Raw genomic sequence first — 56,739 nt, forward strand, 5'->3', positions numbered from 1 at the left:
GGCCCATTTGGCCGCGTTGATGGCGGCGTCCGAGCCGTCGATACCCACCACGATCCGCCGCGACGACTGCGGATTGCTCATCGAGTCCTCCTGTATGACTGGCCATCGGGCGCCTGGGCCCGTCACTGGCCACGTTATGAAAAGACGGGCTCGGTCCAGCAGGGCCGTTCGACCCCGGTTCCGGGGCATTGGTCACCTGGGGTCAGGCGACCTGGACGGTGTGCCCGGGCAACAGGTGTTGCATACGGCCGCGGCATTCCACCGCGATCGACGCGCTGTTGCCCGCCTCGGAGGTCAGGTCGGCCGCCCGGCCGCTGACCCGGAGGTGCAGCCGCTGGCCCCGGTATACGAACGGGAACTCGATGGGATCCAGCGCTTTCGGCCACTGCGGGCTCAGGATCAGCCGGTCGTTGCGGGTTTCCAGTCCGGTGAAGCAACGTTGCAGCAGGTCGATGCTGCCGGTCATCGCGGCCAGGTGTATCCCCTCCGATGTGGTGCCGCCCTGGATGTCGACGATGTCGGAGGCCAGTACCTGCACGAAGTACTTCATGGCGTGATGCCGGTTGGCGCGGGTGAGAACCCACGAATGGACGAGCGCGCTGAGCGTCGATCCTTCCGAGGTGCGGGCGAGGTAATAGTCCACGGTTTCCGGAATGCGCTCGGGCGCAAAGCGGTAGCCGAGCCGGCCGAACATGGCGAGCAACTCATCCGACGAGAGCAGGTAGAACAGCATCAGCACGTCGGCCTGCTTCGACGCCTTGTAGTTGTTCACGCTGTCGTTCTCGGCCTCCAGGATGCGGTCGAGCCGCTGGATGTTCCCGTAGCGCTGCCGGTATTGCTCCCAATCCAGCTCGGCCAGTTGGGAATAGCCTTCGAACTGGCTGATCACGTTGTCGTGGAAGGGGACGAACATGCGCCGCGTCACGTGATCCCACCGGCGCAGCTGGTCGCTGGTGAGATCGATCTTCCGGACGAGGTCGAGACGATCCCGCAGCGGAAGCAAGTCCAGGGCGTCCATCGCCCGCAGGATCACCCAGACCGCCATGACATTGGTGTACGCGTTGTTGTCTATCCCGTCGTACTCCTTGCCGGGGTAGCCGGAATGGAATTCGTCGGGGCCGATGATTCCGTTGATCGTGTAGCGGCCGCGACTCTCGTCGAAGCCGGCAAGCCCGACCCAGAAACGCGCGATCTCGACCAGCATCTCGGCGCCGTAGTCGACAAGAAACTGGCGGTCCCCGGTCACCTGGTAGTGCTGCCAGGTGTTGTAGGCGATGGCGAGACCGACATGGTGTGCGCGGGCGCTGGCATCCGGATTCCACCGCCCGGACTGCGGATTGAGGTGCAGTTCCTGGCTCACCTCGCGCCCGTCGCTCCCCGATTGCCAGGGATACATCGCGCCCAGGTAGCCGGCTCGGCGCGCCGCCCGGCGGGCCTCGGGGAGCCGCCGATAACGGTAGAGCAGAAGCGACCGGGCCACGTTGGGCATGCGCACGCTGAGCACAGGGGAGACGAAAAGCGAGTCCCAAAAGACGTGTCCGCGGTATGCCTCGCCGTGCAGCCCGCGCGCGGGGACTCCGGCGTCGAGCTCGGCGGTGTGCGGTGAGATCGTCTGCAGCAGGTGCACCAAGTGCAGCCGGAGGACGCGCAGCGCGTCGGCGCCGCCGGTCAGGCCGATGCTGCATTGCTCCCACAACAAATCCCAGGCCCGGGCGTGCTGACGATGCAGTTCGGCGTACCGGTCGGCGGCGTCGAGGTGCAGCTGGGCGGTGCTCGCCGGCTCCGAGATCGCGCCGTCCCTGCCCGTGAAGATCGTCGCGATCTTCTCGCAGGTGACCGATTGCCCGGCGGCCAGCTCCACCGCGATGTCGTGACCGCCACGGTCGGCTTCCCGCACGAATTTGTACCGCGCATCGGCGGGTGTGTCGCCGCTCCATACGGTGTTGCGCGCGGCCACCGCGATGGCGATGCGCGACTGCGACGTTTCGGTGCGCAATATCACCGAGTCGGTCGCGGTTTCGTCGATCACCGGCGACACGAGGTGCGTGCTCGACAACGAGCGGTAGCGCTCGACCATGGTATTGCGCACGCTGCCGTCCAGCAGCGACCGGAACTCGACGGTGCCCGACCAGTTCTCCGCGGTGATCGTCGTCCGCATGGCGAGCACGTGTGGCTGGTCCATGGATGCGAACCGCTCTTGGGTCATCGTGGTGATCTGGCCCGCACCGTCGCGGAATCGCATCGTGCGGATCAACGTCGCGTGCCGCAGGTCGAAAGTCTGTCGGTAGAACAACAACTCGGTGTCGTCGACGTGAAACCACGGCCCGTCGTTGATCCGGAATGTCAGCGACAACCAGTTGGGTAGGTTGACCAGGCTCTCGTTCTCGACGGTTCGGCCCGCGATGCGATCGGCCAGCGTGTTGTAGACGCCGGCCGCGTATGTCCCCGGGTAGTGTGCGTCGGCCGCCGTTGCCTCCGGGGCGCAGCCCCGGGTGGCGACGTAGCCGTTACCGACGGTGCACAGGGTTTCGCGCAGCCGCTCGTAACTCGGGTCGTAACCCTCATAGACCAGTTCCCATGGATCGTCGGGAGCGGCCGTCGCCTCGTGCAGATCGCCGGCCAGCCGTCGGACGAATTCGCACACCGCCGGGGGATCGGCCAGGCTGAACAGCGCGGCGGACGGGCGATCCCCGTCCTCGTTGTGCCGCACCGCGATTCCCACGCCGTCGAATTGGACGGCGTCGAAAGCGTCCTCGTCGGTGATATCGTCGCCGACGTAGATCGGCAGCATGGCGCCGGAACTCGCTCCCTCGATGCGTTCGAGGATCCAGTGCAGCGTTTTTCCCTTGTCCCAATCGAGGCTGGGGCGCAGCTCGATGACTCTGCGGCCCATCGTGACCCGCAGGCCCTGGGATCGCGCGAGTTTGCGTGTCGTCGCGATGATGCGGTCGACCTCTGCCGGGTCCACGTTGCGATAGTGAACCGCGACCGCAAACCGCTTGCGCTCCACCCAGATCCCGGCGATGTCGTTGAGCAGCTCCGCCGCCCGGTCGGCCGCACGCGTCAGAGCGCCCATGGCATCGAGCGCGGCGGCGTTCTCCTCTTGGGTCCCGTCCGGTGCGACGAGTTCGAAGCCGTGACTGCCCGCGTACCACAACCCGTCGACCTGAACGCGTTCGCGAAGATCGCCGAGATCGCGGCCGCTTATCACCGCGACGGGGCACTCTGCGGCCAGCGCGCGCAGCGCTTCGAGGCCGCCCTCGACCAGCGTGGCGGATTCCGGCCGACCGACGATCTCGGACAGCGTGCCGTCGAAGTCGAGGAACACGGCCGGTCGCCGGCTCGCCACCAGCTCTTTCAACTGGCTGTAGACACCCATCGCGTCGGCGATGGTCGAGATGGGGACGCCGCCGTGCCGCACCGAGATCTCCGCGAGGTCGGCGACGACGGTGTCCGCCCCGCGGGACAACAATTCGTCGGCCCCCCCGTTGCGCTCGAGGCCGAGGACGAGGCCCACGCCACCGTCTCGGCCGGCGGCCACCCCCGCTTCGCCACAGTCGATCAGGACACAACGCACCGGGCGTACCCCAAGGCGCGTCACCGTCATCATCAGGGCCGCATCGACCTGCTCGGCGGTATCGGCTGCGCCGACCGCCACGCCGACGAGTTCCCCGATCCCCGCGGCGCGCAACAGGGCCGCGCAGTCACGGGTGGACGAATAAACGGCGGTGGCGACTCCGGCGTCGCGCAGCCGCTGCAGGAATGCCGCGGTTGAATCGCGGGCCTCGACCGTACCCGGTGCCGTCTGTGCGACCACACAGTCGATCCCGAGAATCACCGCATCGTGGTAACGCCTATCGACAATGACTGCCCATTCGGTCACCTTTGCGACGATGCCACAGCGCCGGCGTCCGTCAAGGGTCGTCGGCGCTGTGGAGGCCTCATGGCCATGCGGTTGGTGACTAAAGCCTCATGATCGACGGTCGCAGCCGCCATAGCGTTTTGGGCGAGGAGAGGGAGAACATCATGTCCGCACTCGCAAACCGCCACGGCATCGTCGTCGGAATCGACGGATCGCCGGCATCGAACGCCGCCGTGTGTTGGGCGGCCCGTGACGCGGCCTTGCGGCACGTCCCGCTGACCGTGGTCCACATGGTGAACGCCACCGTGCCGATGTATCCGGCCCTGCCGCTGTCGACCGGTGTCGCGGTGTGGCAGGAAGAGCAAGGGCGGCAGGTCCTCGAAGACGCGGTCAAGATCGCCGAGGACGCCGTGACCACGGACCGCAAGGTCGACGTCCGAAGCGAGCTCAGGTGCGCGCCCCCGGTGCCCACCCTGGTCGAGATGTCCAAAGAGGCCGAGATGGTCGTCGTCGGCAGCAATGGGCGCGGTGCGCTGGAAAGGCTGCTCCTGGGCTCGGTGAGCAGCAGCGTGGTACACAGCGCGCGCTGCCCGGTCGCGGTCATCCGCGACGAAGATCCGCTCATGGAGCATCCCCAGCAGGCCCCGGTGCTGGTTGGCATCGACGGCTCGCCCGCCTCAGAGGCCGCGGTGGCCGTTGCCTTCGACGAAGCGTCGCGCCGCGGTGTCGAGCTGACCGCGCTGCACGCGTGGAGTGACGTCGACGTTTTCGAGCTCCCCGGGGTGGATTGGTCGGCGGTGAAGTCGGAAGCCGAGCGCAGCCTTTCCGAGCAACTGGCGGGCTGGCAGGAACGCTATCCCGACGTCACCGTGCGCCGGATCGTCGTCGCGGACCGGCCGGCCCGTCAGCTCATCGAACAATCGGAATCCGCGCAACTGGTCGTCGTGGGCAGCCATGGCCGCGGCGGCCTGTCCGGCATGTTGCTGGGTTCGGTCAGCAACGCCGTGGTCCACGCCACCCGGATGCCGGTGATCGTCGCGCGGCCGTCCTAGGCGCGCGCCGCCGCCGTGCCGTACCTCGATCTGCACGAAACCCACACGGGCGTCGTCATTCTCGCCGGCGACCGCGCATACAAAGCCAAGAAGCCGGTGCTGACCGACTTTCTCGACTTCCGCGCGCCGCAGCAGCGCGAGCACGCCTGCCGCCGGGAGGTCGAGCTCAACAGCCGGCTCTCGCCCGAGAGCTACCTCGGCGTCGCCCACCTCACCGATCCGCTCGGCGGGCCGGCCGAGCCCGTCGTGGTCATGCGGCGCTACCGCGACGACGACCGCTTGGCGCACCTGGTGGCCCACGACACCGACGAGTCCGTACGTCACGTGCTGGACGCGGTGGCGGCGGTGTTGGCCCGCTTCCACGAACGCGCCGAACGTGGCGAGCGGATCGACGCCCAGGGTGAGGCCGCCGCGATCGAGGGACGCTGGCGGGAGAACCTGTCCGAATTGGAACGGTATGCGGCCCAATCGATTCCGGGCATAGCCGAGAGCGAGGTAGCTCAGATGCGGCGCCTGGTGGCCCAGTTCGTCGCCGGGCGCGCGCCGCTGTTCGCGCGGCGCATCCGCGAGGGGCGCATCGTCGACGGGCACGGCGACCTGCTCGCCGACGACATCTTCTGGGTCGGCGGCGCCCCGGCGCTGCTGGACTGCCTGGAGTTCGACGACCGGCTGCGCCACGTCGACTGCATCGACGACGCCGCGTTCCTCGCGATGGACCTGGAGTTCCTGGGCCGCAAGGACTTCGGCGACTATTTCCTGCAGCGCTACGCCGCACACTCGGGCGACGCGGCCCCGTCTTCGTTGCGTGACTTCTACATCGCCTACCGGGCCGCGGTGCGGGCGAAGGTGGACTGCGTCCGGGTCTCGCAGGGCAGCCCGGGCGCGTCCGACGACGCCGCCCGCCACCTGGCCATCGCCACCCGGCACCTGCGGGGCGGCACCGTCCGGCTGGCGCTCGTCGGCGGCAACCCGGGCACCGGGAAGTCCACCGTGGCCCGCGGGCTGGCAGAATCGTTTGGGGCGCAGCTTATTTCCACCGACGGCGTGCGCCGGGAGCTTAGGGACTCGGGTGCCATCGCCGGTGCGCCCGGCGTGCTGAACGCCGGGCTCTACAGCCCCGACCAGGTCGCGGTGGTCTACGAGACCACCCTGCGCCGCGCGCGGCAGTTGCTGGGCGAGGGGCACTCGGTGATCCTCGACGGGACCTGGCGCGATCCGCAGACGCGCGACCAGGCTCACCGGCTGGCCACCGAGACGCACTCGGCGCTCGTCGAATTCGTGTGCGCGGCGACGGCCGACGTGGCGGCCGACCGGATCAAGACCAGGCCCGCGGGCAATTCGGAGGTGACCCCGGAGATCGCCGCCGCCCTGGCCGCCGGGCACGCCGACTGGGACGGCGCGCACCGGATCGACACCTCGCGCAGCCCGGACCTCGTCGCTCGCGAGGCGCACGTCCTCTGGCAGCGCGCGACCTGACGGCCGTCAGGAGGTTCCAACGTCCCGGCCGTCGGGGACCAACGGCCCTGCCCGCACCCGCCGCACGGGGCATACAGTTTGGCTCACCTGAATCGACGAAATGGTGGAGATGGACGCCGAAGTGCCGACCGAGGAGGTCATCCGGGAGGCGGTGACGCTCGCGTGTCGCGCGCCTTCGCTGCACAACAGCCAGCCCTGGCGCTGGGTGTCCGACGGCACGAGGCTGCACCTGTGGGCCGATCCGCGCCACGCGATGCACGCGACCGACCACACCGGCCGGGAGTTGATCCTGAGCTGCGGCGCCGTCCTCGACCACCTGCGGGTCGCCATGGCCGCCGCGGGCTGGGAAAGCGTCACCGAACGCTTTCCCACCGAGGGCAGACCGGATCACCTGGCGAGTGTGGGCTTCTTGCCCGTGGAGAACGTGACGGCACAGTGCCGGCTGCGGGCCGACGCGATCCGTAGCCGCCGCACCGACCGGTTGCCTCTGGGCGCGCCGACCGCGTGGCCGACGCTGCATTCGGCCCTGTGCCGCGCGGTGACCCCGTACGACGTCTCGCTGGACGTGGTCGACGACGACGAGCGGCCGAGGCTGGCCGAGGCGTCGCGGCTCACCGAGCAGTTGCGCCGAAGCGATACCTCCTACCTGACCGAATTACGTTGGTGGACATCGCCATTCGAGGCGAACGGCGACCACGTGCCCGAAAGCGCCCTGCTGTCCAGTTCCGAGGCCGCGCGCGTCGACATCGCCCGCGCGTTCCCGCCGGCGGGCGGGGGCCGCCGCCGCGCCGCGATCGAGGCGGACCACTCCAAGATCGTGGTCCTGTCCACCCATCACGACGACGCGCCGGCCGAAGTGCTGCGCTGCGGCGAGGCGCTGTCGGCGGTTCTGCTCGAGTGCACTGTGGCCGGCATGGCCACCTGCACGCTGACCCACATGACGGAGATGTCGCTGAGCCGCGACATCATCAGGCAGGTCACCGGCGGCTCCGGCCAGCCGCAGCTGCTGATCCGGGTCGGCCGGTCACCGGCCAAGGACCCACACGCGACACCCACCGCCCGGCGTCCGGTGACCGAGGTCCTCGAGATGGGTGGGTGACCGACATGCCAAGGACTACACCAAAGACGATGCCGAGGAGGTGCCATCGATGACCCGGCACTGGCTGGTGATGGAAACAACCGGGGACGGCGGTGAGGCCCCCTTCGTCGCGCGGGTGGCGGCCGCGGGCCGGCATCTGCCCGGCACCCACCTGACGACCGACGAGCTCATGGCGTCCACCCGCCACCGCACCCACATCGACCTCGAACGGCTGACCGGGATCCGCGAACGCCGGGTGTCGGTGGGCGATGAGGATTCCTACACCCTGGCCAGCTCGGCGGCGCTGAACTGCCTGGCCACCGCGCAGCAGGATCCGGCGGCGCTGGACGTGGTGATCAGCTGCAGCATCACGAAGTTCCGCGACGGGCTGACCCAGTGGCTCGAGCCGACCATGAGCAGCGCCGTGGCGCGCGGGATCGGGGCGGTGAACGCGATGACGTTCGACGTGTCCAACGCGTGCGCCGGAATGCTCACGGGCGTAACGATTTTGAACAACTGGATCCGCCAGGGCGTCGTCGAGCGCGGGCTCGTCGTCAGCGGCGAGTACATCTCGCAGCTTTCCAACAACGCCGCCAGGCACATCCGCAACATCATGAGCAAGGAGCTGGCCTGCCTGACCCTCGGCGATGCCGGCGCGGCGCTCCTGCTCGAGCGGGCCCCGGCCGGTTCGGCGGGCATCGCCCTGGCGGGCTTCACCACGGTCGCCGACTACAGCCGGCTCTGCCTGGCGTATCCGCAGGGGGACGACCCGGGCGCGAGGATGTTCACCAACTCCCGCGCCATCCAGAAGGCCGCGATCGCCGACACCCCGCTGCTGTTGAGCGAAGTGCTTGACACCGTTGGTCTTTCGATCCACGACATCGACCACGTCATTACCCACCAGACGTCCGCGCGCGCCATCCGCAAGGGCATGGCCCGGATGTCGGAGGTGTTCGGCGACAGCCCCCGCCACGACGCGGTGATCACCGTCGACCGCTACGGAAACACGGCCTCCACGACCCACACGGTCGCGCTCGTCGAGGAACTCGAGGCCGGGCGGATCAAGCCCGGAGAGCGGATCGCGTTGCTGGCGTTGGCCTCCGGGCTGGAGATCGGTGTGGTCTTGTTGACCCTGGACGAGGATGTGGTGAGCCGCTATGGGCACGGTGATTGATCGGATCGACCTCTCGCATCCGCGGCTACGGGGGCGCCACAGCGCGCTGCACCTGGCCGTCGTCGCCGCCAAGGACTGCCTGAAGCGCGCCGGATGCGATGCCTCGGACCTCGACCTCGTCGTCAACGCCGGCATTTACCGCGACCGCAACCTCGGTGAGCCGGCGCTCGCCGCGCTGATCCAGGACGACATCGGCGCCAACCCGGAGGACCCGCACGCGGGCGCCCACGGCACCTTCTCCTTCGACATCGCCAACGGCACCTGCGGGCTGCTGACCGCACTGCAGATCGTCGACGGGTTCATGCGCAGCCGCGCCATCCGGCGCGCGCTGGTGGTCGCCAGCGACGCCGACCCCGGCCACGGGATGAGCGAGCACTTCCCGTTCTCGGCCGTCGGCGCGGCGATGCTGTGCGGCTGGTCCGACGAAGACTACGGCCTCAGCCGGGTCTCCTGGGTGAACGACCCGAGTGAAGCCGGCGACGAAACCTTCAGCGCTACGGTGGGTTTCGCTGATTCCCGCAACATCCTGCGCTTCTCCGAGTCGGCGGCGATGGACGAGCGGTTCGCCGCGGCGGCCGGGCGGGCGGTGTCGGCGTGCCTGGAAGAGCAGTCGGTGCGGCTGTCCGACATCGACGCGATCATCGCCGCCCCCGCCCGGCCCGGATACCGCACCGCGCTCGGCGCCCGGCTGGGCGTGCCGGTCGAGGCGATCAGCGTCGCCGACGACGAACGCATGCACACCGCCGCCCTGGCCGCCGCGTTCGGGCAGCGGGCCGAGCGGTTGCCGGCGGGCGCGCGGGTCCTGTTCGTCGCGGCCGGGGCCGACGTCGTCGCCGGCGCCGCCCTCTATCGCCAGCCACCCGGGGCCACGGGGCCGTAACGAGGAAAACCCGTTACTGGTGAAGCGCTTCACCAGCCGTGAAGCGCTTCACTTCAGCAAGATTGCCCCGCGCTCAACCACGCGAGGTTGCGCTCAGCCCCTCGATCACCGCAGTTGCGCCGCTTGTTCGAGGTCCAGGATCTGCCGGGTGGTCTTGACCACCACGTCGGGGTTCAGGCTGATCGAGTCGATGCCGCAGCGGACCAGGAACTCGGCCATGTCGGGGTAGTCCGACGGCGCCTGACCGCACAACCCGGAGTGAATCCCGTTGCGGCGGCAGCCCTCCACGGCCAGGCGGATCATCTCCTTGACGCCGTCGTCGCGTTCGTCGTAGTCGAAGGCCACGATCTCGCTGTCCCGGTCGACGCCCAGGGTCAGCTGGGTCAGGTCGTTGGACCCGATGGAGAAGCCGTCGAAGCGCTTGGCGAACTCGTCGATGAGGATGACGTTGTTGGGGATCTCGCACATCGCGTACACCTTGAGCCCGTTCTCCCCGCGGCGCAGACCGTGTTTGGCCATCTCCGCCAGGACCAGGTCCGCCTCGGCCACCCGGCGCACGAACGGCAGCATCAGCACGACGTTGGTCAGCCCCATCTGTTCGCGCACCCGCTTCATCGCCCGGCACTCCAGCGCGAATCCCTCGGCGTAGGCCGGGTGCGCGTAGCGCGAGGCGCCGCGGAAGCCGATCATCGGGTTGCTCTCCGTCGCCTCGAAGCCGCTGCCGCCGACCAGGCTGGCGTACTCGTTGGTCTTGAAGTCCGACATCCGCACGACGACGGGCTTGGGCCAGAAGGCGGCGGCGATGGTGCCGATCCCTTCCGACAGGCGCTCCACGAAGAATTCGGCGCCGTCGGAATAGGCGTACGTCAGCGTTTCGATGGTCCGCCGGGCCTCGGGGTCCTCCACCCGGTCGGGGTGGAGCAGGGCCAGCGGGTGCACCCGGATGTACTCGTTGATGATGAACTCCATCCTGGCCAGCCCCACGCCGTCGTTCGGCAGGAACGACGTCTTGAACGCCAGATCCGGGTTGCCGAGGTTGACCATGATCTCGGTGTGCGGGCGCTCCTGGTCGGACACCTCGGTGCGATCGACGCGAAAGCCCAACTCGCCGCGGTACACCCGCCCCGTGTCGCCCTCCACGCACGACACCGTGACGACCTCGCCGTCGGGCACGCTCGTGGTGGCGTCACCCGCGCCGACGACTGCGGGGATACCGAGCTCGCGGGCGATGATCGCCGCGTGGCAGGTGCGCCCGCCGCGGTTGGTGACGATGGCCGCCGCGATCTTCATGACGGGTTCCCAGTCGGGCGTGGTGATGTCGGCGACCAGTACGTCGCCGGGCCGGAACTCCGACAGCTTCCCGAGGTTGTCCATCCGCCTGGCGATGCCCGTGGCGACCTTCTCGCCGACCGAGCGGCCCTCGGCGAGCACCTCCTTGCCTTCGGCGCCCTTGCCCTCGAGCACGTAGCTTTCGACGACCGTCAGGCTGCGCTGGGAGGCCGCGGTCTCGGGGCGCGCCTGGACGATGTAGAGCCGTCCGTCGAGACCGTCCTTGGCCCATTCGATGTCCATCGGCCGCCCGTAGTGGCCCTCGATGGCGCAGGCGTAGCCGGCCAGCTCGAGGACGTCGTCGTCGGTGACGCAGAACCGGGCCCGGTCGGCCTTCGGGGTGGGGATGTTGCGGACGGTGTTCTTCGTCTCGCCCTCGACGAAGATCATCTTGACCGCCTTGTCGCCGATCAGCCGGCGCAGCACCGCCCGGTGGCCGGCCTGATAGGTCGGCTTGTGGACGTAGAACTCGTCGGGGTCGACGGCTCCCTGGACCACGTTCTCGCCGAGCCCGTAGGCGCCGGTGATGAATACGACGTCGTGGAAGCCGGATTCGGTGTCCAGGGTGAACATCACCCCTGACGAGGCGAGGTCGGAGCGCACCATCTTCATGATGCCGATCGACAGCGACACCTTGAAGTGGTCGAAGCCCTGGTCGACCCGGTAGTGGATGGCGCGGTCGGTGAACAGGCTGGCGAAACACCGGCGGCAGGCGTCCAGCAGGCTCTCCGTGCCCTTGATGTTGAGGAAGGTCTCCTGCTGGCCGGCGAAGCTGGCCGTCGGCAGGTCCTCGGCGGTCGCCGAGCTGCGCACGGCCAGGCTGACGTCTTCCCCGTATTCCTCCTGCAGCTGGCGGTAGGCAGCCGTGATCTCGGCGGCGAGCTCCGGGGGAAGCCCTGCGCCGTAGACGATTTCGCGGGCCTGCTTGCCCCTGCGCGCCAGCGCGGTGACGTCGTCGGGGTCGAGGTCGTCGAGCGCGGCGTGCAGCGCGTCCCAGGCGCCCGCGCTGTCCAGCACGTGCCGGTAGGCCTCGGCGGTGATCGCGAACCCGTGCGGGACGCGCACGCCCTGCCCGGTCAGCTTCTGGAACATCTCGCCCAGCGAGGCGTTCTTCCCGCCGACCAGCGGGACGTCGGAGATGCCGATCTCCTCGAAGAAGCGGATGTAGGTGAAATCGCTCATGATGTTCTTCCTCCGGTGGGTTGGATCAATACGCTTCGTAGATACCGCTGTTCGCTTTTCGCATGGCCCAGACGTAGTCCGCGCGTTCCCGGGCGGCCAACGATCCAGGCTCCTCGCCGCCGGGCGCCGCCAGGAGCCCCCGCACCTCGTCGAGGCGCTGGAAACCCTTGCGGTCCATCCAGTCGGCCAGGTCCCGCAGCAGCACGGCCGCGTACTCGGGACCGTGGCGCAGCAGCGCCGACGCCGACTGGACGACGTCGGCCCCGGCCAGCAGGTACTTGGCCACGTCGCGGGCCGTCTCGACTCCGGTGCTGGCGGCCAGGCAGGCCTGTATCTGCCTGTGGAGCAACGTTATCCACGTCAGCGGTAGGCGGGTGTCCGCCGGGCCGGACAGCGAGACGGTGCGCACGGCGCCGAGCGTCTCGGGATCGATGTCGGGCTGCAGGAATCGGTTGAACAGGACCAGGCCGTCGGCGCCCGCCGTGTCCAGCCGGTGCGCCATGTCGGCGGTCGCGCTGAAGTAGGGGCTGAGTTTGACGGCGACCGGGATGTAGGCCGCGCCCTTGACCTCGGCCAGCACGTCGAGGTGGCGCTGCTCCACCGCGCGGCCGTCCACGCCGGCGTCGCCGGGCAGGTAGTAGATGTTCAGCTCGATCGCCGCCGCGCCGGCGTCCTGCATGCTGCGGGCGTAGTGCGCCCAGTTGCCGGGCGTGGCCGCGTTGAGGCTGCCGATCACGGGGACGTCGACCGCGGCGACCGCGCGCTCGAGCAGGCGCAGGTAGCGCTGGGCGCCGCTGCCGTTATCCGATGCCTGGACGGTGGCGGGAAAGTAGCTGAGCGACTCGGCGTAGCTTTCGCTGCCCTGCAACGCCATTGCCTCGTTGTGCGCCGCCTCCCGGCGCAGTTGCTCCTCGAACAGGGAGTACAGCACCACCGCCCCGACGCCCGCGTCGGCGAGCCGGCGCACCCCGTCGACCGTGCTGCTCAGCGGGGATGCCGATGCCAGCAGGGGGTTGCGCAGCCTCAGGCCCAGGTAGTGGGTGGTCAGGTCCATCAGCCCTCCCTCCGGGGGTCGGACGGGAAGTGGTGCGGGGCGCGGGAGGCCATCTCCTCGTAGACGTTCCAGCGCTGGTCGATCGACTCCTGCGCCAGCGCCGCGAGGCGTTCGGCCTCATCGGGGTCGGTGTTGAACAGGCTCCGGTAGCGCAGCTCGCGGTTGCGGTAGTCGGCCAGGGCCAGGCGGGGCCGGTGCGAGTCCAGCAGGAACGGCGGGTTTCCGGTGGCGCGCAGCACCGGGTCGTAGCGGATCAGCGGCCAGTGCCCGCTGGCGACGGCGCGGTGTTGCTGATCCAGGCCGTTGCGCATGTCGAAGCCGTGCGCGATGCAGTGGCTGTAGGCGATGATCAGCGACGGCCCGTCGTAGGCTTCCGCCTCGCGGAACGCCAGCAAGGTCTGCTGCGGGTCGGCGCCGAAGGCGACCCGCGCCACATAGACGTTGCCGTACGACATCGCCTGCAACGCAAGGTCTTTGCGTGGCACCGTCTTGCCGCCGGCGGCGAACTTGGCCACTGCGCCCAGCGGCGTGCTCTTCGACATCTGCCCGCCGGTGTTGGAGTACACCTCGGTGTCGAGCACCAGCACGTTGACGTTGTGGCCGCTGGCCAGCACGTGGTCCAGGCCGCCGGAGTCTATGTCGTAGGCCCAGCCGTCGCCGCCTACGATCCACACGCTGCGGCGCACCAAATGCTCGATGATGCTTCGCATTTCGTCGCCGACCGCCGGGTTCAGCCGGTCGAGCCGGCCGCGCAGCTCGGCGACGCGGCGGCGCTGCTCGTCCAGCTCGGATTCGCGGCGCTGCGGGGCGGCCAGGGCGGCGTCGACAAGGTCCGAGCCCAGCGCGTCGCGCAGTTCGGTCAGCCGCTGGCGGGCCTGGCGGAGATGGGTATCGGCGGCCAGTCGCAGCCCGAGCCCGAATTCGGCGTTGTCTTCGAACAACGAGTTCGACCAGGCGGGCCCGCGGCCCTCGGCGTTGGCCGTCCAGGGCGTGGTCGGCAGGTTGCCGCCGTAGATCGACGAGCAGCCGGTGGCGTTGGCGATCACCAACCGGTCGCCGAAGAGCTGCGAGAGCAGTTTGAGGTAAGGCGTTTCCCCGCAACCGGCGCACGCGCCGGGGAATTCGAACAAGGGCTGCAGGAACTGCGTGCCGCGGACGGTCCCGAAGTCGACCCTCGAGCGGTCGGCCACCGGCAGTGTCTCGAAGAACGCGATGTTCTCGCGTTCGTGGGCGACCAGCGGTTCGCGCGGCGCCAGGTTGATCGCCTTGGTCACCGGCGTGCCGGGCACCACGGCCGGGCAGGCCTGGACGCACAGGTCGCATCCGGTGCAGTCCTCGACGTAGACCTGCAGGGTGTAGCGGGTGTCGGGTAGGCCGACCGCGTCGAGCGGCGCCGAGGGGAACGTCGCGGGGGCGTCGCCGAGGTGTTCCTGGTCGTAGAACTTGGTGCGAATGACGCTGTGCGGGCACACGAACGAGCAGTTGCCGCACTGGATGCAGGTGTCGGGGTCCCAGACGGCGACGAGGTCGGAGATGTTGCGCTTCTCGTAGGCGGCGGTGCCGCTGGGGTAGGTGCCGTCGATCGGCAGGGCGCTGACGGGCAGCGCATCGCCGCGGCCGGCGATCATCTCGCCGGTCACCGCCCGCACGAATTCGGGGGCGTCGGGTCCGACCGGCGGTTCGAGCGCGACGGCGGACGTCGCGGTGTCCGGGACGTCGACCTGGTGCAGCCGTTGCAGGGCGCGGTCGACGGCCTCGGCCTCGCGGGCCACCACGTCGGCGCCCTGCCCGGCGTACGTCTTGGCCGCGCGCTCCTTGATCCGGGCGAGCGCCTGTTCGAGGGGCAGCACACCGGAGATGGCGAAGAAACAGGTTTGCAGGACGATGTTGATCCGCCCGGCGAGCCCCACCTCGCGGGCGATGCCGCTGGCGTCGACGACGTAGAGCCGGATGCGCCTGTCGAGGATCTGGCGCTGCACGCTGCCCGGCAGGGTGTCCCACACCTTCTCGGGCGGGCGCCTGGTGTTGAGCAACAGCGCGGCGCCCTCGGCGGCGCGGCCCAGCACGTCGAGCGTGTGCAGGAACCGTTCGTGGTGGCAGCCGACGAAGGAGGCCCGCTGCACCAGGTAGGGCGCGCGGATCGGTTCGGGCCCGAACCGCAGGTGCGAAACGGTCTGCGAGCCGGATTTTTTCGAGTCGTAGACGAAGTAGCCCTGGGCGTAGAGGTCCTCCTCGCCGCCGAGGATCTTGATCGTGTTCTTGTTGGCGCCGACGGTGCCGTCCGAGCCGATGCCGAAGAACACCGCGCGCACCGTGTCGGTCGGCTCGATGTCGAAGGCCGGGTCGTAGTCGATGCTCGTCTGACTGACGTCGTCGTCGATGCCCACGGTGAAGCGGGCCCGGGGCCGGTCGCGGGCCAGTTCGTCGAACACGCCGGCGACCATGGCCGGGGTGAATTCCTTCGACGACAGCCCGTAGCGCCCGCCGCACACCGTCGGCAGCGCCGACCGTTCGCCGCTCGAGTACGCCTCGGCGAGGGCGGCGACGACGTCGAGATACAGCGGCTCGCCGTGCGACCCGGGTTCCTTGGTGCGGTCGAGCACGCCGACCGCGCGCACGGTCGGGGGCAGGGCGGCCAGCAGCGCCCGCACCGGGAACGGCCGGTACAGCCGCAGCCGCAGCACCCCGACCCGCTCGCCGCGCGCGACCAGGGCCGCCACCGTCGCGGCGGCGGTCTCGGCGCCCGATCCCATCAGCACGACCACCCGGTCGGCCTGCGGGTGACCGGTGTACTCGACGATGTGCATCGGCCGCCCGGTGCGGCGGCCCAGCTCGGCCATCAGGTCCTCGACCACCTCGGGCACCCGCGCGTAGAACGGGTTGACGGTCTCGCGGGCCTGGAAATACGTGTCGGGGTTCTGGGCGGTCCCGCGGATGAACGGCCGCTCCGGGGACAGGGCGCGCCCGCGGTGGGCCAGCACCAGCTCCTCGGGAACCAGGGCCCGCAGGTCGTCGTCGTCGAGCAGCTCGATGGTGTTCAGCTCGTGCGAGGTGCGGAAGCCATCGAAGAAGTGCAAGAACGGGATTCGGGTGCGCAGCGCGGCCGCCTGCGCGACCAGGGCCAGGTCGTGGGCCTCCTGCACCGAGGCCGACGAGAGCAGCGCGAACCCCGTCTGGCGCACGGCCATCACGTCCTGGTGGTCACCGAAAATCGAAAGTCCCTGTGCGGCAATCGATCTAGCCGCGACGTGGATCACCGCCGAGGTCAGCTCGCCGGCGATCTTGTACATGTTCGGGATCATCAGCAACAGGCCCTGCGACGAGGTGAACGTCGTGGCCAGCGCGCCGCCCTGCAGGGCGCCGTGCAGCGCTCCGGCGGCCCCGCCCTCGCTCTGCATCTCCACCACCGTGGGCACCGTGCCCCAGACGTTGGGCCGGCGCCGGCTTGACCAGTCGTCGGCCAGCTCCGCCATTGGCGAGGACGGGGTGATCGGGTAGATGCAGCACACCTCGTTGAGGCGGTAGGCCACCGACGCCGCCGCCTCGTTGCCGTCGATCGTGGCGCGCGTCATCGCGGCTCCGGGACCATTTCGATGGCGTGCACCGGGCACTGCTCGTAGCAGGTGGCGCAACCGGTGCAGCGGTCGTAGTCGAAGCGGTAGCGGTGACCGGGCCCCAGCTTGATCACCGCGTCCTCCGGGCAGGCGCCCAGGCAGCCGTCGCACTCGAAGCAGTTGCCGCACGACAGGCACCGGCCGGCCTCGAACGTCGCGGCCTGCGCCGACAGGCCGCCGACGACCTCGTCGAATCCGCTGATGCGTTGCGCGGCAGGAAGTTCGGGCTCGGCGCGCCGGGAGGCGTCGCCGAAGTACCACAGGTGCAGCCGGTCGAACTCCGCGGTCGGATGCTTGGGCGCGCGTTCCCCGTCGGCGCCGCGCAGCCACGCGTCGATGTGGCGGGCCGCCTTCTTGCCGTGCCCGACGGCGACCGTCACGGTGCGCTCGCAGGGCACCATGTCGCCGCCGGCGAACACCCCCGGGCATCCGGTCATCAGCGACGACGACACCCGCACCGAGCCGTCGTCGTCGAACTCCACGCCGGGCAGGCTGCGCATGAACGCCGACTCGGTTTCCTGCCCCAGCGCCATGATCACGGTGTCGGCCGCGAGCGTCTCGAACTGCCCGGTAGGCACCGGGCGCCCGGAATCGTCGAGCCGCATGAGCTCCACCTGAAGCTCGGGGCCGTCGAAGGCGGTGATCGTGCGCAGCCAGTGGATCCGCACGCCCTCGCGCTCGGCCTCGGCCACCTCGTGGGAGTGCGCGGGCATCTGGGCCGCCGTGCGGCGGTAGATGATGACGGCGTCCTCGGCGCCCAGCCGGCGCGCCACGCGCGCGGCGTCCACCGCGGTGTCGCCGCCGCCGTAGACGGCGACGCGGCGGCCGAGTTCGGGTGTTTCGCCGGCGGCGACGGCGCGCAGGAACGAGACCGCGTCCAGCATCGCCCCGGCGTCGGCGGCCGGGATGTCCACGCGTTTGGCGAGGTGGGCGCCGACGGCGACGAACACCGCGTCGAAGCCCCCGGATTCGCGTTCGGCGGCCAGGTCCTCGACCCGGTGCCCGCACGTGAACTCCACGCCCAGCGCGGCGATGCGGTCGATCTCGGCGTCCAGCACGTCGCGGGGCAGCCGGTATTTCGGGATGCCGTAGCGCATCATTCCGCCCGGCTGCGCGGCGGTGTCACGGACCTCCACCCGGTGGCCGAGCCGCGTGAGGTGATAGGCGGCCGACAGCCCGCTGGGGCCGGCGCCGACCACCAGCACCCGCTTGCCGGTCGGCTGCGGGGGCGGGTCGAACAGCCATCCTTGCGCCCGGGCGGTGTCGCCGAGGAACCGCTCCACCGCGTGGATCGACACCGAGGAGTCCAGGTGCGCCCGGTTGCAGACGGATTCGCAGGGGTGGTAGCAGACGCGGCCGTGGATCGCGGCGAAGGGGTTGTCGGCGGTCAACTGCCGCCAGGCCGCTTCGATGCGGCCGGCCCGGGCGTGAGCGAGCCACGCCTGGATGTTCTCGCCGGCGGGGCATCCGGCGTTGCACGGCGGCAGCAGGTCGACGTAAATCGGCCGGCGTTCGCGGGCCGGTCCGGTGCGCGACCGCCCGTGCAGGAGGTCGGGCAGTGCGGTCAGGTCGGTGCGGGGCCCGGCGGCGAAAGCATCTGCCTCGCCGGTGAATTGCTCTCCCGTCACCCCCCTCACGATATGGCCGGGGGCGCGCCGCCACAGCCGCCGTTTGGCCTCAGTACCTGAGGACTTACGGCCCTGCCAACAGGGCATAGCGGCGCGGAAAGTAGCACCATGGAGCAATTGACCGCGCTCGATGCCGGCTTCCTGGAGGTGGAGGACTCCGACCCGCACGTGAGCCTCGCGGTCGGCGGTGTGTCGATCCTCGAGGGGCCGGCCCCGACATACGAGGAGTTCGCCGCTTCGTTCGCCGAACGGGTTGAGACGATCCCGCGCTGCAAGCAGGTCCTGCGGACACATCCGCTCGACCTGCGGCCGCCGGAATGGGTGGACGACCCGCACTTCGACGTCGGACGCCACCTGCACCGCGTGGCGCTGCCGCACCCCGGCGGCGACGCGGAGCTGTTCGAGATGATCGCCGCGCTGATGGAGCACCGGCTGGACCGGGAGCGCCCGCTGTGGGAATGCTGGATCATCGAGGGCCTCAGCAAAGACCGGTGGGCGGTGCTGACCAAGATCCACCACTGCATCGCCGACGGCATCGCGACGACCCAGCTCTTGGCGAAGTTCAGCGACGACGGTGACGGCGACACCTTCGCCGCCGACGTCGGCGCCGCCAAGAAACCCGCGGGCGCGGGTCTGCCCAAGATCAACCTCAACCCGTTGAGCTGGGTGAGCGGAATCGGTCGAAGCGCGCTCGGCGCCGTGGCCGCCGCCGAACGCGCGGCGATCGGCGCGGCCGAGCTGGCCGCCGGCCTGCTGCACCCCGCCCCCGAATCGTCGCTGAACGGGCCGGTCACCACGATGCGGCGGTACAGCGCGGCCCGGGCCCGGTTGGCCGACATGCACAAAGTCGCCCGGACGTTCGGTGTCACGCTGAACGACGTTGCGCTGGCTGCGATTACCCACAGCTATCGCGAGGTCTTGCTGGCGCGCGGGGAACAGCCCGGCCCGGATTCACTGCGCACGCTGGTACCCGTCTCGGTCCGCGCGGTCGACCACTTCAACGTCGCCGGCAACCGGGTCTCGGCGATGCTGCCGTTGCTGCCGGTCGAGGAGGCGGACCCCGTGGAGCAGCTGAAGCGCGTGCACGACCGGCTCGCCCACGCCAAGGCGAGCAGCCAGAGCGAGGGCGGCAGCGCCATGGTCGTGGCGGCCCAGCGCACCCCGTTCGCGCTGTCCGCGTGGGCGATTCGCTTGCTCTCCCGGTTGCCCCAGCGCGCGGTGGTGGCCTTGGCGACCAACGTCCCCGGCCCACGCAGCCGGCAGCGGCTGATGGGCCGCCGGGTGCTGGAGCTGCTGCCGATCCCGCCGATCGCCCTTCAGGTGCGCACCGGCGTCGCGATGCTCAGCTACGCCGACACCTTCGTCTTCGGCATCACCGCCGACTACGACACCGCGCCCGACATCGACACGCTCGCCTCCGGTATCGGGGACGGCATCGCGCAGCTCGTGGCGGCCGCCCGCGCCCGGCGCCGCAAGTCGTCATGACATGTCGGCTTGGGCGACGCGCTGATGGGCGGTCAGCAGTAAATGATCGAACTCCGGTCGTGCGCCCAGATGCAAACGGGCACCGCGGAAATCCTCGGCGATCTGCTCGGCGAGCGGTCGTAGTTTGATATTCGCTTCCTGGGAAAGCCATTTGAGTAACTCGAAGGCCGCGCCGGCGCTGATGCCGTAGACCAGCATCAGCATGCCCTTGGCCTGTTCGATGCCCGCCCGGTTCTCGCTGATCTCGGCCAGCTTGGCGCTGACGATCTCCTCGTTCGCCTGCCCCGGGGCTCGGGTGACGTCGATATAGAACCCATGCGTTCCGACCACGTCGCCGTCGTCGTCGAAGAGCCGGTCGCTCACCACGACGACGTGGCGCACGTTCCCGGCGGTGTCGACGATCCGATGGCGAGTGCTGAACGCCTGTCGGGTGTTCACGATCTGATCGATGGTGGCGGCGACCAGCCCGCGGTCGTCGGGATGCTTGTGCGAGAGCACCAGCTCGGTGGTCGGCGTGACGCTGCCGGGCTCATACCCGTGCATCCGTTGCACCTGCTCCGACCACTCCCAGCGCTGGTCGGTGAAGTAGAAGCGAAACCAGCCGGCCGGCTGCGCGGCGCCGCCGGCCAACGCCCGTTCGACGTCAGCCGTCTGCCCGTCGAGTTCCCACTTCATCTCGCACCCCGTCGAACCTGCTGCCCGGGAGCCGGGCGGCGGCACCGTGTGGTTGGCACGGGCCCGCGCCGCCGCCCTGCCCGGCCGGCGATCAGGCGTTGATGACCTCGCGCTGCGAGGCGTTCTGGTCGATGACGGTCTGCGCGTCACCGCGCTCGATGGTGATCTTGCGCGGCTTGGCCTTTTCGGCCACCGGAATACGCAGTCGCAGAACGCCTTCGCGGTAGGACGCCTCGATCTTGTCGGTGTCGAGGTTGTCGCCGAGCACCAATTGCCGGCTGAACACCCCGCGTGGCCGTTCGGTGGCCAGCATCTCGCGGTTGGGGTCGAGCCCGGGCCGCTCGGCGCGCACGGTCACCACGTTTCGCTCGATGTCGATGTCGAGCGAGTTGACGTCGATGCCCGGCAGATCGAACTCGACGAAGAAAACTTCGCCCTCGCGCCAGGCGTCCATCGGCATCACCGCCGGGCGGGCGGCCGTGCCGAACACCTGGTGGGCAAAGCGGTCGAGGTCACGGAAGGGGTCGCTCCGCATCAGCATGGTGGTCACCTCTCACTCCAATCTAGGCTGTGGTCTGGTAATTACCTATGTCTAATGACATAGATTTTGTATAGCACTGTCGACACAATGGCGCAACTGTGATAAATAGATTTTCTGAGCCGTCAGCTTCGAGGAGACGCGTGATGACCGACCAAACCGGCGATTCGGGTGCCCCGGCGCCCGATCACGGCGTGTACGGCATCTCGGTGGCCGCCGAGCTTTCGGGCATCGCCGTGCAATCGTTGCGCCTTTACGAACGCCATGGCCTGGTCACGCCGGCGCGCAGCGATGGCGGCACGAGGCGATACAGCGCCCACGACCTGGCCCGGCTCAGGCGCATCAGCGAGCTCGTCGACGCCGGCGTCAACCTCGCCGGCGTCGCCCGCATCCTCGACCTCGAGGATCACAACGCGTCGCTCTCGGCGGCCAACACCGACCTACGGTCCACCAACCATTCTCTGCGGAAGGCCGCGAGATCCGCGAAGTTCACCGCCGCCACCCGGCCCGGCGACCAAGAGGCCTGACCGCCACCTGCGCTCGCCGATTGCGCTCACCGACATCGGGTACCCAGCGTGCTGTGCCCTTGATTGGAGGAGATGCGATGGCAGAGGTGGCGGAAGCCAAGGCCCAGGTGCTCGACGGCGCACGGCGCGAGGCGGACGCCTACCGCGGTGAGGCGCCCCGGCCGCTGGGCGGCTACGTGGCGGTGCTGGTCATCTACTCCGTCGTGGTGGTTGTCGCGACCGTGGTCGCGCTGCTCAGCGGGCGCACACTCCCGGAGCGGTGGCGAATCCAGGACCTGATCACGGTCACCCTGGGCACCCACAAGCTGTCGCGGACGCTGGCCAAGGACGCGGTGACGAGCCCGCTGCGCGCGCCGTTCACGCGCTATGCGGGCACCGGCGGCCCGGCGGAGGTCAAAGAGGAAGTCCGCAACGACAGCCAACTGCGGCACAGCCTGGGGGAGCTGTTGACCTGTCCGTTCTGCCTGGACATGTGGGTGGCGACCGGCTTCGCCATCGGTCTGGTGTTCGCGCCGCGATTCACCCGCCTGATCGCCGGTGTGTTCACCGTGCTGGCCGGTGCCGACTTCCTGCAGCTCGGCTACGCGATGGCCCAGCGGTCGGCCGAAGGCTGACGAGCGCTCATCCGGTCTTCGGCATCGGGATGCCCTCCAGGCTCATCGACGTCGCGAAATCACTGATCGACAGCGAGCATCCGCTCAAGTGCCGACACGGTTGACGGCGCCGGCCAGGCGGGAGTTTCGGCGGGCGCCAGGCGGGTATGTGCTGTGCACATGAAGGCTGTCACCTGGCACGGCAAGCGCGACGTCCGAGTGGAGTCGGTGCCCGACCCGAAGATCGAGAAGGCCACCGACGCCATCGTCGAAGTCACGTCGACCAACATCTGCGGATCCGATCTGCATCTCTACGAGATTCTCGGGGCGTTCATGAAGCCCGGGGACATCCTGGGGCACGAGCCGATGGGGATCGTGCGTGAAGTCGGCGGCGAAACGGGCGACCTGCGGGTCGGGGACCGGGTCGTCATCCCCTTCCAAATCTCTTGTGGCAGTTGCTATATGTGCGACCAGCGGCTCTACACCCAGTGCGAGACCACCCAGGTGCGCCAGCAGGGCATGGGAGCCGCGCTCTTCGGCTACTCGGAGCTCTACGGCGAAATCCCCGGCGGCCAAGCCGAACTGTTGCGCGTGCCTCAGGCGCAGTTCACCCACATCAAAGTCCCTGTGGGACCGCCTGATTCGCGGTTCGTCTATCTTTCCGATGTGTTGCCGACGGCCTGGCAGGCGGTCGCGTACGCCGACATACCCGACGGCGGCACGGTGGCGGTGCTCGGCCTGGGTCCCATCGGGGACATGGCCGCACGCATCGCCGATCACCTCGGCTACCGGGTGATCGCCGTCGACCTGGTGCCGGAGCGCCTGGCGCGCGTCGCGCAACGCGGCATCCACACCGTCGACCTGGCGCACCTCGACTCCCCGCTCGGGGATGCGATCCGCGACCTCACCGACGGGCGCGGCGCCGACTCGGTGATCGACGCGGTCGGCATGGAGGCCCACGGTTCCCCGGCCGCCCAGCTGATGCAGCAGGCCACCGGATTGCTGCCGGACTTCGTTGCCAAGCGGCTCATGCAGACGGCCGGCGTGGACCGGCTCAGCGCCTTGTACTCCGCCATCGACATCGTGCGGCGCGGCGGAACGATCTCCCTGATCGGCGTGTACGGCGGGATGGCGGACCCGCTGCCGATGCTCACCCTGTTCGACAAGCAGGTGACGCTGCGGATGGGCCAGGCGAACGTGAAGAGGTGGGTGGACGACATCATGCCGCTGCTCACCGACGACGACCCCCTGGGCGTCGACACCTTCGCCTCACACGAGCTCCGCCTCGACCGGGCGCCGCACGCCTACGAGATCTTTCAGAAAAAGCAGGACGGAGCGGTGAAGGTAATCCTCAAGCCGTAACCCGCTGTGACGCAAGGCCTTCCGTGCGGCCGTTTGGGGGTGGTCCCGGCAGGGTATTGATTGCGCCATGACCTCCGCAGAGACGCCCGCCCCCACACCCACCGGAGAAGTGTGGCCCGGCCGCGCCTACCCCCTGGGCGCGACCTACGACGGCGCGGGCACCAACTTCGCCGTGTTCAGCGAGGTGGCCGAGCGGGTGGAGCTGTGCCTGTTCGACGCCGACGGCACCGAGAGCCGGGTCACCCTGCCGGAGGTCGACGGGTTCGTCTGGCATGCCTACATCCCGAACATCGAACCCGGCCAACGCTACGGCTACCGGGTCCACGGCCCGTACGACCCGCAGAACGGTCTGCGGTGCAACCCGAACAAGCTGCTGGTCGACCCCTATTCGAAGGCCATCGACGGCTCCTTCGAGTGGGACCAGGCCCTGTTCAGCTACAACTTCGGCGACCCCGACAGCCGCAACGACGACGATTCCGCCGCCTTCATGCCCAAGTCGGTGGTGATCAACCCGTACTTCGACTGGGGCAATGATCGGCCGCCGGACCATCAGTACGCCGACACGGTCATCTACGAGACGCACGTCAAGGGGCTGACGCAGACCCACCCGGACATCCCCGAACAGCTGCGCGGCACGTATGCCGCCGTGGCGCACCCGGTGATCATCGACCACCTCAAGAGCCTGGGCGTCACCGCCGTCGAGCTGATGCCGGTGCACCACTTCGCCAATGACTCCACCCTGGTGGACAAGGGCCTCTCGAATTACTGGGGTTACAACACGATCGGCTTCTTCGCGCCCGACTTCAAGTACTCCAGCGCCACGTCCCCGGGCGGGCAGGTGCAGGAGTTCAAGGCGATGGTGCGGGCACTGCATGAAGCCGGCATCGAGGTCATCCTCGACGTCGTCTACAACCACACGGCCGAGGGCAATCACATGGGCCCGACGCTGTCGATGCGGGGTATCGACAACGCCGCCTACTACCGGCTGGTCGACGACGACAAGCGCTACTACATGGACTACACCGGCACGGGCAACAGCCTCAACGTCGGGCATCCGCACGCGTTGCAGCTGATCATGGACTCGCTGCGCTACTGGGTGACCGAGATGCACGTCGACGGCTTCCGGTTCGACCTGGCCGCGACGCTGGCCCGCGAGTTCTACGACGTGGACCGCCTGGCGGCGTTTTTCGAACTCGTGCAACAGGATCCGACGGTGAGCCAGGTCAAGCTGATCGCCGAACCGTGGGACGTCGGGCCGGGTGGCTACCAGGTCGGCAACTTCCCGCCGCAATGGACGGAATGGAACGGCAAGTACCGCGATGCCGTCCGCGACTTCTGGCGCGGCGAGCCGTCGACACTCGACGAGTTCGCCTACCGGTTGACCGGGTCCGCCGACCTCTACGAGCACACCGCGCGCCGGCCGGTGGCCTCGATCAACTTCGTCATCGCCCACGACGGGTTCACGCTGCGTGACCTGGTGTCCTACAACGAGAAACACAACGAGGCCAACGGCGAGGACAACAACGACGGCGAGAGCCACAACCGGTCGTGGAACTGCGGTGCGGAGGGGCCGACCGATGACCCGGACGTCAACTCGTTGCGTGCCCGCCAGCAGCGCAATTTCCTGACCACGTTGCTGCTGTCGCAGGGTGTGCCGATGATCTGCCACGGCGACGAGCTGGGCCGCACGCAGAACGGCAACAACAACGGCTATTGCCAGGACAACGAGCTCACCTGGATCGACTGGGCGGGTGCGGATCACGGCCTGCTGGAGTTCACCCGGATGGTGTCGGCGCTGCGCGCCAACCATCCGGTCTTCCGCAGGCGCCGATTCTTTTCCGGCAAGCCACTGGGCCGCCGCGGCCAGGACGGGCTGCCCGACATCGCCTGGTTCACCCCGGAGGGCACCGAGATGACCGAGGAGGACTGGGGCGCGGGGTTCGCGAAGTCCGTCGCGGTGTTCCTCAACGGGCACGGCATTCCCGACCGCGACGCCCGCGGGCAGCGGGTGCTCGACGACTCGTTCCTGCTGTGCTTCAACGCTCACTACGAGCCGATCGAATTCACCTTGCCACCAAAGGAATTCGGTGCCGCTTGGCAACTCGTGGTGTTCACCGGACCCGAAGAGGAGACGCCCGCGGAGGAGGTGCCCGGGGGAGGCATTCTGACCGTGGACGCCCACACCGCCGTGGTGTTGCAAGCCCCCGACGGCGGCTGACCCTCACCCTCGCTGCGGCGCGGCGATCGTGCGCCACCGGTGACCTTTCGCCCACAGATTGGTTACCTTGTGCCCTCAGGCATCGGTCGCCCGTCCGCGCACACTGTCGGTTGCGCCGCCGGGGGGAGGAAGGGGCAGCCGATGGACAGGGCCGGCCCCGACGCATGCCTGAAAGACGTGGCCTGGTGCAGGCGGATCGCCCTGCTGGTGGTGTTCGCCATTGCCGCCATGGTCTGGGTGGGCTGGGCGACCCGGACCGACACGCTGACCCGGGTCTATCCGACCTGGCCGCAGATGATGCCGTGGACCGTTTTGTGGTTGGTGGCGCTCGGTGCGGCGGTCGTGGCGCAGTCGGGTCACCCCCCGCGGTGGCGCGTGTGGGCCGGGCGCGGCCTGGCCGTGGTGGTGGGTGCCCTCGCCGCTATCGCCCTCCTGGAGTACGCGACCCGCGGTCTGCCCGGCCTGGACCTGATGTGGTTCGGCGACGCGGTGCGCACGTCACAACAGGCGTGGCCGGGACGTCCGAGCCCGCAGACGGCGGTGTCGGTCGTGTTCGTGGCGGCAGCCGTCGGCCTGATACGGGTGGATCGGTGGACCCGCGTGGTCTGGCCCACGTGCATGGCGGCCGGCGGGGCCATCCCGTTCGTCACGGTCGGGGCCTACCTGTTCAACGCCCTGGCGCTGGTGGGCTACTCGCCCGGGACCGGTCAGGCGCTCATGACGGCGCTGGCCCTGTTGCTGCTGGCCGCCGCGACGACGCTGGCACGCCCCGACCGGTTTCCGGTCGCCTGGCTGCTCGCCCGGCCCGACAAGGCGTCGCTGCTGCGGTTGGCGGCCCTGCTCGCCGCGCTTCCGGTCGTCGTCGCGGTGTCACGGCCGATGTTCAAGCGGCTCGGGCTGGGCGAACACGCCGACTGGACCTTCTCGATCCTGCTGGGCACCCTGCTCGTCGGGATGATCACGTTTGCGTTCATCCAGAACGAGCAGCGACTGCTGATCGAGAAGGAGCTGGTCAGCAAGCAACGCGCGGACGCCGAGGCGCGGTACCGCATCCTCGCCGACAACGCGGTGGACGTCATCGTCCACCTCCGCGGGGCGGACGTCGCGTGGATCTCACCGTCGGTGCAGGCCGCGTTCGGCGGACCACCCGAACGCTGGACCGGCGCACAATTCACTCGCCAGATCCACCACGACGACCGCGACGCGGTCATGGCGGCCCTGCAGCGGATCGCCGGCGGTGAATCGGTCCTGCAACGGTTCCGGATCCGCTCCGCCGACGGCAGCTTCCGCTGGGTCGACGGCCACGGGAAGCCCTATGTCGGCGCCGACGGCGGGACCGATGGCCTCATCGCCGCGCTGCGCATCGTCGACGATCAGGTGGAGGCCGAGCAACGACTCGAACGGCTGGCCCGGTTCGACACCTTGACCGGCTTGGTGAACCGGGCCGAGGCGATCGGCCGGCTCGCCTCCGCGCTGGAGCAGCCACTAGCCGCCGGAACGTATGTCGGCGTCTTGTTCTGCGACGTCGACCATTTCAAGGAAATCAACGACACGTGGGGTCACGGCATCGGCGACTTCGTGCTTGCCACACTGGCCGCGCGGATCCGGGGAAGCGTGCGCCGCGGGGACACCGTAGGCCGGACGGGGGGCGACGAAATGCTGGTCTTGCTGCCCGGCGTGCGCAGCATCGACGAGCTCACCCAGATCGCCGAGAAGATTCGCTGCCGGGCCGCCGAACCCATCCATGTCTCCGGCAAGACGTTCTCCGCGACGCTGAGCATCGGCGCCACCCTCGCCCTTCCCGGTGACTCCGTCGACACGGTCACGGCCAGGGCGGACGCGGCCATGTACCAGGCCAAGTTCGGGGACCGGAACACCGTCGTCCGGAACTGAGCGGCCCACCTTTCGTCCCGCGATGCACGAGATCCGGTAGGTTCTTGCCGACGGCAGCTCGTTACAAGAGAGGGCAAATATGTCAAGGACAGTGGTGGTGGGCGCCTCGAGCGGACTCGGTCGCTGCATCGGGGTCGGTCTCGCCCAGCGGGGCGACCAGGTCGCGCTGCTGGCCCGGCGCCGCGAACGCATCGAGGCGGCGGCCAAGGAAGCCGGCCCGGGCGCGATCGCCATCGAATGCGACGTCACCGATGAGGCGTCGTGCCGGTCGGCGATCGCCGCCGCCGCCGACGCCCTGGGCGGTATCGACAACATCGTCTACACCCCCGCCGTCGGGCCACTGGTCCGCATGGTCGACACCGATGCCGCCACCTGGCGGCGCATCTTCGACACCAACGTCGTCGGCGCGGCGCTGGTGACCGCCGCCGCGGTGCCGCACCTGACGGTGTCCGCGGGCAAGGCGGTCTACCTGTCCTCCGACGCGGGCACGTTCGGGCCGCCGTGGCCGGGCCTGGGCGCGTACGGCGTCAGCAAGGCGGCCCTGGAGCGGATGGTCGACGCGTGGCGGGCCGAACACCCCGACATCGGGTTCACCACCCTCATCGTCGGCGAATGCCCGGGTGGCGAGGGGGACGCGGCGACGGGAATGAACATCGGCTGGGACATGGACCTCGCCATGAAGGCCGTCCCGCTGTGGGCGTCCCGCGGGTGCATGCCCGGCAAGCTGATGCCGGTCGAGGACCTCATCGACGTGGTGCACACCATCCTGCGAACCAACGCCGCGACCTCGATGCCGGTCGTGGTGGCCAGGGGAGCGCCCGCCAGCCCCGCCGCGTTCGCGGATTCCGCCCAGTCCTAGCGGCGATCGCAAGCGCGGCGTAGCCGGGCGCGGCGGGTCGCCGCCATCAGGCTCAGCGGCCCAGCTTCTCGCGGACCAGGTCGGTCAGGAAACGCCCGGCCGAGACCGGCCGGAAGGCGCGGGCCGCCCCGGTGAGCGCCTCGCGGGCGTCCGGGGGCAGTTCGAGGTCGGCGGCGGCGACGTTGAACTCGAGCTGCTCCACGCTGGACGCCCCCGGGATGGCGACGACACCCGGATAACTGATCAGCCAGGCCAGCGCCACCTGAGCCGGCTTGGCGCCGACCGTCGTCGCCACGTCGCGCAGCGTCTGCAACAGCGGCTCGACCCGGCGCAGGTTCTCGGTGCCGAACAGCGAGTTCAGCGCCCGCACCCCGCCGGGGCGGTTGTCCAGGCCGTATTTGCCGCCGAGTAGCCCCTGCTCGAGCGGGCTGTAGGCGATCACGACGCGGTTCTCCCGCTCGGCGAAAGGCACCAGGTCCTCCAGCGGCCCGGCGTGGGCCAGCGAGAAGTGGACCTGATTGCTGACGACCGGCCGGCCTAGCGCGGCGTCGGCCTTCTGCCACCGCGCGAGCGAGTAGTTGGAGACGCCGACCGCGCCGATCTTGCCGCTGTCGAGCAGGTCGCGCATGCCCGGCATGATCACCGTGTCGGGCACCAGCGGGTTGGACTGGTGAATCTGGTAGAGCGGGATGCGATCGAGGCCCAGCCGCCGCGCGCTGGCGCGCTCGCGCTGCTTGACCACTGCGGGGAACGGCGCGACCGGCATGATCTTGCTGGCCACCGCGACGTCGGCGCGCTCGTCGCCGAGCGCCTCGCCGAGGATCCGCTCGCTCTTGCCCAGCCCGTACACCTCGGCGGTGTCGAACAGCGTCACCCCCAGGGCGAGGGCGCGGCGCACGATGTCGCGCGCGGCGCCCGACGCGTAGCCCTCCCCGTAGCCCCATTCCCGTGAGCCGAACTGCCAGGTCCCCAAGCCGATCCGGCTGACCCGTCCCACTCCGTCCACGGCGAGATACTTCATGCGCCCCACCCTAGCCAGGGATCTTGCCCAGCACGTAGGTGGCGATGCCCACCCCGGCCAGCCGCGGCTGGCCGCTGTCCGTCGTGCCGCTGCAGGAGACCATCAGGTCGACGATGACGTTGGCCTTGGTCGCGATGGCCCGGGCCGAGCGGATCTGGAGCCCCTTGGGCGTCAGGTCCAGCGTGGTGATGCCGTTGCCCGCATCGGCGGGCGCGCCCACCGCAAACTGCAGCCCCTCCCCGTGGGGCGGTGTCAGGGTTACGGTCGACCCGCCGCATTGGCGCCACCCCGCCAGCAGCGCCGCCAGCTGTGACTGGGCCGCCGCCGGGTCGCGGAAGGCCACCACCGCCTGGATGACCTGCGTCGACTTGAGGAAGCTGCGCGAGTCGCGGAACTCCGCCGCGTGGTATCCGGCCAGCCCGTCGCCGGTGTAGGCGTCCGGCGTCCCGGGGGCGACGCTGCCCCAGCATTCGGGGCGGTCGATGGCCCCTTCCGCGCTGGAGCGGCCCGGGTTGTCCCACGTCTGGCCGGCCTCGAGATTTTGGTCGGTGGTGATGTTCTTCAGGGCGTCGGCGCCGGGCAGCAACGCCGCCAGGGCGCCCGGCGCGACGGGGCCCGGGGCCGCCGGGGACGGCGCGCTCGCGGAGGTCGTCGTGGGCTCGGCGGTCTGGGTGGTGGACGGGGCGGCGCCCAGGGTCGCCCACGCGACCAGGGCGACGACGGCGACCGCGATGAACGCATACGACAACGCCAAGCCCGCGCGGGCACGGTCCCGGCCGAGCTCGCCGGTGCGACGGATCTGCGCCAGCCCGGCGTGCCCCAGGATCGCCCCGACCGGCGCGAACACGAACGCGAACACCAGCGACAGCGTCGCCAACACGTTGACGGGCGGTCGGTGGGGCGGTGCGGGTGGCGGCGCGAACACCGGCGGTTCCGGCGGCGGGGCGGGTGGGAGCCGGCCCAGCGGGTCGTACGTGTACGGGTTCTGCCAATACGAGTCCTGCGGGTCGGTCACGCCAGCGCCTCCTTACCGGCCGCACCTGCCCGCAATGTAGCCGACGATCCGGCGATGCGTCACAGGCGCGGTTTGGCGATGCTGACCACATAGGGGGTGTCCGCCAGGGTCAGGTACACCCGATGTGGCCCAATCGCCATGCCGGACAAGGCCGCCGATCGGGCCGCCGGCGGCAATCCCGCCCGGTAGCCGCTGACGCGGATCACGGGGATCGTCCGCGTCGGGAAGCCGGTGAAGCTCGCCGTCTCGAGCACCACCACCTCGTGGTCCGTGGCGGCATAGATCCTGGTGTCGTCAGTGCCCAGTTCGCGGATCGGCGACGGCAGCCGGGTGCTGGCCAGCACCGTCAGGCCGTCATCGCCGCGGCGCGAGTCCACGGCGTACAGCGTGCCGTCGTCGTGGCCGGCCACGTAGCTGCGCGTCACCGCGGCGCCGTCGCCCGCAGCGACCGCCACGTTCATGTTCAGCGAGCCGCGCTCTGCCGCGGGGGACGAAGACCCTTGGTAGTGGCGGATTCCGGACGGCGCGTAGACGTGGTATTCGATCTCGCGGCCCCGGTTCGCGCCGTCGATGGTGTCGGCGGGATCACCGGCGATCGGCGCGGTGGGCAGTCTGCGGAAGCCGTACTGGTCCACCGGCGTCACGGACGTTCCATCCGACGACAACGCCAGCAGCGTCCGCAATCCGGCGTCCTCGGCCAGATACGCGGGGGCGGGTCCGGCGTCGAAATCGCCGACCTGGCGCAGACTTTCGAGGTCGACCTCGGCGACGCGGCCACGGTCGGGCTGGGGCACGAACACCACGCGATCGTCCGTCTGGCTGATCTGCAGATTGCGTCCGACCGCCATGGGCGCCGACAACCGCGTCGTGGCCTCGCCCGGGCGGTCGCCGCCGGCCACCTCGGCCAGGCGGTGATCCCCGGTCAGCGCGACGAGGGTGTGGGAGTGATACGACCACACCGGCGCGCGCAAGGGTGCGGCGACCGACCACAGCAAGACGTCTGGTGAGCTTTCCAGCGACGCGCCCGGCGCGGCGCAACCGGCCGTCACGGCGAGCGCGCCGAGGATCGCCGCCTTGGTGCGGACACCGGTGGCCATGCGCGTCCTCCTTCTCGCGACCTGGTGCAGAACTACCCACTGGTGGGCGGGCGTACCCGTTTGGTGGCGGAATTCGCCGGGTAGCCGAAAGAAAGCGCGCAACAGCCCGCGCGCCAACCAGAAATCGGAAGGACACCATGGCTCAGAGCGCCATCAAGTCGCCCACCGATGTGGTCGACTTTCTCGTCAGTCAACACCAGCAGATCAACTCGTTGTTCGCCGAAACCCTGGCGGCGTCGGGGAAAGAGCGCGAGAAGGCGTTCGTCGAACTCCGGCGACTGCTGGCCGTCCACGAAACGGCCGAAGAGGAGATCGTGCACCCACGGGCCAAGCGGAAGCTCTCCGGCGGGGCCGCGGTGGTCGACGAGCGCCTGCACGAAGAGCACGAGGCCAAGACGGTCCTGCAGAAGCTGGAGAAGCTCGACGTCGACAGCGAGGAGTTCACCCGCCTGCTGACGGAACTGCGTGACGCGGTCGTCGAGCATGCCGAGCACGAGGAGCACGACGAATTCTCCAAGCTCGGGCAGGAATTGAGCGACGAGGAGCTCCAACGGATGGGCCGCGCGGCCAAGCTCGCCGAGGCGATCGCGCCGACCCGCCCGCACGCCGGCGTCGAGTCGCAGGCGGCCAACCTGGCCGCCGGACCGTTCGCGGCGATGCTGGACCGGGCCCGCGACGCGATCGTCGGCAAAGGCTAGGACCCCCCACGGGGTGCCCCACTCAAGGGAGCGGGGCACCCCGCCCCGGCTCAGGGGATCACCATGACCGCGACCGAAGCCCCGGGCGCCGCCCGCTACCTGCCCGAGGAGCGGGCGCTGGATTCACTGCGGGCGGCGGCCGAATGTTGCTGCGGCTGCTCACTTTTCGCCGATGCCACCCAGACGGTGTTCGGTCGCGGCGACCCGGGTGCCCCCATCATGCTGGTGGGCGAGCAGCCCGGCGACCAGGAGGACCGCGCGGGCGAGCCGTTCGTCGGGCCGGCCGGGCGGCTGCTCGCCCGGGCCCTCGAAGACGCCGGCATCGATCCGGCGTCGACATATGAGACGAACGCGGTCAAGCACTTCAAGTTCACCCGCAAGGGCGGCAAGCGCCGGATCCACCAGAAGCCGGGGCGCACCGAGGTGGTCGCCTGCCGGCCCTGGCTCATCGCCGAGATCGAGGCGGTGCGGCCACAGGTCATCGTGTGCCTCGGTGCGACCGCGGCACAATCCTTGCTGGGAGCCGACTTTCGGGTCTCCGTCCAGCGCGGCCGGCAAGTGCGGCCGCCCTCGTCGGTCCTCGACGTGGAGCCGGAGCCGATCGTGGTGGCGACGGTTCATCCGTCGGCGGTGTTGCGTGACCGCAGCGATCGACACGACGAGGCCTACCGGCTTTTCGTCGACGACCTGCGCAGCGCCGGCGCCGGGCTGTGAGCCTCATCCCTTCTTGTGCGGCATGAATTCCTGCGCCTTGGTTTTCAGGCCGACCTTGACGAAACCCGTGCGGTCCTCGTCGCCGGAGAGGACCGCTGTGGCGGCCGACTTGAACTGGTCCCAGGTGGCGTGCGGTGGGATCGGCGGCATGTCGGGGTCGGTGAAGACGTCGAGCACCGTGGGACGGTCGGCCGCCAAGGCGTTACGCCACGCGCCCTCGAGTTCGTCGGGGTCCTTGATCGCCATCGCGTTCAGGCCCAGGCTGGCCGCGAACGCGGCGAAGTCGACGTCGGGAAGTGCTTGCGATTCATGGAATTTCGGTGCGCCCGCCATGGCGCGCATCTCCCAGGTGACCTGATTGAGGTCGTTGTTGTGCAGGATCGCGATGATCAATCGCGGGTCTTTCCACTCCTGCCAGTACCGCTTGATCGTGATGAGTTCGGCCATGCCGTTCATCTGCATGGCGCCGTCGCCGACGAACGCGATGACGGGCCCGTCGGGCTGACCGAATTTGGCGCCGATCGCGTAGGGCACACCGGGTCCCATCGTGGCCAGCGTGCCCGACAGCGAGCCCCGCATGTTGCCGCGGAATCGCAGATTGCGCGCGTACCAGTTGGCTGCGGACCCGGAGTCGGCCGTCACGATGGCGTCGTCGGGCAGTTGAGGGGAAAGCTCGGAGTACAGCCGCATCGGGTTGATCGGGTCGGCGCTGACGTTGGCTTCCATGTCCATCGTCTCCCACCAGCGGGCCACGTTCTTCTCGATGGTCTCCCGCCACGACCGGTCCTCTTTGCGGCGCAGGTGCGGAATCAGGGCCCGCAGCGCGGACTTCGCGTCGGCGACCAGATTCACCTCGTACGGGTAGCGCATGCCGATGAGCCGGCCGTCGATGTCGATCTGCACCGCGCGGGCCTGCCCGAATTCGGGCAGGAACTGCGTGTAGGGGAAGCTGGATCCGACCGTGAGCAGCGTGTCGCAATCGCGCATCAGCTCGTAACTCGGTCGCGTCCCCAGCAGCCCGATGGAGCCGGTGACCCAGGGCAATTCGTCCGAGAGGACGTCCTTGCCCAGCAGTGCCTTGGCCGCGCCGGCGCCCAGCAGGTCGGCGACCTCGGCCAGTTCTGCGTGGGCCCCGCGGGCGCCGGTGCCCGCCAAGATGGCGACCTTCTTGCCCGCGTTGAGGACCTCGGCCGCACGGGTGATGGCCGCGTCGTCGGGGGCAATCTCCGGGTACTCGATGCCCAGGCTGGAGGGCACCATCTTGAACGCGTGCCCGGGCGGCGAGTACGGCAGCTCCTGTACGTCGCTGGGGATGATCAGCGCCGTCGGCGCCCGCTGGGTCATCGCGATACGGATCGCACGGTCTAACACGTTGGGCAATTGTTCTGGGACGGTGACCATTTGAACGTAGTCGCTGGCGACATCCTTGAACAGGTTCAGCAGGTCGACCTCCTGCTGGTAGTTGCCGCCCATGGCGGTGCGGTTGGTCTGCCCGACGATGGCCACCACCGGAACGTGGTCGAGTTTCGCGTCGTAGAGGCCGTTGAGCAGATGGATCGCCCCCGGCCCCGATGTGGCCGCGCAGACCCCGACCCGGCCGGTGAATTTCGCGTAGCCGACGGCCTCGAAGGCGCTCATCTCCTCATGGCGCGATTGGATGAATTTCGGCTTGTTGCCCGCGCGGCCCCACGCGGCCAGCAGCCCGTTGATGCCGTCGCCGGGATAGGCGAACACGTGCTCGACGCCCCATGCCCGCAATCGCTCCAACAGGTAGTCCGAGACCTCTTGCTTGGCCATTGATGTTCCTCCTCGACAGACGGTTCGGTGATGTCGCTACGTTCGCCGGCCGGCGCCGCCCGCCACGGTGATGCGTGGTTTGCTGCGATGGCCCGCGGCCGTCTGTTTCGACCGCAGCCTGGCGTGAATGGGTGCCCGGGGCACTGCCCACAGGTCGGGGCATACCCAGATTCGCCGGCGTTATTCCGTCCGCCGCGGTGGCCCGGCGATTCTCAGCGGATTGTCAGACAACCCGCTCGCGTCACGGAATCGAGAGTCGGGGCCCAATGGTGGGGGTCGCCGGGTGGGCCGATGATTCGATTCATGCGCTCTTGGGCAGGGCAGATGATCCGGATGCGCTGTGGCCCTTGGCCACTCGCCTGATCAGCATGCGAGTTGCCCTATCCAGGATCTCCTGGGCCGAGTCGGGGTCCCGGGCGCGTTCGGCGCGCCGCGTCGCCGCGGCGATGGTCAGCCCCTGCTCGTACCCGGTGACGACGCGTGGATCGACGTAGGAGCCGCGGGCCACCGCCGGGGTGTTGCCCAGCTCCTCGGCGACCTCCTTCATCACGGCGGACTCGACGCGTTTGGCGACCCGCCGGGAGACGGCCGGGTCCGCGTCGGCGAAAGCGGTGGCCGCCAATACCGTCCCGTGCCAGGTCCGCAGGTCCTTGACGGTGTATTCGTCGCCGACGAGCTCCTTGAACCGGGCGTTGAGGTCATCGGATCGCACATCCATCCAGCCGGATGCGTTGCGGCACACCAGTAGTCGCTCGGTGCGCTCTGGGCGGCGCATGAGCGCGCGCACCGCCCGGACCACTTCCGGGTCCTCGATCTCCACGGTACGCCGCACGCCGCTCTTGGCGGGAAAGTCGAATTCGACCGCGTCGCGCCGGACCACCACGTGCTCGCACAGCAGGGTCGCCAGTCCGTACGACTCGTTCTCCTCCGCGTACTGCTCTCCGCCGGCGCGGAAGTAACCGCGATCCAGCAGGCGTAACGCCAGCGCCAGCACCCGCTTGCGGGTTAACCCGCTGCGCGTCAGGTCTTTCGCGATGGCGGCGCGCCACTGCGGCAACCGGGTGGACAGTTCCAGGACGCGGTCGAACTTCTCCTCGGCGCGTTCCTGTTGCCATGCGGTGTGATAGAGGTACTGGCGGCGGCCGGCGGCATCCACGCCGACGGCCTGAATGTGGCCATTGGGATGCGGCGAGATCCACACGTTCTTCCAGGCCGGTGGGATGACCAGATCCTTGATCCGCTGCAGGATTTCGGGGTCGGACAGTCGCTCGCCGTCGGGCCCGTAATATGCGAAGCTCTTCCCGCGGCGCTTGCGCGCGATGCCCGGCTTGCTGAGAACGCTGCGACGCAGCCGCATCATTTCCCTCCAGTCACGTTCGCTGACCGGACAATTACCCGCCGGGGGCGCGGTTCACACGTTGCAAAGAAACGACCCGCCACGGCGCCGTGGCGGGTCGTTTCTCTCTCGCGGCGAAATCAGCCGGCCATGAACTCCTGATAGGCGGATTCCAGGGTCGGCGGCAGGGCCTGGACGTTGCACTGCTTTTCGGTGTCGCCGATCGGCGCCAGGATGCCCCGCAAGTCGTAGTACTCCTGCGGATGCGCCGTGAAGTAGGTCCGCAGGTTCGACGCGGCCTCCGGACGCGGCTGGCCATAGGCGGCCGTGACCACCTGGCCGGCGCCCGGATGCGCCGCCAGGTACTGCTCGGCCGAGCCCCGCACGGACGAAACGGTGGCGTTCACTCCGCCCGGGCTGCAGTCGGGCGCCGCCGCCGCCGACGGCGCGCCGACGAGACCCACGGTGATTCCCCCGAGCAGGCAGCCTGCGCTGATGCCGGCCAGTCGCCGGCGCGCGACAATACTGCTGATTTTCATGATCAATGTGTCCTTCGAATTGCGAATTTGTTCTTCGACAGAGGCTCCCGATCCTCGAAATCCAAAGTAGCGGAAGTGAAAAGTGGCCGTCTGCGCGCGAGACGAAGGGAATGACCTAAACCCATAGATACGGCCACGGAACAAAGGCGTTCACTGAGCGGAGGATCAAACGACGTGGTCAATCTTGAGAATTCTCAACAAGAACAGGGGATTCTTAGGGAACCGTGATCGAGATCGTGACGGAATCGTGACCCGAAATCGGTGCCATCGCGGCCTTTATCGGGTCGCCGGATCAGGGCGCCTCGGCAACGGGATCGAACCGGGGCACGCCGCGACGCGCCGCTCAGGTCCGGGAGAAATCGGGCCGGTGCAGCGACGCGCTCACGTTTCCGCTGCCGTCCTTCGCGTGGCCGTTGGTGCTCGCCGGTGGCAGCGACCGTAGCCAGGTGTCGACGTCGGGACCGACGACCACCGCTCCTTCGGGGGCCAGCAGCGCTCCCGCGGCGAGCGCGGGAACGGCGGGCTTCACCGCACGCACCCGGCGGCTATCACCTTGACGCGCAAATATTTTGGAGGTCAACTCCGGTAGCCGGATGGCCTCCGGGCCCGTGATGGTGCGCGGTGCATGCGTCTGTCCCAGGGCCGCCTCGACGAGCACGTCGGCGACGGTGTCGGCGGCGATGGGCTGGATCAACCAGTCCTCGACGGTCACCTCGTCCCCGTCACAATTCACCGGCCCCGCGGGGCCGGCGGCGGATTCGTACCATGGCGTGGACTTCACGACCGCGGTCGGGACCGCTCCGTCGAGCAGGATCTCTTTCGCCTCCCGTTTGGCCTCGAAGTAGGCCACCCCGTCGAACACCGGATCTTCGATGCAGGCCATCGTCGACACCACCACACGCTGCACGTCGCGCGCGGCGCACACCCCCATGAGGTTGCGGGAGGCGGTGGTCAAGGTGTGGGCGACGTCCTGCTGCCCGTCGTTCGGCGCCGGGTTGGACACGTCGATGGCCACGTCGACTCCCTTGAGCGCCCGGTACAGGGCCGCCCCGTCCAGCAGGTCGACGCCATGTGCGCGGGAAACCTCGACGACCGCGACGTCACGGGCCTTGAGCCGCGCGACGACGCGCGATCCCGCGGTCCCGGTCGCTCCGATCACTGCGATGGTCCTCAGACGCCTCACCCCGCTTTCGTTGGTCGCTGGGTACTACCCACTGGATTGCGGTTCAAACGGCCCGATTCCCCCGATTTGGCGCAGCGCTTTCCCGTGATCGCGCGCACCCGGCCGGGGCGTTTGACGGGTCGTCCGACGGGAAAGCCGTAGGGGCGAGATGTCAGCAACGGAAGGGAGGTCGATCCATGGGGGATCAGAAGAGCGGACCACAGGAAGCCGTCCAGGGCGCCGTCGAGGGCGTGAAGGGCAAGGTCAAGGAGGTCGGCGGGACGGTCCTCGGCCGCGACGACGTGGTCGAGGAGGGTCGGGCCCAGCAGGACAAGGCCGACGCCCAGCGTGACGCCGGCAAGAAGGAGGCCGAAGCCGAGTCCGCGCGCGCCGGCGCGGAGGCCGCCGAACAGCGCCAGAAGGAACATCAGTAGGTCATCGGTGAAGGGGTCCGGTCCCGCTGCGGGCCGGGCCCCTTTTCAGGTCCGCCCGAATGGCAGGGTTTCAAACCGCCGCGCCCGGTTATTCCTGGCTAGGGCCGCTGGGCCGGTGCGAATCGCGGCGGATGAACGAGGTGGAAGATGAGCCTGAGCGACCGGGTCGTGCGCATTGTCGCGTTTCTGCGCGCGGGCTACCCGAGCGGCGCGCCCGCCCTCGGCTACGCGCCGATCCTGGCGTTGCTGCCGCGACGGGTGTCCGACGACGAAGTCACCACCATCGCGACGAAACTGCTTGCGCCCAGGCGTCGTTCGGCCGACAAGGTCGACGTCGGGGTGGAAATCACCCGGCTCACCGACGAGCTGCCCTCGGTGGGGGAGATCGAGCGTGTGCGGCGCCGGTTGAGCGCGACGGGATGGGCCGGCCAGCAGCACGGGTGAGCGCGGTTCACGCGTGTTCGAGGTCGACGACCAGCGGCCGATGGTCGGAGATCCCCATGGGCTCGGCCGCCACGGCGCTGCCGCGTAGACGGCGGTCGTCGGTCAGGATGTGATCCAGCTGGCGGTCGGGGGCGTCCGCGGGAAACGTCGCGGCGGCGGCCAGGGCCCGCATGCCCGACCAGCGGCGCGCGGTCTTGGGCGTCATGTTGAGGTCCCCGGTCAGCAGCCGCGGACCGGGGAGGCCGTGCAGGTCGTGAACCAACCGGCGCAGCTGGCGCCGGTTCCAGCCGGGCACGAAGGACAGGTGCGTGTTCGCGACAGTCAGCGCGCCCATCGGGGTGCGCAGCCGCGCGATCACCGCCGCCCGTGGTTCTTCGTCGACGACCATCACCCGGTTGGGACCCGGCAGGTACATGGGAAAGCGCATCGGAATGCGGGGCAGGCGCACGACCTGCCAGCTGGCCACCGGGAATCGGGACAGCAGCGCGATTCCGTAGGCCGCGGTCCCGGGTTGTTCGCGGCCCGTGGCGGCCATCCACGTCGCGCCAGGGGTGCCGGAGATGGCGGCCACGAACCGGTGCTCGACGGCGCCCATGGCCTCGGCGGCCACCGCGGTGAGGTCGGCCCGTTCCGACCGTGGCTGGTCGCAGTCGACCTCTTGCAAGCTGAGAACGTCGGGATCGAGGCGGCGCACGCAGTCCCGCAGCCGCTCGACTTCGACCCCGTCGCCGACGGTGCGGCCGTGCAGGATGTTGAAGGTCGCCACGCGCATAGGGTTTTCCTACCCACTTTCCCGCTCACGCAGTCCTGGGGCCGCGCCGCGTCAGCTCGCCCCGGGCACCCCCTCGCGCGCCGCCACCGACCGTCCGTCGCCGGTGTCGAACACCTCGACGACGACGTCCGGGTCCCGATAACGGCCCAGGGACGTCAGTCCGGGCGTACGCGCGATGATGTCGTGGGCCGCGTCGCCGGGGAGCGGGTAATCGGCCACCTCGTGGCGCCAATGCGCAGCAACGATCGTCGCCCCCGGCAACAGCCGGGGGCATTCGCGGCGCAGCGCGGCGGCCAGCGTCTCGGCCGTGAGGTAGTAGGCGACCTCACTGAGCACCAGCAGGTCGAAGGGCCCGGCCGGCCACGCGGCGTCCAGCGACGAACGGATCAGCGTGACCCGGTCCCGGCAACCGGCCGCGCGCAGCCGGGCGTCGGCGCCGCGCAGCGCCGCGTCGGCCACGTCGACCGCCGTCACGTGGTCACAGCGGCGCGCCAGCTCCGCGGTCAGCGTGCCGATCGAGCAGCCCGGTTCGAAGGCGTGACGGTAGCGGCGGGCGGGCAACATGGCGAGTGTGATGGCGTACTTACGCTGTTCGTACCACCGCGTCGAGAGCTGCCAGGGGTCGTCGGTGCCGACGTACATCTGGTCGAAGTAGGCGTCGGGCAGCCGCGGGCTCACCGGAAGACAACCTCGCCCACGGCGAGCAAGCGCTGCAGGACGAACGGCGGCAGTACTGGCGGCGTCTCACCGCGCCCGGGCCGCAATTGGCTCCGATAGCATTGCACGGCTTGGCGTTTACGGTTCACGGCCCAATCCGTGGCGGGGACCGAGCGGGCGCGGACCCACGGCACGGCGGGGTCGGCCGGGCTGGCCCAGTGCCACATCCAGACCGGATATTCCATGAGCGCGACGCCGGTGCGCGCGCATGCCGCCGCGGCGGCCCGTCCCACGGCTTCGTGGTCGGGATGCCCGTCGCCCCGCCAGGTGGCGGCGCACCAGGTGTCGGGACCCGCGGTCCGCAGGATTCCCACGAGCGACTCGGTAAGCCGATCCTCGTGGTTGGCCAGCTCACCGTCGGGCAGGCCCAGTCGCATGGGCGGAGCGAGACCTAAAGTGGCTGCGGCCCTGCGTAATTCGTATCGGCGAGTGGTCGCCAGGCGAATCCGGCCGGACAGCGTCGCCCCGGGCTGAGCGGCGCCGCCGTCGCTGACCGACACCACGCGGACGTCGACGCCCGTCGCGACCAGCTGTGCGATCATCGCACCCAGGCCCAGGGTCTCGTCGTCCGGGTGCGCCGCCACGACGACAAGGCGTCGGCAACCCGTGAGATCCAGTGCCGGCAGGGGGCCGCGCTCGAAAGCGGCCAGCCACAACGGCGCCGGGGTGCCGCCGTGGGTCAATGGTTTGGCCGCGAACCGGGTGCAGTTGCTGATCGGCGCGGTTCTCATGGCGCCCTCAAAGCCGGCTGCCGGCGAGCCGCCCGAGTTCGGCGAGGTCCCGCTCGGCGTGGCTCTGGCGGATGTAGATGCTCAGGTCGGCGACCCGCTGGGCGTGCCGTCCGTCCTGGCAGAGCGGGCCCGGCCCCAGTGCGCGGCCGGTGCGGGTGATGGCTTCGTCGACCGCGTGCTCCACGACGGTGCGCACGCGACGGGCCAGCAGCTGGGCGGTGCCGGCGCGGTCGAACGGATCGGTGTCGACCTGTATTGCCGCCGCGGCCAGGATGGCGTCGCCGGCCGCGAGCGCGGCGTCCACCGCGCCCAGGTGTGCCAGCGAGTAAGCGTCGGCGGATTCGCTTGCGGCGCAACGATACAGCGGATCGGCGACCCTGCGGGCGCCGCCGAGCCAGCAGGCGGCGACGCCAATTGCGCCGTGCCAGAACCCGGGCCGATTCAGATAGTCGCCGGGGTCGCCCACGGCGACGGCGTGGGCATTGGTGAACTGGACCGGCCGGGTGTCGCTGCCGGCCATCCCGGCGTTCCACCAAGTGCTGGGCAACGGTTTGACCGCGGGATCCGTCAGCTGGACGGCGAAGAGGCCCCGTGTCGCGTCTGCCAGGCGGGCGGTCACCAGCGCGTGCGTGCAAAACCCGGCGCCCGAACACCACACCTTCGTGCCCGTCAGCGTGAACGCGCCGTTGGCGTCGGTTGCCGTGAGCACCGCGTCGGGGGATTCCGCCGCCCAAACGCCCCACAGCTGGCCCGATTCCGGGGGCTTACCGCCCAGTTCGTGAAGGATCGCGACTGCGTCGACATGCGCCTCGGCGACCCTGGCCGCCACGATGTTCTCCTCGGCCAGTGATGCCAGGCGTTGCCAGCGTTCGGCGGTGCGCCCGGAGGCGGGCAGGGGCAACTCGAGTCGCCCGGACTCCAGCCAGTGCCTGACCAATCCCGCCGTCACGCGCAATCACCCGCCGCCGATCTCCCCAGTTGCCTGAGGTGGTGAGCGAACCCGTGTGGCGCCCGAGCCTGGGTTCGCGCCGAGGTGATGACCGATAATTCGGTGTCGCGGTGGATGCGGTAGCCGGCGGCCTCGAGTCGCTCGACCAAGTCGACATCCTCGCCGGAGGCCAGTGTCCGGAAGCCGCCGACCTGCCAGTAAGCCTGCGCGCTGAAACCCATGTTGGCGCCATGGATGTGATTGTGCTCGCCTTCGTTACCTGGCGGATTCCCTTGGTAGGACTGCAGATAGCGATCGACGACGCTCGCCCCGTGGCGGTGCCAATCGGCAACCCGCACGACGCCAAGGACCATGTCCGCTTCGGCTGCCAGCTGATGAACGAGCCAGCCGGGGTCGACCCGGCTATCGGCGTCGGTGGTGGCATACCAGCACCTGGTGTCGTCGCCGAACAGCGACCGCGCGTAGCCGAAGCCGACCGCCCGCGCAGCGCCGACGCTGTGCGCGTCGACGCTGATGAAATGCACGTCGGGCCCGTACTCACCGGCCAGCTCGGCGCTGCCGTCGTCGCAGTCGTCAAGAACCACCACGGTGGTGACCGGGATCGGCGCGCACAGGGCTGCGGTGAGCACAGCCCGCAGGCAGACCGGCAGCTTCGCCCGCTCGTTGCGGGCGGGGATCACGATGGCGGCGGCGTCATAGGCGCGGCGCCAAGCGGCTGACATAACCCGAAGATTTGCCCAATTAACCGCACGTTAAACGGCCTTGACGTCGCGCCCGGCCATCCGGCCAGGTTGCGACGCTGGTAAGCGGGGTATCTCGTAGGCACCATGGCACCCATCAAGACCCACGCCGACGTGCCGGGTTCGAGCCCGCAATTGCGGGAGGCGCTGCGCGGCGCGGCCTCGGCGCTCAAGGAGAATGGGCCTCGCTTCGCGCTGGCCGGGAGCTACGCGTTGTGGGCCTACGGCGCACCCGAACCCACGCACGACGTGGACCTCGTGGTCGCCGAGTCCGATGTGGACGACGCCGTGGCCACCCTCACCGATGCCGGTTTCGCCGTCGAACGTCCGCCGGAGGATTGGCTGTTCAAGGCGCGCACCGGCGACACGGTGGTCGATGTGTTGCACCGCCTCAACGGCGTGCGGGTGGAGCCGTCGACGCTCGACTGCGCCGAGCAGCACGACGTGCTGGCCATCAGGATGCCTGTGCTGCCGCCCACCGTGGTCCTCGTCCAGCAACTACGCGCACTGGGCGAGCACTACTGCGACTTCGCGAAGCTGCTGCCGGCGGTGCGCGCCGTTCGCGAACAACTCGACTGGGAGCAGGTGAGGGCACTGACCGCCGGCAACGACTACGCCGTCGCCTTCCTGGTGTTGGTCGAGCGGCTGGGGCTCGCCGACGCCGGCGGGAGTCAGTGATTGCGCAGCTTGGCCACCAATTTGTCCTTGGTCAGGCTCGAATACCCGGACATGCCAAGCTCTTTCGCGCGCTTCCTCAACTGCGGAACGGTCCAGTCCGTATAGGACCCGGACTTGCCCCCCTTACGCCCCACGGAGGATTTACCGCGCGCGGCGGCCGCATTGGAAATGCGGGCCGCCTTTTCCTTGGAGTCGCCTTGCTTACGCAAATCTTTGTACAGCTTCTCGTTCTTGATCGACGAATTCGGCATGATCCATCCTCTCTACGATGCGCCATCCCAGACGTCCCCGGGAGAATGCCCGCCGGGCGCGTGGGGAAAACTTTCAAGACGGGTCAAACCGATTCCTCGCGGGCGGTTTCTTGGGTCGAATCCCGTGATCGCGCACCATCTCTGCCGCGGCTTCGCCACGGCGCGCATGGGCGGACATCCGCGACACCTGACTATCCGTCATCGACTATCCATCGTCGAGTGGGTTACCTACCACTGAGGCGGGTAGTCGGAAGTGGTGATCGAGGCGACCAGCGGGTGGGTCCCGGCCCGCTCAAACGGCGTTACGAGGGCCTCACCGAAGAAACCGAACGGGCTTTGACCGTGCTCAGCGCGAGGTTGTCCAACAGCCGTCAAGCCGCCGGCGGTGCCGATGACTGAGGGCGCGTCGGCCATCCGCATCCACGTCCACACCGAGCAAGCGGTCCCGATCCTGCTGGTTGCCGGGATCCTGGACAGCTCCACGTACCGAAGCGTGCGCGACGCGGTGATCAAGGCCGCCCTGGACGAGCCCCGTGCGGTGATCGTCGACGTCGATCGGCTTTCCGCGCCGGCGGCCTCCGCCTGGATCGTGTTCACCAGCGCCCGCTGGCATGTCAGCATCTGGCCCGACGTGCCCATCATGCTGGTGTGCTCGGAACCGCACGCCCGGCGGGCGATCGCCGCCAACGGCGTGGCCGGATACGTGGCGGTGCACGCCACCCGCGAGCTGGCGCTGCACGCAGTCGCCGGCTCGTCGTTACACGTCCGGCGCCGGGCACGCACGGAGCTCCCGCGCTCCACCGGCAGCCCCGGCTTCGCCCGTGCCGTCGTCACCGATTGGCTCAAAGAATGGGACCGCCCAGACCTCATTTCGGCGGCGGCCACGGTCGCGACGGTCTTCGTCGAAAATGTTCTCGAGCACACCGAGAGTTCGCCGGTGGTACTCGTGGAAAGCTATCGCGACGGCGTCACCGTCGCGGTCGAGGACTGCAACGCCCGCCTGCCGAGCCGGCACGAAGATGAGCGCGGCGCCGAAATCGTGTCCGGACTGGCCATCGTCTCCGCATTGTGTCGCGTGTGGGGCAGTACGCCGACCCCGTCGGGGAAGACGGTCTGGGCCTTGCTCGGTCGGGAGGACCACATGTGAGCTGGCGAGTACTGTTCCAGTCTTCGAGCAACCGTGGAGCTCACGGGAATTTGACGGACGGTACGACCGACGAGGCTTTCGAGGCCCTGTTGCGCCATCTGCGGTGTTGTTGCACCGTGTGCACCACGATTGCGGCCGGAAACTCGGCCGACAGGTCGCCCACGACGGTCGACAAAGCGTCCAGACCACCCGCCGAGGCCACCAGAACTACCAGCGCGACGGGCCGCCGCGCGTCGCTCGCCCACCCACCCAGTCTCCCCACTCGACGGCCGCGCCGCCGTCCCGCTAACGATGCCCCCCGTTCGCGTTTCGCCCCGACTATCCGAAAAAACGAATTGACGGAAGGGGCGCACGAAGTGCCGGGGCGTGCGTTTTCCGGATGCCGGTCTGGGTAAATCTGGATGGGTGAGGACTACGCACGGTGCGGTGGGGGACGGGGGTATGTGCCACCGGATCGACAGGGGCGTCTTGAAGATCGCGATCGTGAGCGGCGACGACATCCACGGGGACGACCCCCGGCAGCTGTGTATGGCGCTCGCCGCACGCGGACATGACGTCACTCATTTCGTTCGCCGCGGAGATCACCGAGCAGCGCAGACCCGCGCCGACCGTCACCGCACCTTGTCGGTGCCCGTGGGCCCAAGGGCGGCGAAGTCGGACGCCGAGGTGTTGCCATACGTGGGCGAATGGGCGGGTGCGCTGGAACGCGCGTGGGCAGCGCAGACGCCGGACATCGTGCATGCGTACGGCTGGCTGGGCGGTCTGGCCGCCCAATTGGCCGCCCCGCGGCGAGGCGTGCCCACCGTGCAGAGTTTCCTGGGCCTGGCCACCACCCGTGGGCCCGGTGCCGGCGGGAAGGCGCCACGGGACAGCGAACGGACGCGGATCGAACCGCTACTGGCGCGCGGCGCGACGTGGGTCACGGGTGAGAGCGCCGACGACGTCGAGGCGCTGAGCCGGCTGCGCCGCAGCCGCGCCCGCGTGTCCGCTTTGACGAGCGGTGTCGACGTCGAGCGATACGACTCGAGGGGCCCGGCGCTGGCCCGGGCCGACCTGCGCCGCGTGCTCTGCATCGCGCCGAACCCATTGCCCTGCAACGGCCTCGATGTCGTCATCGGCGCCCTGCCCCGGGTTCCGGGCGCGGAGGTGGTGGTCGCCGAGACCGAAGTCGCCAACCGGGAGCATGACGAGGCACGGGCCCGGCTGCGACATCTCGCCACCGGCTTGGGGGTGGCCGACCGGGTCCGGTTCGCGGGCACGGTCGCCGCCGACGAACTGCCGATGGTGGTGCGGTCCGCCGACGTGGTCGCGTGCACGCCCCGAGAGCCACCGCGCGCGACAACGCCGCTACAGGCGATGGCCTGTGGTGTGGCGGTGGTGGCCTTCGGTGTCGGGGTGCTCAACGACGTCGTGGTGGACAACGTCACCGGGCTGGTGCTTCCGCCCGGAAGCCCGGGCGTCTTATCGGCTGCGTTGAGAAGCCTTCTCGCGCAGAGTTTTCAATGCGAGAGCATGGGCGCGGCGGGCCGCAGCCGCGCCCTGTCACGGTATGCCTGGGACCGCATTGCCCTTGACGCACTGAACATTTACCGAGGGGGGCTCCAGGTTGGACGCCGTCGAGGTTGCAGCTTTCGGGCGTCCGGCGACGCAACGGTGACCTCGCGCGAGGCCACGCCGTCGAGCACCAACCATGACCGCCATGTCGAGCACCACCGATAGGGCCGGCGCCGATGCGAGCGTCGGCGCGGAGGACCGACCGCCCGGCGCGTGGCAAGCCGATCTCGGCCCTTCCATGACGTTGGCGTCCCCGGACATTGCCCACCAGCCATTGATTGCGGCGGGGCTGGCACCGCTGCTGGGCGGCGCACTGCTGGAGTGTTACCCATCGGACATCACCGAGCAGGATCCGGTCAACGAGCCCGCGTTGCCGGAAACACTCAGGGACGCCATGTCTTTCATCCATCGTCACGCCGCCGAGGACGTCAGCATCAACGCCGTCTCCGCCGCCGTGCATCTGACACCCAGGGCGGTGCAGTACCTCTTCCGTCGTCAACTCGGCACCACGCCAACCGAATACATCCGCCGGGTCCGGCTGGAGCGCGCCCACCGAGAACTGCTGGCGGGGTCGCCGCCCAACGTCACGGTCACCCAAATCGCACAGCGTTGGGGTTTCGCGCACACCGGCCGGTTCGCGGTGCTCTACCGCCAGAAATACGGCCAGAGTCCGCACACTACGCTGCGGCACATGACCGCGGGGTCGTGAGGACGGACACGCCGCCGAGCCGCAGGTCAGCCGGGCCGCGTTCACCGCGTACGCCACCGGACGTCACGTTGGTGCCACGCCGCGACGCGAACACGCCGAAAGTGATCTTGCGCACCGCGAGTCGTGGGTGAAATCGCCTGGTTGACCGTCTATTCGGGGTCAAGCGGTGGATTGGCTACGTCGCTTATGTGCGCCGGGGGCCGCGATACCCGGTAGACTCTGGGCAGGTTGAGTCCCCAGCTGCCGTTTTCAACGGGCGCCACCCGGACACCGTCGTCGCTCGCCCTGCTCAATATCAAGCCTGAAGGGCGCACAACCCATGACCGCTTTTCCCGATCTGCATACCCACGATCGACATACCTACGATCCACCTACCCACGATCCAGCTACTCCCGAGCTGCTCGGCCAGCCGCGTAGCCGCTACCAAATCGATTGCGCCGGAGCAACAATCCACGTTCACGCCCGCAGCACAGCCACCGTTTTGCGCATCGAGGGTGAGGTGGACGCCTCCAACGCGGACCTGATCGCCGAGGCCGTTCGCCGGTTTGCGCGGTTGAGGGCCCCGCTGGTCCTCGACCTCGGTTGCCTGGACTTCCTTGCCGGCTCGGGCCTGCGCGCGTTGCTGGTCCTCAACGAGGAACAGCAACGGGCCCAGCTGCGATGCAGCGTGGTCAGCGGCGCGGCGTTGCGTCGGCTCACTCGGGTCGTGCCCGACCACGGCCTGCCCCTCGCCGAATCAGTCGCTGCGGCGCTTGCGCACATCGAGTGCGCCACAACGGCGCGCCGCCGGTTGGTTTCGGGCCCGGCGCGGCAGCACGAGCCGCAGCGCGACGTGTCGGGGCGAGTCCGCGGGCTGGCTTCCTAACGACTCAACCGGCGCAGCAACTGCTCGGCGGCGTACCGGCCGCTGGCCGCGGCGCCGTGCACCGTGCCCGGATTGTCGACGCCGACCGCTTCGCCCGCCAGGTAGAGCCGGTCGCCGATCGGTTCCTGTAGTCGGCGCCGGTCGTCGAGGCCGGAGCCGGGAGCGTGAAAGGAGTAGGCGCCGCGCGCGTACGGGTCGGAGCTCCAGGTCGACGTCTTGACCTCCACCGGCGAGGCGTCGCCGAACAGCCGGCGCGCGACCGGCAGCGCGGTCGCCATCAGATCCTGCGGTGAGGAGGACTCCACGGCGCGACCGCGGTCACCGGCGTTGAGGGCCAACACGATTGGACCCGCCGCCGCCGGCATGGTGAACCACTGGGCCCATCGGCCGGGATCGGCGGCGAGATATTGGTAGAAGGCATTGTCCGTCGTCCAACCGCGCCGGTTGAACCGGAAGAAGCTCTTGGACAGCACCCCGAAGCCCAGGGCGTCGACCGCGTGGCGGTGGCGGTCGGGCAGTGGCGGATCGAAAGTGATCGCACCGGCTTTGAGCACACCGAGGGGAACGGTGACGATGGCCGCGCGTCCTTGGAACGAGCGATCTTTCGATCGTACGACGACGGCGCCGTCGCGCTGCGCGATCGCGGTGACCGGGGTGTTCAATTCGATCTGCAGCCCGTCGGCGAGCAGCCTCGGCAGGGCGTCGTACCCGTTCGTGATGACAACCTGATCGCCGCCGGTGTAGTCGCCCTCGTCAAAGGTGATGGCTGACAGTTGATTAGCGTCGGCGGCGAACTCGTTCTCGATTTCGGTGGTGAGGTAGAACGCCAATTGGGCGCGGTCGGAGGTGGACATTGCTTTGCCGCCGACCGCGGCGTCGACGGCGGCGGCCAGGCTGCCGCCGTCGACTTGGAACCGTGCTCGTTCCACAAACGCCCGCCATAATGTCGGGTCGTAGTCGAGCGGTGAAAGTGTGGGATCGACAACGAGCTTGGCCCAGCTGTAATAGTCGGTCGCGACCAGCTGCGCCTGCGCTTGCCGCGCCAGCTTCATCAGCGGGTTGTCCACCGTGCCGTGGATCCACGACGCGCCCATTTCCAGCGGTGCACCCCAGGAGCGGTCGGTGTGTACTCGGCCGCCGATGCGGTCGCGGGCTTCGATCACCCGTACCGGCCATCCGGCATCGGCGAGGCTGCGGGCGGCGGACAGGCCGGCCATGCCGGCGCCGACGACGAGCACCGACCGGAGGTCCGGGCGCGGTCGGCCCGCGGTCAGCGGGCGCCGCGTGGCGCAGGCGGCCATCAGCCCGCCGCCGACCACGCCCGTGGTTGCCGCGATGAATTCCCGACGGGACATCGGGTACACGGGTGTTAGCGTCTCACATAAGAACCGTTTGCCGGATTTACCGAATCCGAACGGACCTTAGGGATAAACTTGCGGCAGTCCTTAACTGCGGCGACGACGCCGCGTTGGAGGGGGGAGCGGCGATGAGTGCTCGACGATCGGCTCGCGCCGTCGACCCCTACCCCGATGTGTTACCACCCAGCGAAACGGTCAGTGTCCGGGCGACCGACGGCACCCGATTGCACGCCGAGGTGTTCGGGCCGCCCGACGGCTACCCGATCGTACTGACGCACGGCATCACCTGCACCATCCGGGCCTGGGCCTACCAGATCGCTGACCTGGCGCACGACTACCGGGTGATTGCCTTCGACCATCGCGGCCATGGGCGCAGCGGAATGCCTCGGCGCGACGGATACAGCCTGAAACACCTTGCCTCCGACCTGAATTCGGTGCTGGATGCGACGTTGGCGCCGCACGAGCGCGCCGTGCTGGCCGGACATTCGATGGGCGGCATCACGATCGCCGCGTGGTCGGCGCGGTATCGGCATATGGTCCGCCGGCGCGCCGACGCGGTCGCGCTGATCAACACCACGACCGGGGATCTGGTCCGCAGGGTGCAGCTGCTGTCGGTGCCGCACGGGTTGTCGCCGGCCCGGGTGGCCGCCGGACGCGTGCTCATCCACGCGTTCGGCGGGTTTCCGATCCCGAGCGCCGCCCGCATCCCGAGCCGCTACCTGGTGGCGATGCTGGCGGTGGGCAGGGACGCGGACCCCAGCATCGCCAGGATCGTCCACCGGTTCTTCGAGCAGACCTCGCCCGCCGGGCGCGCCGGTTGCGCCAGGATGCTGGTCACCGCGTTGGGGTCGCGATATCTGGAGCTGGACGGTTTGACGGTGCCGACTCTGGTCATCGGCAGCGAACGCGACCGGCTGACCCCGATCAGTCAGGCCCGCAGGATCGCGGGCACCGCGCCCAACGTCGTGGGCCTGGTCGAGCTTCCCGGCGGCCACTGCTCGATGCTGGAACACCCGCGCGAGGTGAACCGCCACCTGCGGGCACTCGCCGAGTCGGTGACCCAGGACGTGCGGATCAGTTCATAGCAAGGCGCTGATCTCGGCGGCCGCCCGCTGGCCGGACCGGACGGCGCCGTCGAGAAACCCGGTCCATTCGTCCGCGGTCTCGGTGCCGGCCCAATGAATGGGGCCGACCGGTTCCCGCAACCACGGCCCGAACCGTGTCCACGATCCCGGTGGGACCGCCGCGGTGGGGCCGCCGGGCGCGAATTGTTCGGCGCCCCAACGGTGGTCGACATAGTCGAGCGGTTTGAGCGCGTCGTCGCCGAACAACGTCGCAAAGCAGCGCAGCGTGTCGTCGCGGCGTTGCTCGGGGGAAAGCGAGTCGAACGCGCGCGCGTCGACGAATCCCATCAGGACGCCCGGCCCGTCGGCGTGGGGACTGACGTCGAAGGTGATGAAAACCGGTCCCGTGTCCGACAGCGCCTGGCCGGAGAAGCCGTCGGCCCGCCAAAACGGCGTGGAATAGGCCGCGTAGGCCTTGCTGAGCCGACCCTGGGGCCAATGCCGGGCGAGTTGGTGGTACTCGGCCGGCAGCGGGGGAGCGAACTCAATCGATGCGCGGTGGGCGGGCGGGACCGCGACCACGACGAACCCGGCCTCCGCCTGGCCGACGTCGGTGGTGACCGTCACCCCGGCGCCGTGCCGGTCGATGCGGCGGACCGGGGCGTTGAGCACGACGCGGGTGCCCAGTTCGGCGGCCGCGGCCTCGGCGATCTGCTGGGTACCGCCCGGGAAACGGTCCTGCTGGGCACCGTTTTCGACGTCGAGCAGGCGATCCAGGCCACCGGCGGCGTGCGTATAGCGGGCCGCGTGCAGCATCGACACGTCGTCGGGTTCACACCCCCAGGTCACCCGGGACACGATCGCCAGCAGGTCGCGCGAGGATGCGGTGGCGCGCACGGACCGCAGCCAGCCACCGAGCGAGACGTCGTCGAGCTCGCGCGCGCGTCGCGCGTCCCACGGGGCGGACACCGGGACGCTGCGGGCGATCCGGTTGAATTGCCAACGCAGCCGCCCGATGTCGATCAGCCCGGTCAACGAAAGCTTGGGAATGGTGCCGCGGTAGGAGTGCGTCCAGCCGCGCCAATGGATGACGTTCTTGCCGTCGTGGTGGGTCGGGATGGTCGGGACGCCGAGTTCGGCGGCCAGCGCCAAGACGGCGTCCTGGGTCGGGCCGACGAAGGTGCCCCCCAGATCGGCGGGTAACCCCGCCACGCTGCCGGTGAAGGACCGGCCGCCGACGCGGTCGCGGCCCTCGAAGACCACCACGTCCTGGCCCTGGCGGGCCAGCTCACGCGCCGCGGCAAGCCCCGCGAAGCCTGCGCCGACCACGACGACGTCGACGATCCACGGCGGGTTTGGCACGCGCACCAGTCAACCCCAATTTCCGCGGTTTCGTGCGGCAAATGCGGCCGGCTTTTTCGGCGTTCGCGGGCTGCCTAGGGGGCGACGGTCAGCCAGTCGGCGAACCCCGACGGGTCGTGGCGGCCCAGCGCGCCGTGCTCGTACAGGCCCCAGCCCTCCACCGGCTCGCCGTCGCCGTCGCGGCACACCGCCCGGCCGACGTGGTCGATCACCCCGAAACCGGACCGCGCGACGATCGCCGGGTCGGTCATGTCGTAGGTGAGGCGCTCGACGAACTTCTCGCCCTTCCACATGCCGTGCAGCCAGTCCGAGTCGCCGCCGTAGCCGCCGCCGACATGGATGGGCACCGGCAGCTTGGACTCGATGTCGAAGTGGACCGGCGTGCCGTCGGGGGCGGTGGCATCGATCGTGGCCCCGGTCGGGATCCGGGTGCCGGAGCGGTAGTGGATCTTGACCCGCGGCCAGCCCAGCTGCTCGACGCGTCCGTCGCGCCAGACCCGGGTGCAGTCGTTGAGCGAGCGGAAGCCGTCGGGCGCTTCCTGGATGATCAGCACGATCGCGAAGTCGTCGAACGCCATCGGCACGTACAGCCACCACATACCCTCGAACGGCGGGTCGGCCGGCCGTCCCGCGGGCTCCGGCTCGCCGATTGGGCGGATGCCCCACGACCGGTCGCGGCTGCCGAGCCAGGTGCCGGGGTCGACGGCGATCTCCTCGCCGTCGATAGCGATGCGGCCGCTCCAGCTGCCGAGCTGGGCGAACCGCTGCGCGTCCAGCGTCACCCGGTTGCCGGACCGCATCAGGTGCGGCTGTTCCTGCACGACGTCGAAGAGCCCCTCCCAGGTCAGATCGGCTGCGATGCCTTCGGTTTCGTCGAGCACCAACCGCAGTTTGCGCAGCGGCTCGACGACCTCGATCCGGTAACCGTTGACGTGCTGGTTGAGCCGGTCTTGGTCGATGGCGTCACACAGGTGCACCGCGGTCTGGGTGTCCCCGCGCCTGACGAGGAAGAACGCGTCCTTGACGCCCAGGTTGGGGTAGTAGCCGATACCGCTGATGACGAAGATGTTTCCGGTGCGGTCGTGCGCGTTGAAGTACGAGCGATCGTAGAAGTTGCGGTCCGAGGAGCCCGGCCACGCGATCGGCTGGGGGATCTGGTGTACCGGGAACTCGTCGAGCGGTCCGAGCATTAGTTGTCCTCTCCGATCAGGCGCCGCATCAGCCCGGCGTGGTAGAACAGCGACTCCACGTCGTCGGGTTTCTCGGTTTCGCCGAAGTGCACCCGGCGCGCGCCGGTGCGCATGAACACGCAGGCCCACATGACGCCGGAGTACACGTAGAACCAGCGCAAGTCACCGACTTCCACGCCGGTCAGTCGCCGATAGGTCGCGCGCACGTCGTCCTCGCGCATCACCTCGGGCAGGCCCGGCAGCCCGGCCAGGCCGGTCAGCTCTTGAAAGACCATGTGCGCGTAGATCATCCACGCGACGTCGAGCTCACGCGGGCCGAGGGTGACCATCTCCCAGTCCAGCACCGCCACCGGCTGGAAGTCGCGGTACAACACGTTGCCCACCCGGGCGTCGCCCCAGAGCAGCACGGGTTCACGCGCGGCCGGTTCGGCCGGCCAATTGTCCTCCAGCCAGGTGAAGGTCCGCTCCAGCAGCGGCGAGCGGCCGATGTCGGGCACCGCGAAGTCATACCAGGACCGCACCCAATTGAAGTGGTTGCGCAGCGCGGTGTCGCCATCCTGCCCAGCCGCTAGGAAGCCGAAAGTGCTCTCCGCGTTGGGGATTGAATGCAACTTGGCCAGCACCCCGACGGTCGCGTCCTGCAGTTCGCGCTGCCGCTCGGCCGGGGCGTCGGCGAACCAGTTGTTGCCGAACGTGTAAGGCATGACGTCGGGCGGCACCACACCGTCGACGTAGTCCATCACGAAGAAGGGGGTGCCGAGCACCTCGCCGGTGGGCTCGAGCCAGCGCACCGGCGGAACGGGGACGTCGGTGAGCTCGCCGACTTTCCGGATGACTTCGAATTGGTGGTCGAGCCGGTAGGTCGGGAACACCTGCACGTCTTCGGGGGCGGGCGCCACCCTGGTCACGAGTTTCTGCTCGACGGGATTGCCGTCCTGCTGCCAGCGGGCCGTCAGGATGATGGTTTCCGAAGACATCCCCGTCGAGTCGACGCCGCTTTCGACGGTGACCTCCGGCGCCGACCCGGCGGGCAGCACGGTCGACAGCCATTTCGACATCACGCCGGGTAGCGTCGTGACGTCTCTGCTGGAGCGCTGAAGCCGGTCGACCTTGTCGAGCACGGGTTCGTTGGCCACGGGTGCCTCCATTCTTTGAGACTTCTTCGCGGCAATTACGATACGGTAGGTAGCGTTATGAAAGCAGACCCGTCCGACATTGACAAGGCCCCCGGCGCCGGCCGCCCGCGGGACCCGCGAATCGACTCGGCCATCCTATCGGCCACCGCGGAACTGCTTGTCCAAATGGGCTATTCCAGCCTGAGCCTGGCCGCGGTCGCCGAGCGCGCGGGAACCACGAAATCGGCGCTGTACCGCCGCTGGTCGAGCAAGGCCGAATTGGTGCACGAGGCGGCCTTCCCGGTGGCACCCACCGCGCTGGAGGCACCGGCCGGGGACTTCGCCACCGACATCCGGATGATGATCGAGGCCACCCGCGACGTCTTCACCACCCCGGTCGTCCGCGCCGCCCTGCCGGGCCTGGTGGCCGACATGACGGCCGACCCCGCCCTGAACGCCCGGGTGATGTCGCGGTTCGCCGACCTGTTCGCGACGGTGCGGACGCGGCTGGGTGATGCCGTCGAGCGGGGCGACGCGCATCCCGACGTGGATCCGGACCGGTTGATCGAGTTGATCGGCGGCGCCACGATGCTGCGCATGCTGCTGCGCCCGGAGGACGAACTCGACGATGAGTGGGTGGAGCAGACCACCGCCATCCTGGTGCACGGGGTGACGCGATGACGGGGCGCCTGGCCGGGCGGGCCGCGATCGTCACCGGTGCCAGCCGCGGACTGGGCCGGGCGATCGCGCTGGCCCTCGCGGCCGAGGGCGCCGCCGTCGCGGTGGCGGGTCGCACCGAGCAGGTCTGGGACGAGCGGTTGCCGGGAACCATCGGCGAGACGGTGGCCGACATCGAGGCGGCGGGCGGGCGCGCGGTGGCGATCCGGGCCGACCTGACCGACCGCGAGGACATCGCCCGGTTGGTGGGCACGGCGCGAGATGCTTTGGGGCCCATCACGATTCTGGTGAACAATGCGGCCTTCACCGCGCCCGGCCGCCCGCCGGCGCCCGGCTCCGAGCCGCGCGCCAAGTCCGCCAAGCCCGCGAGCGGCGCCGGCAAACCCGGGTGGCCGGGATTCGTCAGCATCCCGCTGTCCGCGTATCGCCGGCATTTCGACATCGCCGTCTTCGCCGCCTACGAGCTGATGCAGCTGGTGTGCCCCGACATGATCGAAGCGGGTCGGGGGTCGATCATCAACGTCACCTCGGTCGCGTCGCGGATCCCGGGCAATGGGCCGTACCCGGACCGCAGCGGCGGCGTGCTGCCCGGGTATGGCGGATCCAAGGCGGCGCTCGAGCATCTGACCCAGTGCGCGGCGTTCGATCTCGCCGATCACCACATCGCGGTGAATGCCCTGTCGCCGTCGAAACCGATCCTCACCCCGGGGCTGGCCTACTATGCGCGAGAGTTCGACGATACCGCCGCGGCGGACGAATTCGCCCGGGCCGCGGTCGAATTGACACTCGTCGATCCCGACAAAGTCACCGGTCGCACGATCGGTCATCTGCAGGTGCTCGACGGCAGCTTCCGGCCCTTCGAGCCGGAATAGGCGCCACATAGTCAGCCCTCGTCCGTATCGGGCGGGTCGGGATCGCCGCGCAGCAGTTCGTCGGGGTGGTGAGCGTGATTGGTCTCGGGTGGCCCGCTGCCATCCGTCCAGCCGAGCCGCCCGTCACCGTCGACCTCCGTGTGCCATTCACCACGGCTGGCCGCGGCGTGGTCACATCCGCACGCGAAAAACAGTTTGTCCGCGTCGGATCGGCCACCGGCGGCCCAGTCCGGGCAATGGTGAACCTCGCAGTGATAACCCGGCTCGAGGCAGTTGGGCCGGGTGCAGCCGCGGTCGCGGGCATGGCAGATCAGTCTCTGGTCGGCGGTGGCGATGCGTTTCTGCCGGCCCAGATACAGCGGCCGGCCGGTATGGTCGTCGAACACCGCCAAGTAGTGAATCCCATTGGCCGCCATGCGAATCAGATCCGGCATCGGCAGCCTGGAACCGCCGCCGGTCGTGGCGGGCGCCGGCATGGGCACCGACGGGTCGACGACCGCGTGTGCGGCCCGGTCGAGCTCGCCCAACGTGGTGGTGACGACCACGGTGACGGGATGGCCGCGGTGCGTCCCGAGCCGGCCCGAGGCGACGGCGGCTTCGAGGCCGAGCTTGAACGCGTCGTGGCAGCGTTGGGCCGGTGTGCGCCGATCGCGCGCTTCGGGGTCTTCGCCCTGCCCACCGGGTCGATGCCGGCCGGGCCGCACGGCCGCCGCGACGGCTTCGAAGTAGGCGCGGGCCTCGGGGTCGAGCAGTCCGGACAGTGGCGACATGCCGTCGGGTCCCTGCGGGCCCAGGTGCAGCCGGCGGCGGCGGGCCCGGTCGACGTCGTTGAAGAGGCCGTCGGGATTGAGGTGATCGGCGATCCGCCGGCCCAGCTTGGCGACGACGCCGGCGTCGAGCTTGGTCGCGTGCCCCACCAGAGCGAGCTCCGCGTCCGCCGCATCCGACGGCGCTACGCGGGAGGGCAGCACATCGACCGCGGCGCATACCGCCCGGATGTGGTCCTCGCCGACCGCGCCGTCGGCCACCGCGGCCGCGAGTGCCGGTAGCTCCGGTGGCACGGGCGGCCCCGTCAGGGAGCGCCGCGGGCGGATCCGGGCCGCGAGCCGGAAGCGGCGGGTGATCTCGTTGGGGGTGATGCGCAGTCGCGCCCACAGCTTGTCGCGCACCGACGGCACGCAGCCGCTTCCGTCGGGCGGGTCGGCGATTTCGGCAAAGAACCGGTACATCAGCCCGCGGTTGGTGCGGTCC

Annotated in this window: 49 protein-coding genes and 1 pseudogene (2 of these 50 running past the window's edge); 24 read left to right on the top strand and 26 right to left on the bottom strand. The window is 69.4% G+C overall.

All coding sequences use genetic code 11. The annotated features are described in order from the left end of the window. Together G6N37_RS00535 and otsB are read right to left on the bottom strand one after the other, a co-directional pair. A protein-coding gene (locus G6N37_RS00535; protein ID WP_163674452.1) for a universal stress protein crosses the window boundary here: on the bottom strand, nucleotides 1-81 show its 5' portion. 735 nt of this gene lie to the left of the window's left edge; 81 of the gene's 816 nt are visible here — the first part of the coding sequence; its start codon is at nucleotides 79-81; its stop codon lies beyond the left edge, outside the window. A gap of 121 nt (nucleotides 82-202) precedes the next feature. Continuing rightward, on the bottom strand, nucleotides 203-3,835 hold the full coding sequence (gene otsB, locus G6N37_RS00540) for a trehalose-phosphatase (RefSeq protein ID WP_408632887.1): 3,633 nt from the start codon (nucleotides 3,833-3,835) through the stop codon (nucleotides 203-205). A 191-nt stretch (nucleotides 3,836-4,026) separates the two neighbouring features. On the opposite strand from otsB, the gene G6N37_RS00545 reads away from it, so the two are divergent. From G6N37_RS00545 to G6N37_RS00565, 5 genes are all read left to right on the top strand, one after another. Next, nucleotides 4,027-4,914, top strand: coding sequence for a universal stress protein (locus G6N37_RS00545; protein ID WP_163674470.1), 888 nt, complete (start codon nucleotides 4,027-4,029; stop codon nucleotides 4,912-4,914). A gap of 15 nt (nucleotides 4,915-4,929) precedes the next feature. Beyond that, a complete protein-coding gene (locus tag G6N37_RS00550) occupies nucleotides 4,930-6,390 on the top strand; it encodes a bifunctional aminoglycoside phosphotransferase/ATP-binding protein (protein WP_163674474.1) in 1,461 nt (486 codons plus the stop codon). Nucleotides 6,391-6,490: 100 nt separating this feature from the next. Continuing rightward, nucleotides 6,491-7,489, top strand: a complete 999-nt coding sequence (locus G6N37_RS00555; RefSeq protein ID WP_163674477.1) for an Acg family FMN-binding oxidoreductase — start codon at nucleotides 6,491-6,493, stop codon at nucleotides 7,487-7,489. Between the two features lie 49 nt (nucleotides 7,490-7,538). Then, nucleotides 7,539-8,642, top strand: coding sequence for a 3-oxoacyl-ACP synthase III family protein (locus G6N37_RS00560; RefSeq protein ID WP_163684382.1), 1,104 nt, complete (start codon nucleotides 7,539-7,541; stop codon nucleotides 8,640-8,642). Further along, entirely contained in the window at nucleotides 8,626-9,522 is an 897-nt protein-coding gene (locus tag G6N37_RS00565; protein WP_163674480.1) for a beta-ketoacyl-[acyl-carrier-protein] synthase family protein, read from the top strand. Before G6N37_RS00560 ends, G6N37_RS00565 begins: the two co-directional genes overlap by 17 nt. Nucleotides 9,523-9,627: 105 nt before the next feature. Here G6N37_RS00565 and ppsA read toward each other — a convergent pair whose 3' ends face one another. Genes ppsA through G6N37_RS00585 form a run of 4 tightly spaced genes read right to left on the bottom strand, consistent with a single transcriptional unit; the run spans nucleotide 9,628 to nucleotide 18,329 of the window. Continuing rightward, nucleotides 9,628-12,033 (bottom strand): phosphoenolpyruvate synthase, encoded by a 2,406-nt coding sequence (gene ppsA, locus G6N37_RS00570; RefSeq protein ID WP_163674483.1) that lies wholly within the window; start codon nucleotides 12,031-12,033, stop codon nucleotides 9,628-9,630. Between the two features lie 25 nt (nucleotides 12,034-12,058). Then, a complete protein-coding gene (locus G6N37_RS00575; protein ID WP_163674486.1) occupies nucleotides 12,059-13,087 on the bottom strand; it encodes a dihydroorotate dehydrogenase-like protein in 1,029 nt (342 codons plus the stop codon). After that, on the bottom strand, nucleotides 13,087-16,659 hold the full coding sequence (nifJ, locus tag G6N37_RS00580) for a pyruvate:ferredoxin (flavodoxin) oxidoreductase (RefSeq protein WP_163674489.1): 3,573 nt from the start codon (nucleotides 16,657-16,659) through the stop codon (nucleotides 13,087-13,089). The genes G6N37_RS00575 and nifJ overlap by 1 nt, the downstream gene beginning before the upstream one ends. Beyond that, complete coding sequence (locus tag G6N37_RS00585) at nucleotides 16,656-18,329, bottom strand: NAD(P)-binding protein (protein ID WP_232075204.1); 1,674 nt, start codon at nucleotides 18,327-18,329, stop codon at nucleotides 16,656-16,658. Before G6N37_RS00585 ends, nifJ begins: the two co-directional genes overlap by 4 nt. Nucleotides 18,330-18,437: 108 nt before the next feature. On the opposite strand from G6N37_RS00585, the gene G6N37_RS00590 reads away from it, so the two are divergent. Next, entirely contained in the window at nucleotides 18,438-19,814 is a 1,377-nt protein-coding gene (locus tag G6N37_RS00590; RefSeq protein ID WP_163674495.1) for a WS/DGAT/MGAT family O-acyltransferase, read from the top strand. Here the strand turns inward: G6N37_RS00590 and G6N37_RS00595 are convergent. Both G6N37_RS00595 and G6N37_RS00600 read right to left on the bottom strand, forming a co-directional pair. Then, nucleotides 19,809-20,489, bottom strand: coding sequence for a PAS and ANTAR domain-containing protein (locus tag G6N37_RS00595; RefSeq protein WP_163674498.1), 681 nt, complete (start codon nucleotides 20,487-20,489; stop codon nucleotides 19,809-19,811). The genes G6N37_RS00590 and G6N37_RS00595 overlap by 6 nt on opposite strands. Nucleotides 20,490-20,580: 91 nt before the next feature. After that, a complete protein-coding gene (locus tag G6N37_RS00600; RefSeq protein WP_163674501.1) occupies nucleotides 20,581-21,030 on the bottom strand; it encodes an Hsp20/alpha crystallin family protein in 450 nt (149 codons plus the stop codon). A gap of 143 nt (nucleotides 21,031-21,173) precedes the next feature. Between G6N37_RS00600 and G6N37_RS00605 the strand changes: the two genes are divergently transcribed. The 6 genes from G6N37_RS00605 to G6N37_RS00630 all read left to right on the top strand — a co-directional run bounded on the left by G6N37_RS00605 (nucleotide 21,174) and on the right by G6N37_RS00630 (nucleotide 28,479). Beyond that, nucleotides 21,174-21,554 (top strand): MerR family transcriptional regulator, encoded by a 381-nt coding sequence (locus tag G6N37_RS00605; RefSeq protein WP_163674504.1) that lies wholly within the window; start codon nucleotides 21,174-21,176, stop codon nucleotides 21,552-21,554. 77 nt (nucleotides 21,555-21,631) lie between these two features. Continuing rightward, nucleotides 21,632-22,168 (top strand): DUF1360 domain-containing protein, encoded by a 537-nt coding sequence (locus G6N37_RS00610; protein WP_163674507.1) that lies wholly within the window; start codon nucleotides 21,632-21,634, stop codon nucleotides 22,166-22,168. A gap of 159 nt (nucleotides 22,169-22,327) precedes the next feature. Continuing rightward, entirely contained in the window at nucleotides 22,328-23,509 is a 1,182-nt protein-coding gene (locus G6N37_RS00615) for a zinc-dependent alcohol dehydrogenase (protein ID WP_163674511.1), read from the top strand. Nucleotides 23,510-23,576: 67 nt separating this feature from the next. Next, entirely contained in the window at nucleotides 23,577-25,727 is a 2,151-nt protein-coding gene (gene glgX, locus G6N37_RS00620) for a glycogen debranching protein GlgX (protein ID WP_163674514.1), read from the top strand. 141 nt (nucleotides 25,728-25,868) lie between these two features. After that, nucleotides 25,869-27,620: a sensor domain-containing diguanylate cyclase gene (locus G6N37_RS00625; protein WP_163674532.1), complete on the top strand. Its 1,752-nt coding sequence runs from the start codon at nucleotides 25,869-25,871 to the stop codon at nucleotides 27,618-27,620. 91 nt (nucleotides 27,621-27,711) lie between these two features. Further along, nucleotides 27,712-28,479: an SDR family oxidoreductase gene (locus G6N37_RS00630; protein WP_163684385.1), complete on the top strand. Its 768-nt coding sequence runs from the start codon at nucleotides 27,712-27,714 to the stop codon at nucleotides 28,477-28,479. Between the two features lie 52 nt (nucleotides 28,480-28,531). On the opposite strand, the gene G6N37_RS00635 is transcribed toward G6N37_RS00630, so the two are convergent. The 3 genes from G6N37_RS00635 to G6N37_RS00645 are packed head-to-tail and all read right to left on the bottom strand — an operon-like array spanning nucleotide 28,532 to nucleotide 31,612. After that, nucleotides 28,532-29,500: an aldo/keto reductase gene (locus G6N37_RS00635; RefSeq protein WP_163674536.1), complete on the bottom strand. Its 969-nt coding sequence runs from the start codon at nucleotides 29,498-29,500 to the stop codon at nucleotides 28,532-28,534. Between the two features lie 10 nt (nucleotides 29,501-29,510). Beyond that, a complete protein-coding gene (locus tag G6N37_RS00640; RefSeq protein ID WP_163674539.1) occupies nucleotides 29,511-30,515 on the bottom strand; it encodes a sensor domain-containing protein in 1,005 nt (334 codons plus the stop codon). A 59-nt stretch (nucleotides 30,516-30,574) separates the two neighbouring features. After that, entirely contained in the window at nucleotides 30,575-31,612 is a 1,038-nt protein-coding gene (locus G6N37_RS00645) for a hypothetical protein (protein WP_163674542.1), read from the bottom strand. Nucleotides 31,613-31,749: 137 nt separating this feature from the next. Between G6N37_RS00645 and G6N37_RS00650 the strand changes: the two genes are divergently transcribed. Both G6N37_RS00650 and G6N37_RS00655 read left to right on the top strand, forming a co-directional pair. After that, entirely contained in the window at nucleotides 31,750-32,310 is a 561-nt protein-coding gene (locus G6N37_RS00650; protein WP_163674545.1) for a hemerythrin domain-containing protein, read from the top strand. Between the two features lie 63 nt (nucleotides 32,311-32,373). Further along, on the top strand, nucleotides 32,374-33,024 hold the full coding sequence (locus tag G6N37_RS00655) for a UdgX family uracil-DNA binding protein (RefSeq protein WP_163674548.1): 651 nt from the start codon (nucleotides 32,374-32,376) through the stop codon (nucleotides 33,022-33,024). Nucleotides 33,025-33,027: 3 nt separating this feature from the next. On the opposite strand, the gene G6N37_RS00660 is transcribed toward G6N37_RS00655, so the two are convergent. The 4 genes from G6N37_RS00660 to G6N37_RS00675 form a co-directional block, all read right to left on the bottom strand. Further along, nucleotides 33,028-34,821: a thiamine pyrophosphate-requiring protein gene (locus tag G6N37_RS00660; RefSeq protein WP_163674551.1), complete on the bottom strand. Its 1,794-nt coding sequence runs from the start codon at nucleotides 34,819-34,821 to the stop codon at nucleotides 33,028-33,030. A gap of 301 nt (nucleotides 34,822-35,122) precedes the next feature. Further along, entirely contained in the window at nucleotides 35,123-36,178 is a 1,056-nt protein-coding gene (locus G6N37_RS00665; protein WP_167527414.1) for a DNA topoisomerase IB, read from the bottom strand. Between the two features lie 119 nt (nucleotides 36,179-36,297). Continuing rightward, the gene (locus tag G6N37_RS00670) at nucleotides 36,298-36,696 is read right to left on the bottom strand and encodes a heme-binding protein (RefSeq protein ID WP_163674569.1); all 399 of its coding nucleotides are present in this window, start codon (nucleotides 36,694-36,696) and stop codon (nucleotides 36,298-36,300) included. Nucleotides 36,697-37,039: 343 nt separating this feature from the next. Further along, nucleotides 37,040-37,879 carry an SDR family oxidoreductase gene (locus G6N37_RS00675; RefSeq protein ID WP_163674572.1) on the bottom strand — a complete coding sequence of 280 codons (840 nt, stop codon included), beginning with the start codon at nucleotides 37,877-37,879 and terminating at the stop codon, nucleotides 37,040-37,042. A gap of 176 nt (nucleotides 37,880-38,055) precedes the next feature. Between G6N37_RS00675 and mbp1 the strand changes: the two genes are divergently transcribed. Together mbp1 and G6N37_RS00685 are read left to right on the top strand one after the other, a co-directional pair. After that, nucleotides 38,056-38,292, top strand: coding sequence for a microaggregate-binding protein 1 (mbp1, locus tag G6N37_RS00680; protein WP_163674575.1), 237 nt, complete (start codon nucleotides 38,056-38,058; stop codon nucleotides 38,290-38,292). A 147-nt stretch (nucleotides 38,293-38,439) separates the two neighbouring features. Then, nucleotides 38,440-38,736, top strand: a complete 297-nt coding sequence (locus G6N37_RS00685) for a DUF3349 domain-containing protein (protein ID WP_163674578.1) — start codon at nucleotides 38,440-38,442, stop codon at nucleotides 38,734-38,736. A gap of 7 nt (nucleotides 38,737-38,743) precedes the next feature. Here the strand turns inward: G6N37_RS00685 and G6N37_RS00690 are convergent, their stop codons facing one another. From G6N37_RS00690 to G6N37_RS00710, 5 genes are read right to left on the bottom strand one after another with little or no spacing between them, the layout of a single operon-like run. Next, on the bottom strand, nucleotides 38,744-39,508 hold the full coding sequence (locus G6N37_RS00690; RefSeq protein ID WP_163674581.1) for an endonuclease/exonuclease/phosphatase family protein: 765 nt from the start codon (nucleotides 39,506-39,508) through the stop codon (nucleotides 38,744-38,746). A 51-nt stretch (nucleotides 39,509-39,559) separates the two neighbouring features. Next, nucleotides 39,560-40,186, bottom strand: coding sequence for an SAM-dependent methyltransferase (locus G6N37_RS00695; protein ID WP_232075206.1), 627 nt, complete (start codon nucleotides 40,184-40,186; stop codon nucleotides 39,560-39,562). Further along, nucleotides 40,183-40,956 carry a PIG-L deacetylase family protein gene (locus G6N37_RS00700; protein WP_163674584.1) on the bottom strand — a complete coding sequence of 258 codons (774 nt, stop codon included), beginning with the start codon at nucleotides 40,954-40,956 and terminating at the stop codon, nucleotides 40,183-40,185. The genes G6N37_RS00695 and G6N37_RS00700 overlap by 4 nt, the downstream gene beginning before the upstream one ends. A gap of 7 nt (nucleotides 40,957-40,963) precedes the next feature. After that, nucleotides 40,964-41,905: an acyl-CoA dehydrogenase family protein gene (locus tag G6N37_RS00705; protein WP_163674587.1), complete on the bottom strand. Its 942-nt coding sequence runs from the start codon at nucleotides 41,903-41,905 to the stop codon at nucleotides 40,964-40,966. Continuing rightward, nucleotides 41,902-42,627 (bottom strand): glycosyltransferase, encoded by a 726-nt coding sequence (locus G6N37_RS00710; RefSeq protein ID WP_163674590.1) that lies wholly within the window; start codon nucleotides 42,625-42,627, stop codon nucleotides 41,902-41,904. Before G6N37_RS00710 ends, G6N37_RS00705 begins: the two co-directional genes overlap by 4 nt. A gap of 105 nt (nucleotides 42,628-42,732) precedes the next feature. On the opposite strand from G6N37_RS00710, the gene G6N37_RS00715 reads away from it, so the two are divergent. Beyond that, nucleotides 42,733-43,323, top strand: coding sequence for a nucleotidyltransferase family protein (locus G6N37_RS00715; protein WP_163674593.1), 591 nt, complete (start codon nucleotides 42,733-42,735; stop codon nucleotides 43,321-43,323). On the opposite strand, the gene G6N37_RS00720 is transcribed toward G6N37_RS00715, so the two are convergent. After that, nucleotides 43,317-43,574 carry a DUF7218 family protein gene (locus G6N37_RS00720; RefSeq protein ID WP_163674597.1) on the bottom strand — a complete coding sequence of 86 codons (258 nt, stop codon included), beginning with the start codon at nucleotides 43,572-43,574 and terminating at the stop codon, nucleotides 43,317-43,319. The genes G6N37_RS00715 and G6N37_RS00720 overlap by 7 nt on opposite strands. A 391-nt stretch (nucleotides 43,575-43,965) precedes the next feature. Here G6N37_RS00720 and G6N37_RS00725 point away from each other — a divergent pair, with 391 nt between their 5' ends. The 4 genes and pseudogenes from G6N37_RS00725 (at nucleotide 43,966) to G6N37_RS00745 (ending at nucleotide 47,849) form a co-directional block, all read left to right on the top strand. Beyond that, nucleotides 43,966-44,721, top strand: coding sequence for a sulfate transporter (locus G6N37_RS00725; protein ID WP_163684389.1), 756 nt, complete (start codon nucleotides 43,966-43,968; stop codon nucleotides 44,719-44,721). Nucleotides 44,722-45,189: 468 nt separating this feature from the next. After that, nucleotides 45,190-46,440: a glycosyltransferase gene (locus G6N37_RS00735; RefSeq protein ID WP_163684392.1), complete on the top strand. Its 1,251-nt coding sequence runs from the start codon at nucleotides 45,190-45,192 to the stop codon at nucleotides 46,438-46,440. Between the two features lie 70 nt (nucleotides 46,441-46,510). Further along, nucleotides 46,511-46,984 (top strand): annotated as a pseudogene (locus G6N37_RS00740) (helix-turn-helix transcriptional regulator); the annotation flags it as partial. 448 nt (nucleotides 46,985-47,432) lie between these two features. Beyond that, entirely contained in the window at nucleotides 47,433-47,849 is a 417-nt protein-coding gene (locus G6N37_RS00745; protein ID WP_264067466.1) for an STAS domain-containing protein, read from the top strand. Here the strand turns inward: G6N37_RS00745 and G6N37_RS00750 are convergent. Continuing rightward, complete coding sequence (locus G6N37_RS00750) at nucleotides 47,846-49,204, bottom strand: flavin monoamine oxidase family protein (RefSeq protein WP_163674606.1); 1,359 nt, start codon at nucleotides 49,202-49,204, stop codon at nucleotides 47,846-47,848. The genes G6N37_RS00745 and G6N37_RS00750 overlap by 4 nt on opposite strands. Before the next feature lie 131 nt (nucleotides 49,205-49,335). Between G6N37_RS00750 and G6N37_RS00755 the strand changes: the two genes are divergently transcribed. Beyond that, nucleotides 49,336-50,292, top strand: a complete 957-nt coding sequence (locus G6N37_RS00755; protein WP_179961871.1) for an alpha/beta fold hydrolase — start codon at nucleotides 49,336-49,338, stop codon at nucleotides 50,290-50,292. On the opposite strand, the gene G6N37_RS00760 is transcribed toward G6N37_RS00755, so the two are convergent. From G6N37_RS00760 to G6N37_RS00770, 3 genes are all read right to left on the bottom strand, one after another. Continuing rightward, the gene (locus G6N37_RS00760; protein ID WP_163674609.1) at nucleotides 50,287-51,633 is read right to left on the bottom strand and encodes a flavin monoamine oxidase family protein; all 1,347 of its coding nucleotides are present in this window, start codon (nucleotides 51,631-51,633) and stop codon (nucleotides 50,287-50,289) included. The two genes, G6N37_RS00755 and G6N37_RS00760, sit on opposite strands and share 6 nt — an antisense overlap. A 74-nt stretch (nucleotides 51,634-51,707) precedes the next feature. After that, a complete protein-coding gene (locus tag G6N37_RS00765) occupies nucleotides 51,708-52,823 on the bottom strand; it encodes a hypothetical protein (RefSeq protein WP_163674611.1) in 1,116 nt (371 codons plus the stop codon). Then, a complete protein-coding gene (locus tag G6N37_RS00770; protein ID WP_163674613.1) occupies nucleotides 52,823-53,959 on the bottom strand; it encodes a phosphotransferase family protein in 1,137 nt (378 codons plus the stop codon). Before G6N37_RS00770 ends, G6N37_RS00765 begins: the two co-directional genes overlap by 1 nt. 57 nt (nucleotides 53,960-54,016) lie before the next feature. Here G6N37_RS00770 and G6N37_RS00775 point away from each other — a divergent pair, with 57 nt between their 5' ends. Next, nucleotides 54,017-54,619, top strand: coding sequence for a TetR/AcrR family transcriptional regulator (locus G6N37_RS00775; RefSeq protein ID WP_163674616.1), 603 nt, complete (start codon nucleotides 54,017-54,019; stop codon nucleotides 54,617-54,619). Continuing rightward, nucleotides 54,616-55,488, top strand: a complete 873-nt coding sequence (locus G6N37_RS00780; RefSeq protein WP_163674619.1) for an SDR family NAD(P)-dependent oxidoreductase — start codon at nucleotides 54,616-54,618, stop codon at nucleotides 55,486-55,488. Before G6N37_RS00775 ends, G6N37_RS00780 begins: the two co-directional genes overlap by 4 nt. Nucleotides 55,489-55,499: 11 nt before the next feature. Here the strand turns inward: G6N37_RS00780 and G6N37_RS00785 are convergent, their stop codons facing one another. After that, nucleotides 55,500-56,739 carry the 3' portion of a 13E12 repeat family protein gene (locus G6N37_RS00785; protein WP_163684397.1) on the bottom strand. Its footprint extends 140 nt past the window's final position, so only the last 1,240 of its 1,380 coding nucleotides appear in the window; its start codon lies off the right edge, out of view; its stop codon occupies nucleotides 55,500-55,502.

Origin of the sequence: Mycobacterium seoulense, assembly GCF_010731595.1 — a bacterium.
In the GTDB taxonomy this organism is placed as follows: domain Bacteria; phylum Actinomycetota; class Actinomycetes; order Mycobacteriales; family Mycobacteriaceae; genus Mycobacterium; species Mycobacterium seoulense.

Excerpts from the sequence above, each read along its gene's own strand:
- G6N37_RS00545 (WP_163674470.1), top strand. The coding sequence starts at position 4,027 with ATGTCCGCACTCGCAAACCGCCACGGCATCGTCGTCGGAATCGACGGA.
- G6N37_RS00555 (WP_163674477.1), top strand. The coding sequence starts at position 6,491 with ATGGTGGAGATGGACGCCGAAGTGCCGACCGAGGAGGTCATCCGGGAG.
- G6N37_RS00560 (WP_163684382.1), top strand. The coding sequence starts at position 7,539 with ATGACCCGGCACTGGCTGGTGATGGAAACAACCGGGGACGGCGGTGAG.
- G6N37_RS00565 (WP_163674480.1), top strand. The coding sequence starts at position 8,626 with ATGGGCACGGTGATTGATCGGATCGACCTCTCGCATCCGCGGCTACGG.
- ppsA (WP_163674483.1), bottom strand. The coding sequence starts at position 12,033 with ATGAGCGATTTCACCTACATCCGCTTCTTCGAGGAGATCGGCATCTCC.
- G6N37_RS00575 (WP_163674486.1), bottom strand. The coding sequence starts at position 13,087 with ATGGACCTGACCACCCACTACCTGGGCCTGAGGCTGCGCAACCCCCTG.
- nifJ (WP_163674489.1), bottom strand. The coding sequence starts at position 16,659 with ATGACGCGCGCCACGATCGACGGCAACGAGGCGGCGGCGTCGGTGGCC.
- G6N37_RS00590 (WP_163674495.1), top strand. The coding sequence starts at position 18,438 with ATGGAGCAATTGACCGCGCTCGATGCCGGCTTCCTGGAGGTGGAGGAC.
- G6N37_RS00595 (WP_163674498.1), bottom strand. The coding sequence starts at position 20,489 with ATGAAGTGGGAACTCGACGGGCAGACGGCTGACGTCGAACGGGCGTTG.
- G6N37_RS00600 (WP_163674501.1), bottom strand. The coding sequence starts at position 21,030 with ATGCTGATGCGGAGCGACCCCTTCCGTGACCTCGACCGCTTTGCCCAC.
- G6N37_RS00605 (WP_163674504.1), top strand. The coding sequence starts at position 21,174 with ATGACCGACCAAACCGGCGATTCGGGTGCCCCGGCGCCCGATCACGGC.
- G6N37_RS00610 (WP_163674507.1), top strand. The coding sequence starts at position 21,632 with ATGGCAGAGGTGGCGGAAGCCAAGGCCCAGGTGCTCGACGGCGCACGG.
- G6N37_RS00615 (WP_163674511.1), top strand. The coding sequence starts at position 22,328 with ATGAAGGCTGTCACCTGGCACGGCAAGCGCGACGTCCGAGTGGAGTCG.
- glgX (WP_163674514.1), top strand. The coding sequence starts at position 23,577 with ATGACCTCCGCAGAGACGCCCGCCCCCACACCCACCGGAGAAGTGTGG.
- G6N37_RS00625 (WP_163674532.1), top strand. The coding sequence starts at position 25,869 with ATGGACAGGGCCGGCCCCGACGCATGCCTGAAAGACGTGGCCTGGTGC.
- G6N37_RS00635 (WP_163674536.1), bottom strand. The coding sequence starts at position 29,500 with ATGAAGTATCTCGCCGTGGACGGAGTGGGACGGGTCAGCCGGATCGGC.
- G6N37_RS00645 (WP_163674542.1), bottom strand. The coding sequence starts at position 31,612 with ATGGCCACCGGTGTCCGCACCAAGGCGGCGATCCTCGGCGCGCTCGCC.
- G6N37_RS00650 (WP_163674545.1), top strand. The coding sequence starts at position 31,750 with ATGGCTCAGAGCGCCATCAAGTCGCCCACCGATGTGGTCGACTTTCTC.
- G6N37_RS00655 (WP_163674548.1), top strand. The coding sequence starts at position 32,374 with ATGACCGCGACCGAAGCCCCGGGCGCCGCCCGCTACCTGCCCGAGGAG.
- G6N37_RS00660 (WP_163674551.1), bottom strand. The coding sequence starts at position 34,821 with ATGGCCAAGCAAGAGGTCTCGGACTACCTGTTGGAGCGATTGCGGGCA.
- G6N37_RS00665 (WP_167527414.1), bottom strand. The coding sequence starts at position 36,178 with ATGCGGCTGCGTCGCAGCGTTCTCAGCAAGCCGGGCATCGCGCGCAAG.
- G6N37_RS00670 (WP_163674569.1), bottom strand. The coding sequence starts at position 36,696 with ATGAAAATCAGCAGTATTGTCGCGCGCCGGCGACTGGCCGGCATCAGC.
- mbp1 (WP_163674575.1), top strand. The coding sequence starts at position 38,056 with ATGGGGGATCAGAAGAGCGGACCACAGGAAGCCGTCCAGGGCGCCGTC.
- G6N37_RS00685 (WP_163674578.1), top strand. The coding sequence starts at position 38,440 with ATGAGCCTGAGCGACCGGGTCGTGCGCATTGTCGCGTTTCTGCGCGCG.
- G6N37_RS00690 (WP_163674581.1), bottom strand. The coding sequence starts at position 39,508 with ATGCGCGTGGCGACCTTCAACATCCTGCACGGCCGCACCGTCGGCGAC.
- G6N37_RS00700 (WP_163674584.1), bottom strand. The coding sequence starts at position 40,956 with ATGAGAACCGCGCCGATCAGCAACTGCACCCGGTTCGCGGCCAAACCA.
- G6N37_RS00710 (WP_163674590.1), bottom strand. The coding sequence starts at position 42,627 with ATGTCAGCCGCTTGGCGCCGCGCCTATGACGCCGCCGCCATCGTGATC.
- G6N37_RS00715 (WP_163674593.1), top strand. The coding sequence starts at position 42,733 with ATGGCACCCATCAAGACCCACGCCGACGTGCCGGGTTCGAGCCCGCAA.
- G6N37_RS00720 (WP_163674597.1), bottom strand. The coding sequence starts at position 43,574 with ATGCCGAATTCGTCGATCAAGAACGAGAAGCTGTACAAAGATTTGCGT.
- G6N37_RS00725 (WP_163684389.1), top strand. The coding sequence starts at position 43,966 with ATGACTGAGGGCGCGTCGGCCATCCGCATCCACGTCCACACCGAGCAA.
- G6N37_RS00750 (WP_163674606.1), bottom strand. The coding sequence starts at position 49,204 with ATGTCCCGTCGGGAATTCATCGCGGCAACCACGGGCGTGGTCGGCGGC.
- G6N37_RS00755 (WP_179961871.1), top strand. The coding sequence starts at position 49,336 with ATGAGTGCTCGACGATCGGCTCGCGCCGTCGACCCCTACCCCGATGTG.
- G6N37_RS00765 (WP_163674611.1), bottom strand. The coding sequence starts at position 52,823 with ATGCTCGGACCGCTCGACGAGTTCCCGGTACACCAGATCCCCCAGCCG.
- G6N37_RS00775 (WP_163674616.1), top strand. The coding sequence starts at position 54,017 with ATGAAAGCAGACCCGTCCGACATTGACAAGGCCCCCGGCGCCGGCCGC.
- G6N37_RS00780 (WP_163674619.1), top strand. The coding sequence starts at position 54,616 with ATGACGGGGCGCCTGGCCGGGCGGGCCGCGATCGTCACCGGTGCCAGC.